The organism is Jiangella anatolica (assembly GCF_003236295.1).
GTDB lineage: Bacteria > Actinomycetota > Actinomycetes > Jiangellales > Jiangellaceae > Jiangella > Jiangella anatolica.
Window position 1 is genome coordinate 1 of sequence record NZ_POTW01000036.1, and the last position, 55348, is coordinate 55348.

General features: G+C 71.9%; 50 protein-coding genes and 1 tRNA gene. 29 read left to right on the plus strand and 22 right to left on the minus strand.

Going from position 1 to position 55348, the window contains the following annotated elements; translation table 11 throughout:
* Positions 1 to 210 (minus strand): GntR family transcriptional regulator (locus C1I92_RS16060; RefSeq protein WP_146605157.1); only part of this gene is annotated, 210 nt, incomplete at its 3' end.
* 68 nt (positions 211 to 278) lie between these two features.
* Between C1I92_RS16060 and C1I92_RS16065 the strand changes: the two genes are divergently transcribed.
* From C1I92_RS16065 to C1I92_RS16080, 5 genes are all read left to right on the plus strand, one after another.
* A complete protein-coding gene (locus tag C1I92_RS16065; RefSeq protein WP_111255665.1) occupies positions 279 to 734 on the plus strand; it encodes a carboxymuconolactone decarboxylase family protein in 456 nt (151 codons plus the stop codon).
* Positions 735 to 994: 260 nt separating this feature from the next.
* A complete protein-coding gene (locus C1I92_RS33845; RefSeq protein WP_158564152.1) occupies positions 995 to 1138 on the plus strand; it encodes a hypothetical protein in 144 nt (47 codons plus the stop codon).
* Between the two features lie 677 nt (positions 1139 to 1815).
* Entirely contained in the window at positions 1816 to 2847 is a 1032-nt protein-coding gene (locus tag C1I92_RS16070) for a multicopper oxidase domain-containing protein (RefSeq protein WP_111255666.1), read from the plus strand.
* Between the two features lie 97 nt (positions 2848 to 2944).
* A complete protein-coding gene (locus C1I92_RS16075) occupies positions 2945 to 7030 on the plus strand; it encodes a ThuA domain-containing protein (RefSeq protein WP_111255667.1) in 4086 nt (1361 codons plus the stop codon).
* A gap of 118 nt (positions 7031 to 7148) precedes the next feature.
* Positions 7149 to 10301 carry an OmpL47-type beta-barrel domain-containing protein gene (locus C1I92_RS16080; RefSeq protein ID WP_111255668.1) on the plus strand — a complete coding sequence of 1051 codons (3153 nt, stop codon included), beginning with the start codon at positions 7149 to 7151 and terminating at the stop codon, positions 10299 to 10301.
* 51 nt (positions 10302 to 10352) lie between these two features.
* Here C1I92_RS16080 and C1I92_RS16085 read toward each other — a convergent pair whose 3' ends face one another.
* Complete coding sequence (locus C1I92_RS16085) at positions 10353 to 11159, minus strand: YhjD/YihY/BrkB family envelope integrity protein (RefSeq protein WP_111255669.1); 807 nt, start codon at positions 11157 to 11159, stop codon at positions 10353 to 10355.
* A 100-nt stretch (positions 11160 to 11259) separates the two neighbouring features.
* On the opposite strand from C1I92_RS16085, the gene C1I92_RS16090 reads away from it, so the two are divergent.
* Positions 11260 to 11336, plus strand: a tRNA-Ile gene (locus C1I92_RS16090).
* A 395-nt stretch (positions 11337 to 11731) separates the two neighbouring features.
* Here C1I92_RS16090 and C1I92_RS16095 read toward each other — a convergent pair.
* Both C1I92_RS16095 and C1I92_RS16100 read right to left on the minus strand, forming a co-directional pair.
* Complete coding sequence (locus C1I92_RS16095; RefSeq protein ID WP_111255670.1) at positions 11732 to 13027, minus strand: epoxide hydrolase family protein; 1296 nt, start codon at positions 13025 to 13027, stop codon at positions 11732 to 11734.
* A gap of 64 nt (positions 13028 to 13091) precedes the next feature.
* Entirely contained in the window at positions 13092 to 14294 is a 1203-nt protein-coding gene (locus C1I92_RS16100; RefSeq protein ID WP_111255671.1) for an epoxide hydrolase family protein, read from the minus strand.
* Between the two features lie 217 nt (positions 14295 to 14511).
* Between C1I92_RS16100 and C1I92_RS16105 the strand changes: the two genes are divergently transcribed.
* Positions 14512 to 17304 carry an ATP-binding protein gene (locus C1I92_RS16105; protein WP_199521287.1) on the plus strand — a complete coding sequence of 931 codons (2793 nt, stop codon included), beginning with the start codon at positions 14512 to 14514 and terminating at the stop codon, positions 17302 to 17304.
* On the opposite strand, the gene C1I92_RS16110 is transcribed toward C1I92_RS16105, so the two are convergent.
* Complete coding sequence (locus C1I92_RS16110; protein ID WP_111255672.1) at positions 17301 to 18062, minus strand: SDR family oxidoreductase; 762 nt, start codon at positions 18060 to 18062, stop codon at positions 17301 to 17303. The genes C1I92_RS16105 and C1I92_RS16110 overlap by 4 nt on opposite strands.
* The gene (locus C1I92_RS16115) at positions 18059 to 19564 is read right to left on the minus strand and encodes an MFS transporter (protein WP_111255673.1); all 1506 of its coding nucleotides are present in this window, start codon (positions 19562 to 19564) and stop codon (positions 18059 to 18061) included. Before C1I92_RS16115 ends, C1I92_RS16110 begins: the two co-directional genes overlap by 4 nt.
* A 140-nt stretch (positions 19565 to 19704) precedes the next feature.
* Here C1I92_RS16115 and C1I92_RS16120 point away from each other — a divergent pair, with 140 nt between their 5' ends.
* Both C1I92_RS16120 and C1I92_RS16125 read left to right on the plus strand, forming a co-directional pair.
* Positions 19705 to 21087, plus strand: coding sequence for a dihydrolipoyl dehydrogenase family protein (locus C1I92_RS16120; protein ID WP_111255674.1), 1383 nt, complete (start codon positions 19705 to 19707; stop codon positions 21085 to 21087).
* A 9-nt stretch (positions 21088 to 21096) separates the two neighbouring features.
* Positions 21097 to 21774: a VOC family protein gene (locus C1I92_RS16125; protein WP_111255675.1), complete on the plus strand. Its 678-nt coding sequence runs from the start codon at positions 21097 to 21099 to the stop codon at positions 21772 to 21774.
* 14 nt (positions 21775 to 21788) lie between these two features.
* Here C1I92_RS16125 and C1I92_RS16130 read toward each other — a convergent pair whose 3' ends face one another.
* The 4 genes from C1I92_RS16130 to C1I92_RS16145 form a co-directional block, all read right to left on the minus strand.
* Positions 21789 to 23096: a glycoside hydrolase family protein gene (locus C1I92_RS16130; RefSeq protein WP_146605158.1), complete on the minus strand. Its 1308-nt coding sequence runs from the start codon at positions 23094 to 23096 to the stop codon at positions 21789 to 21791.
* Positions 23097 to 23119: 23 nt separating this feature from the next.
* Complete coding sequence (locus C1I92_RS16135; RefSeq protein ID WP_111255677.1) at positions 23120 to 25972, minus strand: glycoside hydrolase family 9 protein; 2853 nt, start codon at positions 25970 to 25972, stop codon at positions 23120 to 23122.
* 129 nt (positions 25973 to 26101) lie between these two features.
* Positions 26102 to 27181, minus strand: coding sequence for a substrate-binding domain-containing protein (locus tag C1I92_RS16140; protein WP_111255678.1), 1080 nt, complete (start codon positions 27179 to 27181; stop codon positions 26102 to 26104).
* A gap of 132 nt (positions 27182 to 27313) precedes the next feature.
* The gene (locus C1I92_RS16145; RefSeq protein WP_111255679.1) at positions 27314 to 28375 is read right to left on the minus strand and encodes a hydroxyacid dehydrogenase; all 1062 of its coding nucleotides are present in this window, start codon (positions 28373 to 28375) and stop codon (positions 27314 to 27316) included.
* Between the two features lie 204 nt (positions 28376 to 28579).
* Between C1I92_RS16145 and C1I92_RS16150 the strand changes: the two genes are divergently transcribed.
* From C1I92_RS16150 to C1I92_RS16175, 6 genes are all read left to right on the plus strand, one after another.
* Entirely contained in the window at positions 28580 to 29953 is a 1374-nt protein-coding gene (locus C1I92_RS16150; RefSeq protein WP_158564153.1) for an extracellular solute-binding protein, read from the plus strand.
* On the plus strand, positions 29950 to 30918 hold the full coding sequence (locus tag C1I92_RS16155) for a carbohydrate ABC transporter permease (RefSeq protein WP_111255681.1): 969 nt from the start codon (positions 29950 to 29952) through the stop codon (positions 30916 to 30918). Before C1I92_RS16150 ends, C1I92_RS16155 begins: the two co-directional genes overlap by 4 nt.
* A complete protein-coding gene (locus C1I92_RS16160; protein WP_111255682.1) occupies positions 30915 to 31808 on the plus strand; it encodes a carbohydrate ABC transporter permease in 894 nt (297 codons plus the stop codon). Before C1I92_RS16155 ends, C1I92_RS16160 begins: the two co-directional genes overlap by 4 nt.
* A gap of 8 nt (positions 31809 to 31816) precedes the next feature.
* Entirely contained in the window at positions 31817 to 32548 is a 732-nt protein-coding gene (locus tag C1I92_RS16165; RefSeq protein ID WP_199521288.1) for a sugar phosphate isomerase/epimerase family protein, read from the plus strand.
* On the plus strand, positions 32545 to 33711 hold the full coding sequence (locus C1I92_RS16170; protein WP_111255684.1) for a Gfo/Idh/MocA family protein: 1167 nt from the start codon (positions 32545 to 32547) through the stop codon (positions 33709 to 33711). Before C1I92_RS16165 ends, C1I92_RS16170 begins: the two co-directional genes overlap by 4 nt.
* A 92-nt stretch (positions 33712 to 33803) precedes the next feature.
* Positions 33804 to 34457: a GntR family transcriptional regulator gene (locus C1I92_RS16175; RefSeq protein ID WP_111255685.1), complete on the plus strand. Its 654-nt coding sequence runs from the start codon at positions 33804 to 33806 to the stop codon at positions 34455 to 34457.
* 9 nt (positions 34458 to 34466) lie between these two features.
* Here the strand turns inward: C1I92_RS16175 and C1I92_RS16180 are convergent, their stop codons facing one another.
* The 7 genes from C1I92_RS16180 to C1I92_RS16210 form a co-directional block, all read right to left on the minus strand.
* A complete protein-coding gene (locus C1I92_RS16180; RefSeq protein ID WP_111255686.1) occupies positions 34467 to 35171 on the minus strand; it encodes an alpha/beta fold hydrolase in 705 nt (234 codons plus the stop codon).
* 185 nt (positions 35172 to 35356) lie between these two features.
* Positions 35357 to 36811, minus strand: coding sequence for a hypothetical protein (locus C1I92_RS16185; RefSeq protein WP_199521290.1), 1455 nt, complete (start codon positions 36809 to 36811; stop codon positions 35357 to 35359).
* A 246-nt stretch (positions 36812 to 37057) separates the two neighbouring features.
* Complete coding sequence (locus C1I92_RS16190; protein WP_111255687.1) at positions 37058 to 37558, minus strand: FBP domain-containing protein; 501 nt, start codon at positions 37556 to 37558, stop codon at positions 37058 to 37060.
* A gap of 51 nt (positions 37559 to 37609) precedes the next feature.
* Positions 37610 to 38698 (minus strand): FAD-dependent oxidoreductase, encoded by a 1089-nt coding sequence (locus C1I92_RS16195; RefSeq protein ID WP_111255688.1) that lies wholly within the window; start codon positions 38696 to 38698, stop codon positions 37610 to 37612.
* Complete coding sequence (locus tag C1I92_RS16200; RefSeq protein ID WP_111255689.1) at positions 38695 to 38910, minus strand: helix-turn-helix domain-containing protein; 216 nt, start codon at positions 38908 to 38910, stop codon at positions 38695 to 38697. Before C1I92_RS16200 ends, C1I92_RS16195 begins: the two co-directional genes overlap by 4 nt.
* Positions 38910 to 39389, minus strand: coding sequence for a DUF2975 domain-containing protein (locus tag C1I92_RS16205; protein ID WP_111255690.1), 480 nt, complete (start codon positions 39387 to 39389; stop codon positions 38910 to 38912). The genes C1I92_RS16200 and C1I92_RS16205 overlap by 1 nt, the downstream gene beginning before the upstream one ends.
* A 57-nt stretch (positions 39390 to 39446) precedes the next feature.
* Entirely contained in the window at positions 39447 to 39833 is a 387-nt protein-coding gene (locus C1I92_RS16210; protein ID WP_158564154.1) for a VOC family protein, read from the minus strand.
* 67 nt (positions 39834 to 39900) lie between these two features.
* Between C1I92_RS16210 and C1I92_RS16215 the strand changes: the two genes are divergently transcribed.
* Positions 39901 to 40311, plus strand: a complete 411-nt coding sequence (locus C1I92_RS16215; protein WP_158564155.1) for a hypothetical protein — start codon at positions 39901 to 39903, stop codon at positions 40309 to 40311.
* A gap of 11 nt (positions 40312 to 40322) precedes the next feature.
* Here C1I92_RS16215 and C1I92_RS16220 read toward each other — a convergent pair whose 3' ends face one another.
* Positions 40323 to 41051, minus strand: a complete 729-nt coding sequence (locus C1I92_RS16220; RefSeq protein WP_158564157.1) for a DUF4352 domain-containing protein — start codon at positions 41049 to 41051, stop codon at positions 40323 to 40325.
* 123 nt (positions 41052 to 41174) lie between these two features.
* Between C1I92_RS16220 and C1I92_RS16230 the strand changes: the two genes are divergently transcribed.
* The 4 genes from C1I92_RS16230 to C1I92_RS35310 are packed head-to-tail and all read left to right on the plus strand — an operon-like array spanning position 41175 to position 43601.
* Positions 41175 to 41882, plus strand: coding sequence for a B3/B4 domain-containing protein (locus tag C1I92_RS16230; protein WP_111255705.1), 708 nt, complete (start codon positions 41175 to 41177; stop codon positions 41880 to 41882).
* A gap of 29 nt (positions 41883 to 41911) precedes the next feature.
* Positions 41912 to 42859, plus strand: a complete 948-nt coding sequence (locus C1I92_RS16235; RefSeq protein ID WP_111255693.1) for a phosphotransferase — start codon at positions 41912 to 41914, stop codon at positions 42857 to 42859.
* On the plus strand, positions 42856 to 43302 hold the full coding sequence (locus C1I92_RS35305) for an MBL fold metallo-hydrolase (RefSeq protein WP_199521291.1): 447 nt from the start codon (positions 42856 to 42858) through the stop codon (positions 43300 to 43302). Before C1I92_RS16235 ends, C1I92_RS35305 begins: the two co-directional genes overlap by 4 nt.
* Positions 43248 to 43601 carry an MBL fold metallo-hydrolase gene (locus tag C1I92_RS35310; protein ID WP_267896750.1) on the plus strand — a complete coding sequence of 118 codons (354 nt, stop codon included), beginning with the start codon at positions 43248 to 43250 and terminating at the stop codon, positions 43599 to 43601. The genes C1I92_RS35305 and C1I92_RS35310 overlap by 55 nt, the downstream gene beginning before the upstream one ends.
* Here the strand turns inward: C1I92_RS35310 and C1I92_RS16245 are convergent.
* From C1I92_RS16245 to C1I92_RS16260, 4 genes are all read right to left on the minus strand, one after another.
* Positions 43583 to 43876: a Dabb family protein gene (locus C1I92_RS16245; RefSeq protein ID WP_111255694.1), complete on the minus strand. Its 294-nt coding sequence runs from the start codon at positions 43874 to 43876 to the stop codon at positions 43583 to 43585. The two genes, C1I92_RS35310 and C1I92_RS16245, sit on opposite strands and share 19 nt — an antisense overlap.
* Positions 43877 to 43892: 16 nt before the next feature.
* The gene (locus C1I92_RS16250; RefSeq protein WP_233507028.1) at positions 43893 to 44327 is read right to left on the minus strand and encodes a hypothetical protein; all 435 of its coding nucleotides are present in this window, start codon (positions 44325 to 44327) and stop codon (positions 43893 to 43895) included.
* Between the two features lie 118 nt (positions 44328 to 44445).
* Positions 44446 to 45879: a restriction endonuclease gene (locus C1I92_RS16255; RefSeq protein WP_199521293.1), complete on the minus strand. Its 1434-nt coding sequence runs from the start codon at positions 45877 to 45879 to the stop codon at positions 44446 to 44448.
* 374 nt (positions 45880 to 46253) lie between these two features.
* Positions 46254 to 46649 carry a RidA family protein gene (locus C1I92_RS16260; RefSeq protein ID WP_158564156.1) on the minus strand — a complete coding sequence of 132 codons (396 nt, stop codon included), beginning with the start codon at positions 46647 to 46649 and terminating at the stop codon, positions 46254 to 46256.
* Positions 46650 to 46779: 130 nt separating this feature from the next.
* On the opposite strand from C1I92_RS16260, the gene C1I92_RS16265 reads away from it, so the two are divergent.
* The 9 genes from C1I92_RS16265 to C1I92_RS16305 all read left to right on the plus strand — a co-directional run bounded on the left by C1I92_RS16265 (position 46780) and on the right by C1I92_RS16305 (position 55180).
* Positions 46780 to 47451 (plus strand): potassium channel family protein, encoded by a 672-nt coding sequence (locus C1I92_RS16265; RefSeq protein WP_369124107.1) that lies wholly within the window; start codon positions 46780 to 46782, stop codon positions 47449 to 47451.
* Between the two features lie 43 nt (positions 47452 to 47494).
* The gene (locus C1I92_RS16270; protein ID WP_111255697.1) at positions 47495 to 48064 is read left to right on the plus strand and encodes a helix-turn-helix domain-containing protein; all 570 of its coding nucleotides are present in this window, start codon (positions 47495 to 47497) and stop codon (positions 48062 to 48064) included.
* Positions 48061 to 48447, plus strand: coding sequence for a RidA family protein (locus C1I92_RS16275; protein ID WP_111255698.1), 387 nt, complete (start codon positions 48061 to 48063; stop codon positions 48445 to 48447). Before C1I92_RS16270 ends, C1I92_RS16275 begins: the two co-directional genes overlap by 4 nt.
* A 101-nt stretch (positions 48448 to 48548) precedes the next feature.
* Complete coding sequence (locus C1I92_RS16280; protein ID WP_111255699.1) at positions 48549 to 49139, plus strand: type IV toxin-antitoxin system AbiEi family antitoxin domain-containing protein; 591 nt, start codon at positions 48549 to 48551, stop codon at positions 49137 to 49139.
* 232 nt (positions 49140 to 49371) lie between these two features.
* A complete protein-coding gene (locus C1I92_RS34490) occupies positions 49372 to 50046 on the plus strand; it encodes a nucleotidyl transferase AbiEii/AbiGii toxin family protein (protein WP_233507032.1) in 675 nt (224 codons plus the stop codon).
* A 110-nt stretch (positions 50047 to 50156) separates the two neighbouring features.
* Entirely contained in the window at positions 50157 to 51107 is a 951-nt protein-coding gene (locus C1I92_RS16290; protein WP_199521294.1) for a hypothetical protein, read from the plus strand.
* Between the two features lie 20 nt (positions 51108 to 51127).
* The gene (locus C1I92_RS16295) at positions 51128 to 51799 is read left to right on the plus strand and encodes a D-lyxose/D-mannose family sugar isomerase (RefSeq protein ID WP_111255700.1); all 672 of its coding nucleotides are present in this window, start codon (positions 51128 to 51130) and stop codon (positions 51797 to 51799) included.
* A gap of 44 nt (positions 51800 to 51843) precedes the next feature.
* Complete coding sequence (locus tag C1I92_RS16300) at positions 51844 to 52929, plus strand: GNAT family N-acetyltransferase (RefSeq protein ID WP_111255701.1); 1086 nt, start codon at positions 51844 to 51846, stop codon at positions 52927 to 52929.
* A gap of 115 nt (positions 52930 to 53044) precedes the next feature.
* Positions 53045 to 55180 (plus strand): MMPL family transporter, encoded by a 2136-nt coding sequence (locus C1I92_RS16305; RefSeq protein ID WP_111255702.1) that lies wholly within the window; start codon positions 53045 to 53047, stop codon positions 55178 to 55180.
* Positions 55181 to 55348: the final 168 nt, after the last annotated feature.

Below are 55348 nucleotides of genomic sequence, written 5' to 3' on the forward strand. Positions count from 1 at the left end.
CACCCGGCCGACCAGGAAGCCCTCCGCGACCAGTCGCTCGTACGCCGTCGCGACCGTCCCCCGCGACACCGACAGCGTCCGGGCCAGCTCCCGCGTCGGCGGCAGCCGGTCGCCGGGACGCAGCCGCCCGTCGCGGACGCCGTCGCGCAGCGACCGGTAGATCCGCGCGCTCAGTTCGCCGGAGCCGTCGAGGCTGACATGGAACTCCACAATGGCCCAATCAGATCGGCGCGGATTGGCTCTTCAAGAGGACCAATCTACCGCCGTACCGTGAGGCCATGACGAGGATGGACATCGCCGCGCTCGCCCCCGCGGCCTACCGGGCGCTCACCGCCCTGGACAGCCGCTCCGAGCAGAACGGCGGCCTGCCGATCGGCCTGCTGAACCTGGTGCGCCTGCGGGTCAGCCAGATCAACGGCTGCGCCTACTGCGTCGACCTGCACAGCCACGACCTCGCGAAGGCGGGCGAGAACCCGGCCCGCATCTACGCCGTCGGCGCCTGGGACGAGGGCCCGTTCTTCAGCCCGGCCGAGCGGGCGGCGTTCGAGCTGGCGGAGTCGATGACGCGGCTGAGCGAGGGCATGCCACGGGTGCCCGACGAGGTGTGGGAGCGGGCCACGGTGCACTACGACGAGGCGCAGCTGGCCCAGCTGGTCATGGTGATCACGACGATCAACGCCTGGAACCGGGTCGCCGTGACGGTCCGGATGGTGCCGGAGTCCTACGCGGAGTGACCAGCCTGGTCATCGCGGGAAATGGGTATTGACGACCGTTTCGCGGTGAGTCATCCTGGGGTCGTCAACCCCAATTTCGCGCGAACGGCCACCGTTCCCCCACGGCCCTTTCCGGCCGCCCGAACCGCCGGTCGCTGGGTGGCCGGCAATTCGCGCCGGCCGCGCATAGGAACATCCCGGTCTGGGTCGAGATGCGCCCGGCATCGACTCGCGGTCAATCGCCGGCGAGGCCGTACCGGTCGCGGACTGGAGGGGTTGCCGTGACGCCCACGTTCGCCGGACTTCGTTCCCTCGCCCGGCTGCGCCGCTGGCTGCTCAGCCCGGAGCAGCCGAACCTGAGCCTGCGGCTGTCCGTCGGCCTCGTGGCGGTGCTGGCCCTGCTGGCGATGTCGACCGCCCGCTGACGGGCCGCCGGGCGTCGCCGCCCCGCCGGCCGACTGCGGTACGGCCGGCGACGCGAGCTGCGCGCGAGCCGCGCCGGCTGCCGCCCTTCACCGCGCCCACCAGCGATGACGCCGTCACGACGGGCGGTGGGTGGGTCAGCGGGAGGGGTTGCATGCACTCACCTGATCTCGGACGAACGACAACGACCCGGCGGCCGTGCGGACCGCCGGTTGCGCTCGTCCGTGGCGTCGCGCCGCAGGCTTCGGCCCTGCCCTGCGACACCTACACCACTGACGAGAATGGACGCTAGCGAGTCGGTGGTGCGCGCACAACCGTTACCTCACGGTAACTTGCAAAAGTCCTGCATCCCGTCGACCTAAGTCGGCCCAGGACGGCCGCCCACCCGCACACACGCGGTAAACCGTCCGCGCGGAACCCCATCGCAGCGCACACCAGCGCCTTTTCGGTCGAATCGGATCAGGAACACAGTCGGTGCGCAACGTTACCAACGCGGGCATTTGTCGACGAACGTGAAACTTTCTGTTGACGTGCATGCAAAAGCCCCTTTACTGTGCGGTGCCATGTACGGGTCGGTGCCGATCAGCGGCCGTCGGGGGTCATCCATGCCCTGCGACGGGGTCGGCCCGGCCCCCGGTCTCCGGTGCAGGCGCCCCGGGACTCACGGAATGGAGACCCCATGGCTGACAACCCCGCCCGACGCGGCTGGCTAGGGCACCTCACCCGCCGGTCGGTGCTGGCCGGCGCCGTCGCGAGTGCGGCCTTCCCCGCCGTCGCCGCGACCACCGGCGCCGCGACCGCGAGCCCGAGCTCGGCCACCGTTCCCGGGCTGCGCACCGCCCGGGCCACCGGGACCACCCATCGCGTGACGATGTACGCCGAGGCGCTGCCCGGCGGGCTGATCGGCTACGGCCTGGCGCCCGGCGAGGCGACCGTCCCCGGCCCGCTGCTGGAGATCGTCGAGGGCGACACCCTGGAGATCACGCTGGTCAACACCACCGACAAGCGGCTCTCCATCCATCCCCACGGCGTCGACTACGACGTCTTCTCCGACGGCGCGCCGTTCAACAACTCCTTCAACGAGCCGGGCGAGACGCGCACCTACGTGTGGCGCACGCGGGAACGCACGACGACCGCCGGACGGGCGTGGCTGCCGGGCAGCGCGGGCTACTGGCACTACCACGACCACGCCTACGGCGACCACGGCACCGACGGCCTCCGGGCCGGCCTGTACGGCGGCCTCATCGTCCGCCGTAAGGGCGATCTGCTGCCGGACAAGACCTTCGTCGTCGTGTTCAACGACATGACGATCAACAACAAGATGGCGCCCGAGACGCCGATGTTCGACGCCGTCCTGGGCGAGCGGGTCGAGTGGCTGTGCATCGGCCACGGGAACATGGAGCACACCTTCCACCTGCACGCCCACCGGTGGGTCGACAACCGGACCGGCTACCTCGACGGTCCCAACGACCCGACGCCGGCCATCGACAACAAGGACCTCAACCCCGGCAGCTCGTTCGGGTTCCAGGTGATCGCCGGCGACGGCGTCGGTCCCGGTGCGTGGATGTACCACTGCCACGTCCAGTTCCATTCCGACGGCGGCATGTCCGGTGTCTTCCTGGTCCGCAACGAGGACGGCAGCATCCCCGACCACGCACAGGAGGCGATCGACCGCTACCACGCAGGACACGGAGGGCACGGCGGCCATTAGGCCGACGCGGGCCAGGCGCGGGCGCCCGCACCACCACTGACACGAATCAGGGCCGAGAACGCACAGGCACGAGCGCACATCGATCGAAGGAGCAACGATGAGACGCAGCAGCCTCGTCCGTCCGGAGGGCGGGCCACCGGCGAGATCCGTCGGGTGGCGCCGGACGTTCGTCCTGGCGAGCACCGCGGTTCTGGCGCTGAGCGTGAGCACGCTGCCCGCACAGGGGCAGCCGGAGCCGCCCGAACCCTCGGCCAGCGCCTCCAGCGCACCGGCCGCGAAGTCCCCCGACGCCGCCGACAGCGCCAGCGCGAGCGCCCGGCAGGCGCTGGCCGCCGCCAAGGCGAACAACGCCGACGGCGCCGCCAAGGTGCTGGTCTTCCACGGCCTGGTCGCCGAGCAGGACGACCCCGTCGCGACCGCAGTCGCGGCGATCCAGGAGCTCGGCGCGGCGAACGGGATCGGCGTCGACGTCTCGACCGACCCCGCCAGCTTCACCCCGGACACGCTCGCCGCCTACCGCGGCGTCGTCTTCCTGTCCGCGATCGGCACCGAGCTGTCGCCGTCGCAGGAGGACGCGCTCGAGGCCTACATCGAGGACGGCGGCGGCTTCCTGGGCATCGGCGACGCGTCGCGCGCGCAGGAGCGTTCGGAGTGGTTCACCGGGCTGATCGGCAGCCGGCCGGTCGGCGCGCTGCCGGACTCGCTCGACGTCGCCTCCGTCAGTGCCACCGCGAACAACCCGCCGAACGAGGACGCCCCCAAGGTCGTCGACGGCGACGTCAACACCAAGTGGCTGGGCTTCGTCCGCACCGCGCAGATCACCGTCCGGCTGACCGCACCGGCCGCGGTGAACCAGTACGCGCTGTCCTCGGCGAACGACTCCGCCGGCCGGGACCCGCAGGACTGGACGCTGCAGGGCTCGAACGACGGCACGACCTGGACCGACATCGACCGCCGGACCAACGAGGACTTCCCGGAGCGGTTCCAGACCAAGGCCTACACGATCTCCAACACGACGGCCTACGAGTACTTCCGGCTCGACATCACCCGCAACTCCGGCGACTCGATCACGCAGCTGGCCGAGTTGCAGTTCTTCGCCGGCGAGATCGTCGAGCCGCCGCCGGTGCCGGCGGTGGAGGCCACCGTCAGCATCGTCGACCGGCAGCACCCGGCCAACGACGGACTGCCGCTGGAGCTGACGCTCACCGACCGCTGGACCAACTGGGCGCCGAACCCGGTCGGCACGGTGCACACCGTCGCGCAGGTCCAGGAGACCACCTACGACCCGGGCGAGGGCGCCAACGGCCCGTTCCACCCGGTCTCGTGGTGCCGTGACTACGACGGCGGCCGCTCGTTCTACACGAGCTTCGGCGGCGCGGCGGACAGCTGGAGCAACGACCAGGTCCGCAGCCACATCGCCGGCGCGCTGCAGTGGACCACCGGCCTCGTGCGCGGCGACTGCCAGGCCACCATCGGCTCGAACTACGAGATCGAGCGGCTGACGGCGCCGAACCAGCCGGGCCAGCTGGACCAGATCGGCGAGCCGCACGGCCTCGACGTCGCCGCCGACGGCACCATCTTCTACATCGGCAAGGCGTCCTGCGCCACCGGCCCGATCGTCCCGTGGGAGGACCCGAACGTCGGCCGCGGCTGCGGCACGATCCACCAGTGGGACCCCGACACCGGCGACGTCAAGCTGCTGACCACGCTCGACGTGTTCGGCAACCGCGGCAGCGGCGGCGAGCTGATCAAGGCCGAGGACGGCCTGGTCGGCATCGCCCTGGACCCGGACTTCCTCGACAACGGCTGGGTCTACGTCTATTGGATGCCGCACGACTCGATCGACCGGGTCCGTCACACCGGTGACCGCACGATCTCGCGGTTCACCTACGACTTCGGTGCGCAGTCGATCGACCAGGACACCCGCAAGGACCTGCTGTCCTGGGAGATCCAGGTGCACAGCTGCTGCCACGCCGGCGGCGGCATGGACTTCGACTCCGACGGCAACCTCTACATCGGTGTCGGCGACAGCAACTCCTCGGGTGGCTCGAGCGGCTACTCCGGCAACAACTGGACGCAGGAGTTCGGCGGGTACTCGTTCCAGGACGCCCGCCGCACGTCGGGCAACACGAACGACCTCAACGGCAAGATCCTGCGGATCCACCCGGAGCCGGACGGGACGTACACGATCCCCGAGGGCAACCTGTTCACCGGCCAGGAGGAGGGCGGCGGCAAGACCCGCCCGGAGATCTACGTCATGGGCGTGCGCAACATCTCCACCCTCTACGTGGACCCCGTGACGGACTACCTGCACGCCGCGTGGGTCGGCCCGGACGCCGGCGGCCCGAACCCGGAGCTGGGCCCGGCCAAGTACGAGACCGCGACGATCATCACGTCGGCGGGCAACCAGGGCTGGCCGTACTGCATGGGCAACCGGCAGCCGTACCGCGACCGCAGCAACACCGACGCGTCGGTGCTGACCGGCTGGTACGACTGCAAGGGCAACCTGGTGAACACCTCGCCGCGCAACACCGGCCTGGTGGACATCCCGGACGCCCGCGACAACATGATCTGGTACTCGCCGGGTGGCGGCGCACCGGTCTTCCCGGACCGCGGCGACGGCATCCCGACGTACACCAACGAGACCGCCACGTACACGTGGCCGTACATGCGCAGCGGCGGCTGCCAGGCCATCATGACCGGCCCGACCTACCGTGAGTCGTTGGTCGACCCGGACAGCGACGTCGCCTGGCCGTCGTACTGGGAAGGCAAGTGGATCATCGGCGACGAGTGCGGCAGCAGCAGCCGGGTCGCGGTCACCGTCGACCCGGAGGGCATCGAGGAGCAGGCCCCGCCGCTGTTCGCCGAGGACCTGCGCCCGATCATCCCGCACGGCAGCGCCGACGACCAGCTGCAGAGCTGGATGATGACGTCGCGGTTCGGGCCGGACGGCGCACTGTACATGTCCGACTACAGCACCGGCTTCTTCAGCCTCACGCCCAACCAGAAGCTGCTGCGCGTCGTCTACAACGGCGGGCCGGCCACGCCGGTCGCGACCGCGTCGGCGACGGCGGTCCAGAACAAGCCGCTGACCATCGCCTTCACCGGCGCCCGCTCCGGCGGCGTGTCCTACGCGTGGGACTTCGGCGACGGCGGCACGTCTGACGAGGCCAACCCGCGGCACACCTACGACGCGGTGGGCACCTACACCGCGACGCTCACGGTGACGTACGCGGACGGCGAGACGATGAGCACCGAGGTGGACGTCACCGTCGGCTGCGCCGTGCCGGACGACCGCTCCACGGTCTTCCTGCGCGACACCGACACTGGCGTGGCCAACGACGTCGTCGGCGAGGGCTGCACGATCAACGACCTCATCGACGACGAGAGCAGCTGGCCGAACCACGGCCAGTTCGTCCGGCACGTGACCGACACCGCCAACGGCCTGGCCGCCGACGGCGTCATCACGGCCCGGGAGAAGACCACGCTGACCCGCCTGGCCGCGCAGTCCGAGATCGGAACGCCGGGCGACACCGGCTGGGACGCCATCTTCGACGGGACCGCGGAGTCCCTCGAGGGCTGGACCCAGGCGCCCGGCGGCTTCTTCGAGCTGCAGGACGACGGGACGATCCTCAGCCGCGGCGGCCTGGGCATGCTCTGGTACGCCGAACGGGAGTTCGCGGACTACTCGATCCGGTTGCAGTTCCGCGACGTCTCACCCGGCACCACCAGGGCGAACAGTGGTGTCTTCATCAGGTTCCCGAACCCGGACCAGCCGCTGGCCGAACGGCCGGAGTGCGGCCGGACCGGATCGGCGGCGAACTCGCCGGCGTGGGTCGCGATCTACTGCGGCCACGAGATCCAGATCTACGACGGCACCACCGGCGAGCCGCAGAAGACCGGGTCGGTCTACAACTTCGACCCGATCGCGCTGCCTGGCTCGGGCGCCACGCCGAAGGGCGAGTGGAACGACTACGAGATCCAGGTGGTCGGGCAGCACTACACGATCATCCGCAACGGCGTGGTGATCAACGAGTTCGACAACGTGCCCGGCATCCAGTCGTCTCGCGCGGGTGACCCGCCGACCGACCTGCGGCAGTTCCTCAGCGGATACATCGGGTTGCAGAACCACGGCAACAACGACCAGATCGAGTTCCGCAACATCCGAGTCCGGGACCTGTAGGACCCCGGCGGCCGGCCGGTGCGGGCGCGACCTTCCCCCTGGGTCGCGTCCGCGCCGGCGGCCTCGGCCGCCGGGACGCCCGGTGCGTCTCGCGGATTCACGAAAGGTGCGCCACCTCATGCTCGAACGACTCTGGGCGGCACTCAACGGCCGCCATCCCTCGACGGGCCGGTCCGGCCCGCGGCGGGTGACGCCTCAGGGCGTCATCGTCGCGGTGCTGGTCACGGCCCTGCTGGCGGTCGGCCTGGTGCCGACGGCCGCGGCCCTGCGCGGCGCCCCAGCGTCGGCCGCGGCCTCGGCGGCGGCTCCGGCCGCGTCCTCGGCCGAGGCGGCGGCCGCGCAGACCTTGACCTGGACCGCCAACAACAGCGTGACGGCGTACGCGTCGGCGCCGACCACGGCGGTCGCCGGCCCGACCACGATCGTCTTCGAGAACAGCGTGGCCACCGGCAACACGTCCGGGATGCCGCACACGCTGACCTTCGAGACCGGTGACCCGCAGTACAACCAGGACGTCGACGTCAACATCACGGCGAACCCGTTCGACCCGAACGGCGGCCGGTACCAGGTCGACGTGAACCTGACTCCGGGCATCTACCGGTACTACTGCGCGTTCCCCGGCCACGGCCAGATGACCGGCCTGCTGGTCGTCACCGGCGGCGAGGACACCACGCCGCCGGACATCTCCGCGACCGTCAGCGGCGACCAGAACCCCGGCGGCGACTACATCGGCTCGGCCACCGTCACGGTCAACGCGACCGACAGCGGCACCGGCGTCGACACCGTCGAGTACAACCTGGACAACGCTGGCTGGCAGGCCTACACGGCGCCGGTGGTGGTCAACACCTTCGCCGCGCACACGCTGCAGTACCGGGCGACGGACAACGCGGGCAACGTCGCGCCGGTCGAGTCGGTGCAGTTCACCGTCGTCGAACCGGAGCCGGAGGACACCACTCCCCCGGACGTCTCCGCGGCGGTGACCGGTGAGCGGGACGACCAGGGCAACTACATCGGCTCGGCGACGGTCACGGTGACGGCGACGGACGCCGGGTCCGGCGTCGCGTCGGTCGAGTACAACCTCGACAACGGCGGCTGGCAGCCCTACACCGCGCCCGTCCAGGTGACGTCGTTCGCCGCGCACACGCTGCAGTACCGGGCGACGGACAACGAGGGCAACGTGGCGCCGGTCGAGTCGGTGCAGTTCACCGTCGTCGAGCCCGAACCGGACGACACCACTCCCCCGGACATCTCGGCCGCCGTCACCGGTGACCAGAACGAGGACGGCGACTACATCGGCTCGGCCACGGTGACGATCACCGCCACCGACGCCGGGTCCGGCGTCGCCTCGGTCGAGTACAGCCTCAACGGCTCCGCCTTCCAGCCGTACACCGCGCCGCTGGTGGTCAACACGTTCGCCGACCACACCGTGCAGTTCCGCGCGACGGACAACGAGGGCAACGTCGCGCCGGTCGAGTCGGTGCAGTTCACCGTCGTCGAGCCGGAGCCGGACGACACCACGGCGCCGGACATCTCGGCCGCCGTCACCGGCGAGCGGGACGACCAGGGCAACTACATCGCATCGGCGACCGTGACGATCACCGCCACCGACGCCGAGTCCGGTGTCGCGTCGATCGCCTACGCGCTCGACGGCGGGTCGTTCCAGCCGTACACGGCGCCCGTCGTCGTGACGGCGCTGGGCGCCCACACGGTGCAGTTCCGAGCGACGGACAACGCCGGCAACGTCGCGCCGGTCGAGTCGGCGCAGTTCACCGTCGTCGAACCGGAGCCGGACGACACCACGCCGCCGGACATCTCCGCGGCGGTCACCGGCGACCAGAACGGCGACGGCGACTACGTCGGGTCCGCGACCGTCACCATCACGGCGACGGACGCGCAGTCCGGTGTCGCGTCGGTCGAGTACAACCTCGACGGCGCGGGCTTCACCGCCTACACGGCGCCGCTGGTCGTGACGTCGTTCGCCGACCACGTCGTGCAGTTCCGGGCGACCGACAACGAGGGCAACGTCGCGCCGGTCGAGTCGGTGTCGTTCACCGTCGTCCAGCCGGAGCCGGACGACACCACGCCGCCGGACGTCTCCGCGGCCGTCACCGGCGACCAGAACCCGGACGGCGAGTTCGTCGGGTCGGCGACCGTGACGGTCACGGCATCCGACGCCGAGTCCGGTGTCGCGTCGATCGCCTACGCGCTGGACGGCGGCTCGTTCCAGCCGTACACCGCGCCGGTCGTCGTCTCCGCCGTCGGCAACCACGTCGTGCAGTACCGCGCGACGGACAATGCCGGGAACGTCGCGCCGGTCGAGTCGGTCGCGTTCGCCGTCGTCGAGCCCGAGCCGGACGACACCACACCGCCGGACGTCTCGGCGTCGGTCGCGGGGTCGCAGAACCCGGACGGCGACTACATCGGGTCCGCGACCGTGACCGTCACGGCGTCGGACACCCAGTCCGGCGTCGCGTCGATCGAGTACAACCTGAACGGCGCCGGGTTCGTGGCCTACACCGCGCCGGTCGTCGTCAACACCGTCGGCGACCACACGGTGCAGTTCCGGGCGACCGACAACGCCGGGAACGTGGCGCCGGTCGAATCGGTCGCGTTCACCGTCGTGGCGGTGCAGCCGGACGACACGACGCCGCCGGCGGTCACCTCGTCGGTGGCCGGTGAGCAGAACGCGGACGGCGCCTACATCGACTCGGCGACGGTCACGGTGACCGCGACGGACACCCAGTCCGGTGTGGCATCGGTCGCCTACTCGCTGGACGACGGGTCGTTCGTGCCGTACACCGCGCCGGTGGTCGTCGGGGCGGTCGGCGAGCACACCGTCCGGTACCGGGCGACGGACAACGCGGGCAACACGTCGCAGGTCGGCTCGGTGACGTTCACCGTCGTCGAGCGCGACGGCGACGCGTGCCCCGACTCCGACACCCGGCCGACGGTGGTCATCGGCGGTCTCGACTCGCTCGTGGCCAACATCGACACCGGCGACGGCTGCACGATCGGCGACCTCATCGACGACGAGGGCGACTGGGCGAACCACGGCGCGTTCGTCCGGCACGTCACCACCGTCGCGAACGAACTGGTCGTCGACGGCGTCATCACCAGCCGGGAGCGGGGCATGCTGACCCGCACCGCGGCCGCGTCCGACGTCGGCACGGCGCCCGCCGAGCCGGCGCTCACCGCGGCCAAGGTCAGCGCGTCGGCGCCGGTCGCCGAGCCGTCGATCGAGGAGGCGCTGCAGCACGCCGGACACCACTAGCAAGGTGACCACGGACGCCCCGGGGACCGCAGCCCCGGGGCGTCCGCCTGTTCAGCCGGCTCTGATCCAGCGGCCCAGCCGGCCCGCGTCGGTGGCGAGCGCCCGCCCGACGATCGCCGTCACGAGGAAGGCGAGCGAGACCGCGTACAGCCAGGCCAGATAGGTGAACGCGACGCCGATGGAGCCGAACCGGTCCGCGCTGGTCTCCAGCGCCCGCGGCAGCCAGAGCGCCGAGGCCGGCCGGCCCGCGAGCATCGTCAGCGCGAACAGCAGCGCGCCGGGCAGCAGCAGCCGTGCCCGGACGGCGCCGGCCAGCAGCACCCACGGCAGCCCCACCCCGACCGCCACGTCCGCCGCGAACGCCGTCGCCGACTGCCAGGCCCGCGGCTGCGGCAGGCCGTCGGCCAGCGCCGCCAGCTGCCGCACCACGACGATCGCCAGCGCCAGCCCGACGACCGCGGCGAGCCAGCGCCAGGCCGAGCCGAGCCGGTTGCGCGGCCGCGGCAGCGCCCAGATCGCCGTGAACGCCCGCGTCACCGCACGGGACAGGCTGGTCGCCGACACCAGCACGATCAGCACGCCGGCCACCCCGTACGCCGTCCCCGACGCGCCCTCCACCGCGTCGTCGAGCACGGCCTTCGACTCGTCCGGGATCCGCAGCGCCTCCGCCGTCGCGTCCGGCCCGCTCGCGCCGGTCCACGTCGCGAACAGGATCAGGATCGGCAGCACCGAGCTGAACAGCTGCGCCGCCACCGTCATCGCCCGGTCGAACACGTCGATGCGCACGCACGCGGCCGCGCTGCCCGCGACGATGCGGCCCGGCCAGCGCCGGGTGGCCCCGTTCTCCGTCAGCGACACGGCCCATCCCACCGCCGCGCGACCGGAGTGCGGCCCACCCGCAGCGGGTGATGTCGCCGGGGTAAGGTTCTCGGGCGCGGGCGGTTCGCCCGCCGCTCCCGGGGCGGTAGCTCAGCCGGTTAGAGCAGGGGACTCATAATCCCTGGGTCGTGGGTTCGAGTCCCACCCGCCCTACCAGCACACATGTCGGTCAGAACCGCCTGTACCAGCAGCGCCGGCATCAGCCGGGGACGAACCGGCCGAGGCGCAGGTGGCCGCCCTCCTCGACAGCGACGGCCCGGTGACGGTGTCGCCGCACGCCCCTGCAACGTGTCGTCACCACCACACGCCAGCCCGTCGACCACGGCATGGAGCCAGGTGACAGGGCCAGTCCACGACCAAGCCGTGCGCCGCACCGGTCACAGCCGCTCACGTCGGCGGCCACCCCATAGGCGAGCTCCATCACCCGCAGGTCGAGTTCGGCCGGCACCCTATCTGGCCGCACAACTGGTGAGACATCGGCCGGATACGAGCCGTGGAGCAACGACATACACCAGCCGACCGACAGCCATTCCACGGCTTACCCCTCCGGGTCAGCGGATCAGCCGGAAGGCGGCACGAAGCTCGTGAGCGAACAGTCCGGGCTCCTCCCAGGCCGCGAAGTGCCCGCCCCGCGTGGGCTTGTTGTAGTACCCCAGGGTCGGATAGACGGCCTCGGCCCAGCTGCGCGGCGCCTGGAAGATCTCGCCCGGAAAGGCGCTGAACGCGACCGGGACGGCTGGCGGCGGAGGGGCTTGGCCCGCGTCGACGGCGTTCGCTCGCTCCCAGTAGACGCGGGCGGCCGACTCACCGGTGCCGGTCAGCCAGTAGAGGGAGACGTTGTCGAGGACGTGCTCGCGGGTGAGGTTGCCCGACGGCGGTCCGCCGAGGAAGGCGCGGGAGATCTTGAGGTAGCTGTCGGTGTCGTGATCGAGCATCCAGGCCGCCAGTGCGACGGGAGAGTCCAGAAGCGCGTAGCCAATCGTCTGCGGACGTGTCGACTGCTCGACCAGGTAGCCTCTGCCGCTGGCCTCGAAGACCTGCAGTGCGGCGAGTGCGGATTTCTCCTCGTCGGTGTTCTTCGGCAGGTCGTCGGTGCCGGCCAACGCCGGTACCAGCAGGTTGAGATGTATGCCCAGCAGTCCCGACGGCGCCATGCGGCCAAGGCTGTCGGTGACGGCGGCTCCGACATCGCCGCCCTGGGCCACGTAACGTGTGTAACCGAGGCGACGCATGAGCTCCGCCCAGGCGCGCGCCGTCCGGGTGGCGTCCCAGCCGAGTTCGTCCGGTTTGCCGGAGAAGCCGTAACCGGGGATCGACGGCAGCACGAGGTGGAAGGCGTCCGCCGCGGTGCCGCCGTGCGCGGTCGGGTTCGTGAGGGGGCCCACGGCCTCGAGCAGCTCGACGATCGAGCCGGGCCAGCCGTGGGTCATGATGAGCGGCAGCGCGTTCCGGTGCCGCGAGCGTACGTGGACGAAGTGGACGTCGACGCCATCGATCTCGGTCCTGAACTGCGGAAACGCGTTGAGTTTGGCCTCGAACCGGCGCCAGTCGTAGCCAGTCGTCCAGAACCGGGCGAGAGCCTGAGCGGTCGCCAGTTGCACGCCTTGCGACCGGTCGGCGACGAGCTCGCGAGACGGCCATCGGGTCGCGGCGACGCGGCGACGCAGGTCGGCCACCTGGTCGGGCCGGATCGCAACGCGGAACGGGCGGATCCTTGCCGGGCCGGTCGATGGTGCGGCGCTCGCCGGCACCGGTCCGAGCGCGGCTGCCGCGGCGATGGTGAGGCCTGCTGCGACGCCGCCCTGCAGCAGTTGCCGTCGAGTGGGATGGGACGCGGTGGAAGTCATCGTTCTTCACCTCTTGATCCGTGGACGTGGATGGCTGGGCTGGTGACGGGCTCGAAGCCCGCGGCTATCGCAGCGGGCGGAACGCGGCCCGCACTTCCGCCGCGAACACCTCCGGCTCTTCCCAGGCCGCGAAGTGGCCGCCCCGCTCGGCTACGCCGAAGTAGTCGAGGGTGGGGTAGGACTGCTCGGCCCAGCTGCGCGGCGTCCGCCAGATCTCGCCGGGGAAGGTGCTGAAGCCCACCGGAACCCTGGGCGCAGGAAGCGGCGGCCTGCCCGCGGCGGGCGCGTCCGGTCCGTAGGCCTCCCAGTACGACCGGGCCGTGGATGCTCCGGTGCCGGTCAGCCAGTAGGCCGTGATGTTGTCGAGAATGTGGTCACGGGTCAGGTTGCCCGAGGGCTCACCGTCGACGAACGCGCTGGCGATCTTGTAGTAGGCGTCGGTGTCGTGGTCGATCATCCAGGCGGCGAGCGCGGCCGGCGAGTCCAGGAGCGCGTAGCCGATCGTCTCCGGCCGGGTCGCCATCTCCACGAAGTAGCCGTTCCCGGTGGTCTGGAAGACCTTGATCGCGGCGAGCGCCGCGCGTTCCTCCTCGGTGTCGCTCGGAAGCGACGCCGGGTCGTTGAGCGCCGGCACGAGCAGGTTGGTGTGGATACCGACCAGCCCCTGCGGTCCCAGCCGTCCGATCGCGTCGGTCACGCCGGCGCCGACGTCACCACCCTGCGCAACGTACCGGTCGTAGCCGAGCCGGCGCATCAGCTCGGCCCACGCCTGGGCGGTACGCACGAGGTCCCACCCGACCTCGGCCGGCTCCGCGGAGAAGCCGTAGCCGGGCAGGGACGGCAGCACGAGGTGGAACGCATCGGTGGCGGCGCCACCGTGCGCGGCCGGGTCGGTGAGCGGTCCGACGGAGTCCAGCATCTCGATGATCGAGCCCGGCCAGCCGTGCGTCATGATCAGCGGCAACGCGTCCGCGTGCTCGGACCTGACGTGGACGAAGTGGATGTTCACGCCGTCGATCTCGGTGGTGAACTGCGGCAGCGCGTTCAGCCGGGACTGCACCCGCCCCAGGTCGTACTCTCCCTTCCAGTACCGGCGCAGCGCCCGCATCGTGTCCAGTTGCACACCCTGGGAGCGGTCGCCGACGAGTTCCCGGGTCGGCCAGCGCGTCGTCGCCAGACGGCGGCGCAGGTCGTCGAGCGCTTCGTCGCGGAAGTGCACGGTGAACGGCCGGATCGCCTGGACGGTGTGCTGCTCGATCGTCGTCATGTCATTCACAGCTCCTTCGGTCGAATCGGACGCTCAGCAGCCTGCCGATGCCGGGTGCGGCTCGCCCCCGTGAAACTCCCGGGTCGACACCCGGGCCGCTTTCGGCCCGATCGGTGGTCAAGGGGCTGGGGGCGGCCCTACGCTGAGGCAGGTCGGGTGAACACGGGTGGCTCTCGACGTGGCCGCCTGCAGGGCTCACCGCTGGGAGGGGCCGACGGTGGCGAGTACGGACGGGGCCCGGGGCCCGGCGGCGGAGCGTGGGCAGCGGGAGGCCCGGCTGCTCGGACGCCGGTCGGAACGTGCCGTGCTCGACCGTCTGCTGAGCGATGTCCGGGCCGGCGTGAGCCGGGTGCTCGTCGTGCGCGGCGAGGCCGGGGTCGGGAAGAGCGCGCTGCTCGGCTACGCGACGGAGTCGGCGGCCGGCCTGCGCATCCTGCGCGCCGTCGGCGTGCAGTCGGAGATGGAGCTGGCCTTCGCCGCCCTGCACCAGTTGTGCGTGCCGCTGCTCGATCGCATGGACCAGCTTCCGGAGCCGCAGCGCCGCGCACTGGCGACGGTCTTCGGGCTCGCGCCGGGCCCGGCCCCCGATCGCTTCATGGTCGGCCTCGCCGTGCTCAGCCTGATCTCGGACCTCGCCGAGAACGAGCCGGCGCTGGTGGTGGTCGACGACGCGCAGTGGCTGGACACCGCGACCGCACAGACGCTGGGCTTCGTCGCCCGGCGGCTCGACGCCGACGCGGTCGGGGTGCTGTTCGGCGCCCGCGAGGTCGGTATCGAGCTGCACGGCCTGCCCGAGCTCGAGCTCGACGGACTGCCGGACGACGAGGCGCGCGCACTGCTCGGATCGGCGGTCGGGTTCCTGCTCGACGAGCCGATCCGCGATCGGCTGGTGGCCGAGACCGGCGGCAATCCGCTGGCCCTGCTGGAACTGCCCCGCGGGCTCACCGCGACGCAGCTCGCCGGCGGGTTCGGTCTGCACGGCGGTCAGGGCCTGCCCGGGCGGATCGAGCAGAGCTTCATCCGCCAGGCCGACGCGTTGCCGGCGCCGACCCGGCAGCTGCTGCTCGTCGCCGCGGCCGAGCCGGTCGGCGATCCCGTGCTGGTCCGGCGCGCCGCCGACCAGCTCGGGATCGAGACGGCCTTCGCGGAGATCGACGGCCTGCTGAGCCTGGGCGAGCGGGTCACGTTCCGCCATCCCCTCGTCCGGTCGGCCTTGTACGGGTCGGCCTCCGCGGCGGAGCGACGCGCGGCGCACCTGGCCCTGGCGGAGGCGACGGACTCGTCCTCCGACCCCGACCGGCGCGCGTGGCATCTCGCGGCGGCCGCCATCGGGCCGGACGAGGACGTCGCCATCGAGCTCGAGCGATCCGCCGACCGGGCCCAGGCCAGGGGCGGCTTCGCGGCGGCCGCGGCCTTCTGGCAACGCGCGGTCGCGTTGACCCGCAACCCGGCGCGCCGCACCGATCGCGCGCTGGCCGGTGCGCAGGCCAGTCTCCAGGCCGGCGCGTTCCGGACCGCCCTGGCGCTGCTCGCGACCGCCGAGGCCGGCACGCTGGACGCGCTCGGCCGCGCCCGGGTCGATCAGCTCCGCGCGGAGGCCGCGTTTGCACAGCAACGCGGCCGCGACGCGCCGGGCCTGCTGCTCCGCGCGGCGCAGACGTTCGAGTCGCTCGACGTGCGCCTCGCCAGGGACACCTACCTGGACGCCTGGAGCGCGGCGCTCTTCGCGGGCCGGCTGGCGGGCGCGGTCGGGTTGCGTGAGGTCTCCCGCGCGGCAGCGACGGCGCCGCGGCCGGACACCGCGCCACGGGCCTCCGACGTGCTCCTCGACGGACTGTCCCTCGTGATCGCCGGAGAGCGGGATCGCGCGGTGCCGTTGCTCACCCGGGCCGCGACCGCCTTCGGCGGACCGGACATCACCGTCGAGGAGGTGCTGCGCTGGGGCTGGCTCGCCACCGCCGCGGCCGCCACCGCCTGGGACTTCGAGTCCTGCGTGGCCACCGCCACCCGGCAGGTCGAGATCGCTCGTGGCGCCGGCGCGCTCGCCGTGCTCGCCGTCGGCGTCAACGTCCTCGGACAGGTGGTCGCCCTGGCGGGCGACTTCGCCGAGGCAAGCTCGCTGCGCGCCGAGGCCGACGCGGTGCGGGAGGCCACCGGCACGCACGTCCTGCCGTACGGCGCGCTGGTGCTGTCCGCCCTCCGCGGCCGGGCCGACCATGCCTTCCCGTTGGTCGAGGACACCATCGCCAGAGCGACGGCCGAGGGTCAGGGCACTGCGGCGCAGTACGCGCGCTGGGCGAAGGCGGTGATCCTGAACGCTCTCGGCCGCCACGACGAGGCGTTGCTCTGGGCCACGTCGGCCGGCGAGGACACGCCGGAGCTGTTCGTCTCCTCCTGGGCGTTGAGCGAGCTGGTCGAGGCGGCCGCAAGGAGCGGACGGCCGCGCGAGGCCGCGGCCGCGCTGGCACGACTGCAGGAGAAGACCGCGAACACCGACGAGCTCTGGGGCCGCGGCTTGGAGGCCCGCGCGCGGGCCCTCGTGCACGAGGGCGACGACGCCGAACGCGCCTACGGCCAGGCGATCGAGCTGCTCGCCTCCACCCGGCTGCGCCCCGACCTGGCTCGCGCCCACCTGCTGTACGGCGAATGGCTTCGCCGGCAGAGCCGCCGAGGCGACGCACGGACGCAACTGCGCACGGCCTACGACATGTTCGCCACGATCGGCATGGAGGCCTTCGCCGACCGCGCCCGCCGGGAGTTGCAGGCGACCGGTGAGACCGTTCGCCGACGCGCGGACGCATCGTCGGCGCGCGAGGAGCTGACCCCGCAGGAACGCCAGATCGCCCTCCTGGTCCGCGACGGCCTCTCCAACCCGGAGGTGGGCGCGCGGCTGTTCCTCAGCCCGCGCACGGTCGAGTGGCACCTTCGCAAGATCTTCGACAAGCTCTCCATCAGCTCACGCCGGCAGCTGCGCGATGCCCTGCCCGCCGCTGAGGCCGCGACCCGCTAATCCCGCAGCAGCTGCTGACCGCCGTCCACGTCGTACGTCGCGCCGGTCAGCGCGCTGTTCGTCATCAGCTGGACGACGAGCGCGGCGACGTCCTCCGGGCCGACCACGCGCCGGATCGGCAGCGTCGCCCGAAGCTCGGTCCGGCGCTCCTCCAGCCGATCACCCAGCAGACGTGCGGAGAGCGGGGTGTCGACGAACCCGGCCGCGACCGTGTTGACGCGGATCGGGGCGAGCTCGAGCGCGGCGTTGGCGGCGATCGCCGACAGCGCGACAGTGGCGATCGCGGCCATGCTCAGACCGACTCCGGGACGCCGCGCGCCGGTTCCGCTGATCAAGGTCAGCGAACCGCCCGGCCGGACCCGTCCGATGCACCACCGGGCGATGCGCAGCGAGCCGATCAGATGCTCGTCGACGTAGGCCTGTGCGCGGTCGAAGTCGAGGTCGGCGATCGGTGCGTAGAACGGCCCGCCGCCACTCACCAGCACGTGATCGATCGGCGCGGGCAGACCGGCGAAGAACCTCTCGACGGCCGCCGGGTCGCCCAGGTCCAGCATGTCCACCGTCTCCGCGCCCACGTCCCCGGCGGCAGCGTCGAGTCGCTCGCGGTTCCGGCCGCCGAGAACCAGCCGGGCGCCGGCAGCGGCGGCCTGCCGCGCGGTCTCCAGCCCGATCCCCGAACTGCCGCCGATCACGACGACGACCTGTCCGGTCAGGCTGCCATGGGACTGCACCGTGGTCGGAGTGGTCGGTTCGGTCATGCTGCTCTCCTGTTCGAGTCGGGTGACACCGGGACGGCGCAGCCGTGCACGCGTGGAGTCGCCGGCAACCGGGTCACCGGTGGGCGGCCGCGCGCGACGAACAGCGCCGTGATCGCGGCTGCCACGACGCTGACCGCCGCCAGCACGAGCATCGCCGTCTGGTACCTGTCCGCCAGCGGCCGGGTGAGGTCGCCGGAGCCGCCCGCGCCGAGCAGGGCGGGAACGAGCGCGATCAGCACTACTCCCCCGACCCGCGACGCGGCGTCGTTGATCGCAGACGCCTCACCGAGATCGGCGTCGTCCACGGCCGCGAGCACGCCTGCCGTGAGCGGCGCGACCGTCAGGCCGATGCCGAGACCCCACAGCAGCGCACCGGGCAGGATCGCCTGCACGTAGCCGTCACCCGGCTGCGCGGCCGACAACCACGCGAAGCCGCCGGCCACCAGCAGGATGCCGGCCGTCATCGGCCAGCGGATGCCGACCCTCGCCACCAGGCCACCGACCAGCGGCGAGACGATCAGGAAGACCGCCGACTCCGGGATCAGGGCAGCGCCCGCCGCGGTGGCGCTGTAGCCCAGCCGCAGCTGGCACTGCAGAACGACGAGGTAGCCGGCGGCCGAGAGCGCGCCGTAGAAGAGGACGGTCGCGGCGTTGATCGCGAGGAACTGCCGGATCCGGAACAACGCCGTCCGCAGCATCGGCGCGGGCCGCCGCCGCTCCACCGGAACCAGTCCGGCGAGACAGACGACCCCGACCGCCGCCGAGACCACGACCGCCGCACTGCTCCAGCCGGCGGACGGTCCCTCGGTCAGCGCGTAGATCAGCCCGCCCAGCCCCAGGACGGCCAGCAGAGCGCCGGCGAGGTCGAGCGACAGCGGCCGCCGGGCCCGGCCGGCCTCGGGCACACTGCGAAGGATCCAGCCGGCGACCAGGATCAACGGGACGTTCAGCAGGAACACGTACCGCCAGGAGCCGTGGTCGACCAGCCATCCGCCCGCATAGGGACCGAGCGTCGTGCCCAGCGTCGCCAGACCAGCCCAGACGCCGATCCCCCGGGCCCGGTCCACCGGTCGCAACGTCCCGTTGAGCAGGGCCAAGCTGCTCGGCACGACCAGCGCGCCGCCGGCCCCTTGGACCACGCGCGCGGCGATCAGCGTGGCGACGTCCGGAGCGGCAGCACAGCACAGGGACGCGACGAGCATGACGAGGAGCCCGGCGGCGAGGATGCGCCGCCAGCCGAAGTGGTCGGCCAGCGCTCCGGCGAGCAGCAGCAGGGCCGCGACGGTGATCAGGTAGCCGGTCAGCACCCACTGCACCTCGCCCACACCGGCGTTCAGGTCACGGCCGATGGCTGGAACGGCGACGTTGACCATATAGGCGTCGATGAAGCCGACCATCGACGCGAGCACCGTCGCCGCGATCAGGGCGCCACCGGCTCCGCTGCGCAGCTCGACCGGCCCGGCCAGGCCGTACGAGGCATCCCGCACATCTCCCGCAGTCATGCCGCCAGCATCGGGCGAACCGTCCCGCGCCGGACCCCGGGAAGGTCCCTGGTGGGCCGAACCAGGGACCTTCCCTGGGTCGGCCGGCCGCCGGCCGGGCCAGACTCGCCGTGTGGGTCTCGTCGAAGGGAGCGCCTGACATGGACAGGACGGAGTACGACGTCATCGTCGTCGGAGCCGGTGCTCCGGGCGAGCATTGCGCCGCCGCGCTGGCCAAGGGCGGCGCCCGCGTCGCCGTCGTCGAACGCGAGCTGCTCGGCGGCGAGTGCTCCTACTGGGCCTGCATCCCGTCGAAGACGTTGCTGCGCCCCGGCGAGGCGCTCGCCGCCGCCCTCGACGCTCCGGGTGCGCGCGAAGCCGTGACCGGGGCCCTGGACCCCCAGGGCGTACTGGGCTGGCGCGACTTCATGGTGTCCGGCTACGACGACTCCGGCCAGGTGTCGTGGGCCAAGGACGCCGGCATCGAGGTGCTGCGCGGCCACGGCCGGCTCGCGGGGCCGCACGCGGTCGACGTGGACGACCGGACGTACACCGCGGACCAGGTCGTCATCGCGACCGGCGCCGATCCGGTGATCCCGCCGGTTCCCGGCCTCCGAGAGCTGCCGGGCATCTGGACGAACCGCGACGTCACCGGCCTGGCCGACGTGCCCGATCGCCTGCTCGTGCTCGGTGGCGGGGCGACCGGGGTCGAGATGAGCCAGGCGCTGGCCCGAATGGGCGCGGCTGTGACGCTCATCGAGCGCAACGAACACCTGCTGCCGCGTGAGCCACGGGCGGTGGGCGAGGCGGTCGCGACGGCGCTCGTCGCGGACCACGTGGACGTGCGGGTCGGCACCGGCGCGGAACACGTGCGGCTCGAGGACTCGTCCTACGTGATCGACCTCGGCGACGGCACCGCGGTCCGGGGCGACCGCGTCCTGGTCGCGACCGGCCGACGGCCCCGCGTCGACGGCATCGGCCTGGAGACCGTCGGGATCGCCGCGAACCCGCGAGGCATCGAGGTCGACGCCAGACTGTCGGCCGGGCCGGGCCTATGGGCGGTCGGCGACGTCACCGGCCTCTGGCAGCTCACACACGTCGGCGAGTACCAGGGCCGCGTCGTGGCGAGCAACATCCTCGGCAGACCGCGCACGGCGGACTACGAGGCGGTGCCGCGCGTCGTCTATTGCGACCCGCAGGCCGCCTCGGTCGGCGCCGCGGATGGGCCGTTCGTGAGCACCGTCCAGTTGTCCGGGGTCGCGCGGACGGCGACGTACCTGCGCTCGTACGACACCCGGCCGGGGTTCCTCACCGTCGTGTCGGACGGGACGATGATCACCGGCGCCTACGCGGTCGGCCCGGAGGCCGGCGAGTGGCTCCAGCAGGCCACCCTGGCGATCCGTGCGAAGGTGCCGTTGGAGGTCCTGCTCGACGTCATCCAGCCGTTCCCGACGTTCTCGGAGGCGTTCCTCCATGTGCTGCGGGACCTCGACGCGCGCGTGCGCGGCTCAGACCAGACGGCAACGAACACCGTTCATCTCTAGGAGGAAGTCATGAGCACCACCGACGTAGACACCAACGAGTCCGGCGCAGCGCCCCAGGCCTCGGTCGACCTGAAGTTCGAGGCCGTCGTCATCCCGGTCGCGGACGCGGATCGGTCGAAGGCGTTCTACACAGGCCTCGGCTGGCGACTCGACGCCGACTACGCGTTCGACAACGGCTTCCGCGTCGTCCAGCTCACGCCGCCGGGCTCGCCCGCCTCGGTCCAGTTCGGCACGAACATCACGTCCGCCCAGCCCGGTACGGCGCAGGGGCTGTACCTCGTCGTCTCCGATGTGGAGGCCGCACGGGCCGACCTGACCGAGCGCGGCGCCGAGGTCAGCGAGGTCTTCCATCCCGGGGCGCCCGGCGCCCAGTTCGAGGCCGGCGACACGAGCGCGCGTGTCTCCGGCCCGGCCGACGAGCGGTCCAGCTACAGCTCCTTCGCCACCTTCAGCGATCCCGACGGCAACACCTGGCTGCTTCAGGAGGTCACCACGCGGCTCCCCGGCCGGGTCGACCCCGCGGAGGCGACCTACACCTCCGTCGAGGATCTCGAGGCCGCGCTCCAGCGTGCCGCGGCCGCCCACGGCGAGCACGAGGCCCGCACGGGCCAGGCCGACGAGAACTGGCCGGCCTGGTACGCGAGCTACATGATCGCCGAACGCACCGGCACCGAGCTTCCGCAGTAGACGCAGGCAGCCGGTCAGCAGCTCCTGCTCCCATACGGGATCGGCCACGTGTTCTCGTACGCGACGCCGTCGACGCGGGCGAACGCCTTCACGGTGGCGGTGCCGGCGGCAAGGGACGGCCCCGTGGCGGTGAAGGTCGGGGAGAAGGTCGCGCCCGGGGCCAGGCCGGTGATCTTGCGCTCCCCGATCGGCGTGGTGAGGCGGACGTCGACGGGTGCTGTGGACTCGTTGGTCGCCGCGACGGTGATCGTGGCGACACCGGTCGCGGAGCATCCCGTGGTCGCGGTGGCAGCGACGTCGAGGACGAACGGCGGTGCGAGGGCCGCCGTCGCGTAGGCGATGGTGGCGTCGAGCCGGTCGCCGGCCTCGTAGAACAGGTACAGCGTGCCGTCGTCGGCGACCAGTTCGGGCGAGGCGACCCGGCCGACGTCCTCGCCGATGCCGCTGGCCTGGTGCAGGACGACCGGTGCGCCCACGACCGTCAGGGTGGGGTCGACCGTCCGGGCGAAGATCTTCTTCGACGAGGCGTGGTAGACGATGTAGAGCTGGCCGTCGTGCTCCCAGAGGTTCGCGGCCGAGACGTTCCCGGCGTCCAGCGATCCCGGTGTGACGATCGGGGTGGGCCGGACCGTCCAGGTGCGCCCGTCGACCGACTCCGCGAGACGGATGCGCCGGGAGTTGGCCGTCGTGTTCTCCATGTAGAACATGCCGTACTGGTACTGCGACGCGGGATCCGGGTGCCGGAAGACCCGGGCGTAGGACGTCTCGGTCGTGGTCGTGCCGCCCATGGCGTTGGTCACCGCGGTGCCGCCGTAGCTGAACGTGATGCCGTCGGCCGAGGTGGCGTACCGGGTCTGGTCGTTCGCGCCGTGGAAGTACAGGAACAGCTCGCCCGCCTCCTCGTTCCAGATCGCGTCGGGGCTGGACACGTGGTTGACGCTGTAGTGCGGCGACCAGACGTTCGCGATGACGGGGTTGGCGGCGTACTCCGTCCAGGGCCCGTCGAGGGAGTCGGCGTACATGAGCACGATGCCGCCGGGGCTCTCGTGCGGCGCGTAGTAGAGGTACCACTCGCCCAGTGGCGCGGCGAAGTGCTCCGACGCGTGCACGATGCTGGGGAAGATGAACTCACCGGTGGGGTTGTACGACAGCTCCTCGGCCACCGTCACCTCGCCGGCGTAGGTGAACGTCGGCAGCACGGGGTCCGCCGACGCGGGCGCGGTGGCGGCGAGGCCGCCGGCCGCGAGCATCGCCGCCGCGGCGGCCGTCGCCGCTCGACGAAGGGTGGACCGCTGGTGGCGGGCAGGGTGGTGCTCGGTCATGTCGTCGCTCCTTCGCGCGAGAGTCATGACACGACGGGACCGGCCTGCACGGCGGTCACCGTCGGGGCGGAGGTGGTGTCGGTCGTGCGGACGTACCAGGTGTGCGGGCCCTTCGGCAGCTTCAGGCTCAGCTGGTAGGCGGCTCCGTCGGTGACGTCGGTGTCCTGCGGGTCTACGGCGGTCATGGTCCGCACGACGCCGTCGACGACGAGCTCCACCCGGTGCGGCTGCTGGCCGTCGGTGTCGGTGTAGTCCGCGGTGAAGGTGAACGTCGTGCTGGTCGAGCCGGTGGCCGCCGAGACCCCGAGACCGCCGAGCGTGGGTGCCGTGCCGGACGGCGCGTTGGTGAAGCTGATCGAGTCGACGTGCAGCTCGCCGTCGACGTCGGCGGTCTGCTGCAGCCAGAGCTCCAGCTTCGCCGCGGACCGGTCCAGGCCGGGGAAGGCGTCGAGGTCGAAGTGGTACGTCGTCCACGTGGCCGGGACGGCCAGCAGCGCGCTGCCGGAGATCCGATGGCTGGAGTCGGCGTCGGTCAGCTGGAACCGCACCCGGTTGCCCGGCGACGGGCTCTTCATGACGACCGTGACGTAGCGATATCCCGACAGGTCGGCCACGTCGTGCCACGGCTGGAACTTCGCCTGCGAGCTGGCCGACGCCGGGTTCTGGACGAACCGGCCGGCGGTGCGTCCGTCGATGACGACCTTGCTGGCCGAGCCGACGCCGGCGTGGTTGTTCCACCAGTTCACCCAGGTGTAGCCCTGCTGGCCGAACACGCCGTCGCCGCCGAAGCCGTCGTAGAGCAGCGGCGTGCCGGGGCCGGGCAGCGGCGGGGCGACGGTGTAGTGCGTGGACCCGTAGCTGTGGGCGCCGCTGGCCTGGGTGCCGCGGACGTCGACCCGGGTCGTCGTGTAGGGCGCGAGGCCGCTGACGTCCACGACCCCGGTCGAGACGCCACCGCCGGCGGCGGTCATCGGCTGCCAGTCCGGGCCGATGCGGTGGTCGGTGAGCGACGTCCCGCCGGCGGCGAACACCGTCACCTCGCCGGTGACGTAGTCGCCGATGAGCGGTGACGTGACGCTCATCGCCGTGGGCGGGGTGCCGACGGTGGTGGGCGCGTCGTTGATGCGGGCCAGGCCGACGACGGAGTAGAGCAGCCCGGCCTGGATGCTGATCGAGTACTCGTTGTAGCGCCACTGCTGGCCGCTGTCGGCCCACACGGGACGGTCCTCGTACCAGGGGCTCGCGCTGCGCGAGTCCAGCGGATCCTTCGCGTTGGGCCCGCTCACCAGTGCGCCGGGGACGACGATGCCGTCGCCGGTCTGGCTCTGCGCCTGCTCGTCCAGCCGGGTGTGCAGGTACCGCACGTGCTGTTCGCCGATGCCGGACACCCAGCTGGTGTTCCATGGGTTCGCGCCGAACATCCAGTACATCCCGCGCAGGACGGCCTTGAGGGCGCGCTGGTCGCCGAAGAGCTCGTAGTAGCGCAGGGCGTCAGCCATGTAGGAGGCGTGCGGCTCGTTGACACCGAAGTTCTTGAACTGGTTGATCACGCCGTAGGGGGTGTCGTCGGTGGAGGAGAGGATGTAGTCGAGCTGGTTCTTGAGGAAGCGCTGGATGGCGGTCTTCCCGGCCGGTGTCGCGATCGGGTAGAGCTCGGCCATCGACAGCGGCGCCATGTCCCAGTAGTTCGTCGAGGACCGGACGTTGAACGTGGTGGCGGCGATCGTCGCCTCTGCGGCGTCGCGGAAGGACTGGTCGCCCGTCAGCAGCGCGAGCTCGGTCTCGGCGAACAGCAGCGAGTTGGCGATCCCGTCGCGGGTCGAGTACGAGCCGATCGGGTCGGTGCGGTGGGCGACCGCGTAGTCGTAGTAGAGCAGGGCGGTCTGCTCGCACAGGGCGGCGAAGTCCTCGTACTCCGCGACCAGAGCCGCGTCGAGGTGGCCCCGGTCGATCGCGGCCTGGATCGCTCGCGCGGTCGCGGCCAGCGTGGCGGCGGCCTTGGCCGAGCCGCCGACGCCGGGCCCGGAGATCCGCCGGTCGTCGGCGGTGCCGATGACGCCGTCGGTGTGGTGCTCCGGGTGGGCGAACCCGCCGCTGCCCTTGATGTCGTAGAGGGCGCCGCCGAGAGCGTCGGCGAAGCGGATCAGGTACTCGCTGCCGAAGCGGGCCTCGTCGACGAGGTCCGGGGCGCCGTTGCCGTCGCCGTCGAACGCGACCTCGGCCACCGTGCCGTGGCGCAGGTAGCTGATCGCGATCGAGCCGCCCACCCACTGGTTGCCGGCGTACTTGCCGTAGTCGCCGGCGTCGTACCAGCCGCCGGTGAGCGCGTGGTGGGTGCTCCCGTCGGCGGACGCGGCGTCGTCGAGGTGCCCGGCCGCGTGGAAGACGTCCGGGCTCGGCGCGATGTCGCTGTAGCCGGCCGGGTAGACGGTGGACGTGGCCACCCCGGCGCGCTGGATCCGGTAGAAGGCGGTCATCTCGTCGAGGTAGCCGTCCCAGACGTCCGGCTCGATGGCGAACGTGGGCGAGGAGACGCCGCCGACCTCCACGGCGAAGCCCTCGCCCTGACTGGTCAGCCCGGTGAACTCCACGACGTAGACGTGCTGGCCCCAGGTCGTGCCGCGGTCGAGGAGCACGCAGCTGGGCTGGACGACGGTCGAGCCCTGGACGATGCGGCAGCTGGTCCCGGCCGGGAGCTTCGCGTCGGCCACCACGTAGGCGACCTTGTAGGCGCCGGCGCTGTACCCGGCCTGGCTCACGGCGACCTCGAGCACGGTGGCGGTCGCGGCTGGAATCGCTGTCGTGACGGAGAGGGGGACGATGGCCGCGAGGGCGGCGACGAGGGCCCACCAGCGGATGCGGAATGTCTTCAGCATGACACCCTTCCCGCCCGGGCGCCGTCGCCCAGGCCGGGTCAGTATCACACCATAATTAACGCTAGCGCAATATTCAGAAACAAGATGTTCGAAACTGTTCCTAATGGGTGCGTGATGTGCGTGCCGGGATCAACGAGCCGGCGGGACGGTCGAGGCCCGGATCCGCAGCCGGGGCTCGACGTGGACGTGCAGCGGCGCGGACGGCTCGCCGGCGTCGTCGATGCGGTCGATCAGCAGGCGGGTCGCGAGCGAGCCGACCGCTTCCCGGTCAGGCGCCACCGCCGACAGGGGCGGGTCGGCGAGCGCGGAGATCTCGTCGTCGTAGGCGATGATCGACAGGTCGTCGGGGACGGTGATGCCCGCGCTCCTGGCCCGATGGATCAGCGTGAGCAGTGAGTTCTCGTCGCCGTGGCAGAACAGTGCCGTCGCGCGGTGCTCGCGGAGGCGATCGAGCACGAGCTCCACGGCGCCGGGGTTCCAGGTCGGGCCGCTGCCCAGGTCATCGGCGCCGAGCAGCAGCGCGTCGCGGCCGAGTCGCGCCTGGCCGATCGCGTCGGCCCACCCGGCGCGGACGAGATCGGCCGTCTGGGTGCGGCCGCGGCTGATCATGACGATCCGCCGATGGCCGAGGTCCAGCAGGTGGCGCACGGCGCCGACCGCGCCCTGCTCGTGGGCGGACCGGACGGTCGAGGGCCCGCCGAGGCCGCTGCCGGGCAGCGTGCGCTCGACGAGCACGACCGGGACGCGGACCGAGTCGAGCCGCTCGCGCAGCGGCCGGTGATCGTCGTCCAGCTGGATCGACGGCGCGAACAGCAGGCCGTCGATGCCGTCGCGGACGAACTCGTCGAGCAGGCGCAACTCCTCGTCCAGGTCGTACTCGGACACGACCAGCTTCATCTCGCCGCCGCGCCGGCGCAGCGCGGCCGACACACCGGCGGCCACGTGACGGTAGTAGTACGAGGTGGGCACGATGAGGCCGATCGAACCGGTGAACCGTTGCGGCGCCGAGGCGGACGCGGCCTCGGCCCCGCCCCGCAGCATCGCGCCCCCGCGCACCTTGTCGAGCACGCGTTCGTCGACGAGCGCGTCGAGATCGCGCCGGATCGTGACGTGCGAGACGCCCAGCTCCTCGACGAGGCGAGCGACCTGGACGGCTCCTTCTTCTCGGGCACGCGCGACGATGTGCGCGCGTCGTTCCGCGGCGAGCATGCGAGTCCTTCCGTCCCGATCTGGCCTGACGCCGGTCGGGTGCGACCGGGCGGTCCAGTCGGTCACATTATCGACCGGATGCTTTCGAACCCGTACGGTCTCGTGCTCTCGGGTGCATTCGTGTCGCCGATCTCATGCCATGGTGCTGAGGCGGCCCGCGTCGACCCGGTGCCGAAGTGGCCTGCCGTCGAGGAACCGTTCGAGCTCGTCGAGAGCGGAGTCGGCCAGCCTGCGCGCCTCACCATGCATGGCTCCGGCGATATGGGGCGTGAGCTGGACGGACGGCAGCTCGTAGAGGGGCGAGCCGGCGGGGAGCGGCTCCTGCTCGGTGACGTCGAGGATGGCCCGGATCCGCCCGTCCCGGCAGGCGTCGATCAGCGCCTCGGTGTCGATCAGGGCGCCGCGAGCGGTGTTGATGAGGACGGCGTCATCTCTGAGCAAGGCGAGTCTGCGGCGGTCGAGCAGGTGCCGCGTCTCGGGGAGCTCCGGTGCGTGCAGGCTGACGATGTCAGAGCATCGCAGCAGCTCGTCGAGCGCCACCAGGGTCGCGCCGACCCGGGCCGCCTGGCTCGCGTGCGCCGTCGGATCGGCGACGAGGACGGTGACGTCGAACGGCCGCAGCAGCTCCGCCACCCTGCGCCCGACCCGGGAGAGCCCCACCAGGCCGACGACGGCGCCGTGGTTCAGCGTCGGCGGGACGAGGCGGCGCCAGGCGTCGCCGCCGTCCCGATGCTGGCGGTATCCCTCGACGTACCGCCAGGTGCGCCGGCCCTCGAGCAGGATCGTCCCCAGCGTGAACTCGGCGACCGGCTTGGCGTTCGCATCCGCGGCGGAGGTGACGACCAGTCCGCGCGCCCAGCCGGCCGGCGGGATGTGGGTCTTGACCGATCCAGCGGCGTGGAACACCGCCACCAGGCGGGGCGCGGCGGCCAGGACGTCGTCGTCGAGTGGTGGGCAGCCCCAGCCCGTGAGCAGCACCTCGACCTCGCCGAGCTCGGCGCGCACGAGCGCGTCGTCGAGCGAGCCGGCGGGCAGCGGTCCGCGCACGTCGCACAGGTGATGCAGGCGGTTCAGGCGCGGCAGGTCGAACATGTCGCGGAAGTGGCTGTCGCCCATCGCGACAACGGTCCGCGGACGAGGAAGGGGGGACGTCCGCGCGATGCCGGCGCGTCGGTCGTCGCAGGTCGCGCTCATGGGGCGATTCGACCACACGCAGCCACACAACGACAACTGTTGGAACGAAATGAAAAGAAAATGAAATTCACACTTGCGCTTCTGGCTCGTTGGTTGAATGATGACTCCGTCACACCGTGGTGGCTGCCCTCCGGCCTGAGACGTCCACGGTTCGTGGCCACCCGTCACGCTGCGCCGTGCAGCAGGTCATGGAGGAGCGAACACATGAGATCGCGTCAGAGGCCGCTCGTCGCCGCGGCGGCGGCCCTCGCCGTCGTCACCGCACCCGCCGCGTGCTCGAACGACGACGAGGGCAGTGCCAGCGCCGGCGCAGTCACCATCACCGTCATGGGCCAGCCGGCCGCAACGAACACGGCCGCCCTCGAGCTCTTCCAGCAGCAGGTGGAGGAGTTCGAGGCGGCGAATCCCGGTATCGACATCGTCGGGTCCGACGTGCCCTGGGACGCGAAGACCTTCGCCGCCCGGCTGGCCGGCGGCAACGCGCCCACCGTCATCCGGGTGCCGCTGACCGAGCCGCCGTCACTGATCGAGCGCGGGCAGGTCGCCGACATCGCGGCCGAGGCGTCGGAACTGGAGAGCTTCGACGAGCTGAACCCGCGGGTCATGGAGTTCCTCGTCCGCGACGACGCCGTGTACGGGATCCCGGAGAAGAGCTACGCGTTCGGGCTGGTCTACAACCGGGCGCTGTTCGAGCAGGCCGGGCTCGACCCCGACGACCCGCCGGCCACGTGGGACGAGGTCCGCGCGTACGCCAAGCAGATCAGCGACGCGACCGGGAAGACCGGTTTCGGGGAGATCTCCACCAACAACAGCGGCGGCTGGCATCTCACCGGCTACACCTACACCAACGGCGGCACCATGATCGAGCAGGGCGGCGACGGCGCCTGGTCGGCGTCGTTCGACGCCGAGCCGGCCCGGCAGGTCCTGGAGTGGTGGAAGCAGCTGCGCTGGGAGGACGACTCCCTCGGCGACAACGTGCTCGGCAAGCAGGAGGACCTGCTCGCGGAGTTCACCGCCGGGAACGTCGGCATGTGGATCTCCGCGCCGCCGGATCTGTACCCGAACTACGTCGCCGCGGGCGGCGACCCGGCGGTCTACGGCGCCGCCGCGATGCCGCAGGGCGGCGCCGACGCGACGCTCGCCGGCGCGACCGTGCTGATGGTCGACGCCAAGGCGTCGGCCGAGGAGCGGGCGGCGGCGGTGAAGTGGATCGAGTTCCGCGCGCTGCGGCCGAACTACGATCCCGAGGTCGCCACCGAGTACGCCCAGGCGTCGGCCGAGGACGGCCTGCCCGTCGGGGTGCCGGTCCTGCCCATCTTCAGCGAGGAGCGCTACGCGACGATCCAGGAGGCCATCGCACAGTATGTGAACGTGCCGGTGGAGAACTTCGCGTCGTACGTCGAGTCCCTGGACCGCTTCACCTACGTGCCGGAGCCGACGGTCGCGTCGCAGGAGATCTACGCGGCCCTGGACCCGCTCGTGCAGTCGGTGCTCACCGACCCCGACGCCGACATCGACGCGCTGCTCGCCGACGCCGAGGCGCGCGTCAACACGATCCTGGAGCAGGCACAGGGATGACGTCGGCTCCCACCCATGTCCCGGCGGCGGCCCGGGAGGCGCCCGGCAGCGCACCCGTCCGCCGCCGGGCGCCGGGGCCGCGCCGGGCGTCGAGCCAGCGCCGTCGCTCGGCGGCGAGCGGTCTGGTCTTCTTGCTGCCGGCGCTGGTCCTCTTCGGGTACTTCGCCTGGTGGCCGATCGGCCGCAGCGTCGTCCTGGCCTTTCAGCAGACGAACCTCGTCGACGCCCCGCAGTGGGTCGGCTGGCAGAACTTCGAGCAGCTGTTCGCCGACCCGCTGCTGCCGACGGCGGCGCTGAACACGTTGTGGTTCGCCGCGTTGTCGCTGCTGATCGGCCTGCCGATCCCGCTCGCGGTGGCCGTCGTCATGTCCGAGCTGCGCCGCGGCGGCGCCCTGGCCCGGGTGCTCGCCTACCTGCCGGTGGTGATCCCGCCGGTCGTCTCGGTGCTGCTCTGGAAGACCTTCTTCAACCCCGGTGAGCAGGGCGTCGTGAACGCCGCGCTCGGCGTCGTCGGGCTCGGGCCGTACCCCTGGCTGCAGTCGCCCGACCTCGCGATGCCCAGCCTGGTGATCGTGGCGACCTGGTCCGGCGCCGGCACCGCCGTCCTCATCTACCTCGCGGCGCTGACCGGCGTCAGCACCGAGCTGTACGACGCGGCCGAGCTCGACGGCGCCTCGGTCTGGCGGCGGGTGTGGCACGTGACGCTGCCGCAGCTGCGCGGCGTCATCCTGGTGCTCCTGCTGCTGCAGATCATCGGCGCGTTGCAGGTGTTCACCGAGCCGTACGTCATGACCGACGGCGGCCCGGCGAACGCCACGGTGACGGTGCTGCTGATGATCTACCGCTACGCCTTCCTGTTCGGGAACTACGGCGTCGCGACCGCGCTCAGCGTGCTGCTCGCCGCGGGGCTCGTCGTCGTGTCCGCCGTCTACCTCCGGCTGACTCGCGCCTGGAGCACCTCATGACCCGGCGTGCGGCCGCGGCGCCCGTGCGCGGCATCCTGTCCGAGCGCGACTGGGGCCGGCGCCGCACCCGCGCCGGATGGCGCGGGCTGCACACCGTGCTGTTCGCCGGCCTGGTGCTGTTCGGAGCGCTGCCGCTGCTCTGGATGATCCGGGCCGCGGCGTCGACGACGACCGATCTGGTCCAGCGCCCGCTCGCGCTCTGGCCGGACCCGGCCAAGTGGAGCAACATCGCCGACGCGTGGAACCTGCTCGGCATCGACCAGTACCTGCTCAACACGGTCTGGCTCGTCGCCGGATCCTGGCTGGTCCAGCTGGTCGTCGCGACCGCCGCGGGGTTCGCGCTGGCCGTCATCCGGCCCTGGTACGGCCGGTTCGTCTACGCCGCGCTGCTCGCGACCCTGTTCGTGCCCGGCACCGTCACCCTCGTCGCGCTCTACCTCACCGTGCTCGACCTGCCCGGCCTGGGCATCTCGATCGCCGACACCCCGTGGGCCATCTGGTTGCCGGCCGGCGCCCACGCGTTCAACATCCTGCTGGCGAAGCAGTTCTTCGAGACCATCCCGCGCGAGCTGTTCGAAGCCGCCCAGGTCGACGGCGCCGGCTGGTTCACCGTCTTCCGGCGCATCGTGCTGCCCATGTCCCGTCCGATCCTGGCGGTGATCTCGCTGTTGTCCATAATGACGGCGTGGAAGGACTTCCTCTGGCCGCTCATCGTCCTGCCCGACCCCGCCATGCAGCCGCTGTCGGTGGCCCTGCCCCGGCTGGCGCAGAACACCGACCCCGCCTACCTCATCGCCGGGCTGCTCATCGCGAGCATCCCGCCAATCCTGGTCTTCCTGCTGTTCCAGCGCCACATCGTGCGCGGCATCGGCTTCACGGGGCTCAAATGAGGGCGCCCGTGGCGGTGCAGCTGTACTCGGTGCGCGACAGCCTGCGGCAGGACCCCACGGCCACCCTCGAGTGGCTCGCCGCGGCCGGCTTCGGCGCCGTCGAGCCGTTCGACCTCGTCCAGTGGGCGCCCGCGCTGGAGGGGCCGCTCCGCGCGACCGGGCTGACCGCCCGGACCGGCCACGCGAGCCTGCTCGGCGGGCCCGACCCGGCCGCGGTCTTCGACGCCGCCGCCCGGCTGGGCGTCACCACCGTCATCGAGCCGACGGTGCGAGACGGCTGGGACGACCTCGACGGGGTCGCGCGGATCGCCGACGGGCTCAACCGCCTGGCGGAGCTGGCAGGTCCCCACGGCCTGACCATCGGCTATCACAACCACTGGTGGGAGTTCGCCGACCTCGGCGGCCGCACCGCGCTGGAAGGGCTCGCCGACCGGCTCGACCCGTCGGTCGTCCTCGAGCTCGACGCCTACTGGGCCGCCGTCGCGGGCACGGACGTCGCCGCACTCGCCGCCCAGCTCGCGGGCCGCATCCAGCACGTGCACGTCAAGGACGGCCCGATCGAGCTCGACCCCGCGGCCCAGGTGCCGGCCGGGTCCGGCCGCACCGACCTGACCGGCGTGCTGGCCGCGCTGCCCGCGGCGACGCGGGTCCTCGAGTTCGACGACTACCCCGGCGACGTCTTCGCCGCACTCGCCGCGGGCGTGGCGTGGCTGCACACCGTCGAGAGGGAAAGCCAGTGAACCGGAGCGGTCGAGTCGGCGTCGGAGTAGTCGGCGCCGGCAACATCAGCGAGCAGTACCTCGGCAACCTGACGCGGTTCCCCGACCTCGACGTGCGATTCGTCGCCGACCTCGACCCGGTCCGCGCCCGCGCCCAGGCCGGCCGGTTCGGCGTGCCCGGCGCGGGCTCCCTCGACGAGCTGCTCGCCGATCCCGCGATCGAGATCGTCGTCAACCTCACCGTCCCCGCCGCGCACGTCGAGGTCGGCCTGCGCGTGCTCGAGAGCGGGCGGCACCTGTTCGGCGAGAAGCCGTTCGCGCTCGACCTGGTCGCCGGCCGGCGGCTGCTCGACCGGGCGAAGGACCTCGGACTGCGGGCCGCCAGCGCGCCGGACACCTTTCTCGGCCCCGGCCTGCAGACCTCCCAGCGCCTCGTCGACGACGGCGCGATCGGCCGGCCACTCACGGCGCTCGCGCAGTTCCAGGCATCCGGGCCCGAGTCGTGGCACCCGAACCCGGAGTTCTTCTTCGCACCCGGAGCCGGGCCGCTGTTCGACATGGGCCCCTACTACTTGACGGCCCTCGTGCAACTGATGGGGCCCGTTTCGCGCGTGAGCGCGGCGGCGTCGACGTCACGACCGACCCGTGTGATCGGATCCGGGCCGCGCGCGGGTGTCGAGTTCCCCGTGCGCGTGCCGACCTACCATGCGGCGTTGCTGGAGTTCCGCGACGGCGGTGTCGGCCAGGTGGCCTTCAGCTTCCAGGCTCCGCGGTGGCATCCGCCGGTGGTCGAGGTGGCCGGGACGGCCGGCGCGATCGCGCTCCCCGATCCGAACGGGTTCGCCGGTACGACGCTGCTCTGGACCGACGACCCGCGGACGCCGGCCGAGGTCGAGCCCGGCATCGCCGAGCACACGCGCGGCATCGGCGTCGTCGAACTGGCCCGCGCGATCCGGGCCGGCGTGCCCGAGCGAGCCAGCGGCGACCTCGGCTTCCACGTCCTGGAGGTCATGGCGGGCATCGCCTCGGCCGCGGCATCGCACGGCCCGGTCGCCATCGTCAGCACGGTCGAGCCGGCACCGGTGCTGTCCCCGGGCTGGGACCCCGGTGCGGCCACGCTGACCACCCGAGCCGCCCCACCACGGGCCGAGGCGATGCCGAACCAGCCTGCGACGGGAGTCTGACATCCGGACTCGATCCGCCGTGGCGCGCCGGCTCGTGCCCTGGGCGACCGCTCCGAGTTGCAACCTCCGGCGCGGTGAGCGCAATATATTGCATGCCCGTTCCCCAAGACGCTCAGTCGATCGGCCGGCGCCTCCTCCGCGATGACGTGTACCACCGGCTCCGCGATGCCATCGTCGACGGGACCCTGGTGCCCGGCGAGCAGTTGCGCGACGCCGAACTGGCGACGTGGCTCGGGGTCAGCCGGACCCCGATCCGGGAAGCACTGCTGCGCCTTTCGGAGGCGGGACTGGTCTCCGCCCTGCCCGGGCGTTCCACGACGGTGAGCTCCCTGGACGAGCGCGATATCCGCGAGGCGCGAGGCGTCGTCGCGGCCATGCACCAGCTGGCGGTCCGCGAGGCCGTCGGCCGGCTCACCGATGCCGACCTGGAGGCGATGCGCGAGGCCAACGCCCGATTCCGCGCCGCGATCGAGCAGGGCGACATCGAATCGGCGCTCCGCGCAGACGACGACCTGCACAACGTTCCCGTGGCGGTGGCCTCGAACCGAGCGCTGACGACAGTCCTCGACCAGTTCACCCCCGTGCTCCGCAGAGCCGAGCGGCTCCGGTTCTCGTCGCTGGGCGGGCAGGCCTCGGCGGCGCGGCACGACGAGCTCATCCGGCTGTGCGCGCTCGGCGACACTGATCGTGCCGCCGAGATCGCCTTCGGGACCTGGAACACGTTGTCGGCCGTCAGCGAGGACTGAGGCCGCGGATCAGCGGCTCACAGACCCGGTCCTCGCGGCCTCGTCGATGACGTCGGAGACGACCGCGGCCTGCGTCATGAAGAGCGCGTGACTGGCCGGCACGTTGGTGATCTTCGCACCGCTCCGCGCCGCCATGTGCTGCAGCATGGCCTGGTCGAACGACTTGTCCTCCGTGGCGATGACGGCCCAGCTGGGCTTGTCACGCCAGGCGGCGTTCTTCACCGGCGTGCCGAAGGCCGACATGTTGATCGGGACCTGCGTGTCGCGCAGGAAGGCGGCGTCCGCGTCGCTGGCGTCGTGGGCGAAGCCGGCCTTGAACTTCTCGTGATTGAGGAACCCGAATCCGTCGTCGACGACATCGATGACGAAGTCCGGCGTCGCCGCGAAGCCCTCGTACTGCTGGCTCGTGGTCTCGCCGGCGTCGGGCACCAGGGCGGAGACGTAGACCAGGCCGGCCACGTTCGGATGGACACCGGCCTCCGTGATGACCGTGCCGCCCCAGGAATGGCCCACGAGGATCGTCGGACCGTCCTGGCGGCTCAGAACGCGCGTGGTCGCAGCGACGTCGTCCTCCAGTGAGGTGAGCGGATTCTGCACGATCGTCACCCGGTAGCCGCGCGCCGTCAGGTTGTCGTAGACGCCACGCCATCCCGAGCCATCGGCGAACGCACCGTGCACCAGCACGACGTTCTTGATCTCCTGGTCGCTGCTCATGATCTGGTCCTCCCCTTCCCGCACCGGGTGCCCCCCGCGCGGATCCTGTGAAGCTCGGCGATCGCCGTCGCGATGTGCAATATATTGCATGTCGGCGACGGGCACAAGGGTGCCTCGGCTCGAGAGGGACGGCGTGCGGTGGGGGTTGCCGGCCGAGCGCGCCGGCAACCCCCACCGCGTTGTGACTACTGCCAGAAGCCGACGTTGAAGATGATCTTGTCGGCTCCGTCGACGAGCCGCGCAGCCTCCTCCTCGGTCAGCTTCCCCTCACTCTCCAGCGAACCGACCTGGCTGACGAACGCGTTCAGCAGAGCGAGCGTGCCGCCCTCGTCCGTGGTGAGGAACTCGTACGCCCGGTCCAGCTTCGCCGCGAGCGCGCTGCGGTTGCCCCGGTTCAGGCCCGTGCCCGCGACGCTCTCCTCGAGCCGGTTGAACTCGTCGACGAGGAACGCCTCCGGGTGCCAGAGGTAGTCCCGGGCGAACGTGGTGAACAGCTGGTTCCACGCGTTGAAGTCGTGAGCGCCGGAGACCACGACGTTCTCGACCACCGCGTTGTCCAGGGCCGCGACCAGGGCCGGGTTCGGCAACCCGAAGTCCCACGCCCCGCCGCCGAAGAGGATGTACGGCGCGGCGAGATTCGGCGTGGCGTTGTTGACCCGCACGCCGCCGCTCCACGGGCCGTAGTAGCCGAACGCCGTGGGGTCGTAGTTGATGAGGTTCGCCGTGACGACGCTGCCCGCCGACAGACCGGCGAACGCACGGTCGCGCGGCTGTGCCGACACGTTGTAGTTCGACTCGACGAACGGGATCACGATGTCGCGCAGGTTCGGATACCCCGCCGCCGGGGCGCCCAGGTAGTTCGTCGCCGTCGTGATGACGACCGCCGGCTCGGTGGAGCCGTCCTGGATCAGGTTGTCCATGATGACGGGGACGCTGCCGATGTTCATCCAGTCGGACTGGTCCTGGCCGCCGCCGTGCTGCATGTAGATCGTCTTGTACGGCTCGGCCCGGTCCGGGTCGTATCCCGGCGGCAGGTACACGCCCAGGGTCCGCGTGGTCGTGCCGATCTGGATCGGCACATAGCTCCACGTGCCCTTCGGCGAGTCGGGCCTGGGGTTCTCGATCGCGCGCGCCGCCAGCGGAGCGTAGTTCTGCTTCTGCGCGTCATACGGCACGTTCACCTTGTTGAAGGCGCGCCGGGCGGTGCCGGTGAGACCGTCCGGAGCGTAGATCGGGGAGTTCGCCGGGTCGGTCACCCACAGGCTCGTGTTGTTGTCGACGTAGAACCAGTACTGGTTGGCGCCGGCAGCGAGGGGCACCTCGGTGACCCAGTAGCCGTTGCCGGCGTTCGTCATCTCCACGTCGTAGGCGCCGCCCCCGCGCATCAGGCCGGGCCGGTACTGCGACGGCTGGTACACCGTCGGGTCGGTGGGATCCTCCCAGTTCCGCAGCATGATGTCGGCGACGAACCGGACGCTGGTCGCGTCCGGGTCGTAGTAGACGAAGCGCCCGGTGTAGCCGGTCGGCGAGTCGGGGTCCGCGACGACGGTCGGGCCCGGGGTCAGCGCCGCGTCATCGGCACCCGCCGCGGGCGCGATGCTCAGCGCCGTCGCCCACGCGAGCACCAGCGCGACGATCAATCGTGGGAGCCGGGCCCGATGGCGACCGCCACCGCCGGCGTCCCCGACTCTTCCAGCCTGTCTTCCGAGGTGCAGAGCTCTCGTCACCGTTCCTCCTTGAATGGCCGCTGGGTACCGGAGCCGCGGAATCCGGCGACGCCAGGCTAGCGATCGTTTACGACGTTGTAAATACAAGGTTGTAAACGCGCTGGCCTGGGACTTCGAGTACGTGCGGAAGGGCCGGCGATCAGGTGGGGGAGACTCCGGTCACTTGAGCACGGAGTCGATGAACGTCGCGAGGTTGCGGCGGGCGCGAGCGACCTTCTCCTCGACGGTGAGGGTCTCGTCGATCTCGGCGCCGACGATGGACTTCTTGCGGCCGCGAACGTAGAGCGAGCAGGCGAGATCGGCGCAGAGGTACTGGCCGACGGTGTTGCCCTGGCGGCCGGCCTCGCCGGCGCGGCGGGCGGTCATCAGCGACACGCCGCCGCTGGTGTGCGTCGTCAGGCAGAGCGAGCACATGCTGCGCGCGGTGAAGCCACGGCCCGCCTTCGGGGCCGCCCGCAGCGTGACGCCGAGCAGGCCGCCGTCGTCGCGGGCCGTGACGAGGTAGCCGCGGTCCGGCGCGCCGGGGTCGCGCCAGCCGAGGAAGTCGAGGTCGTCCCACGGCTGTTCGTCGAGGTCGCGCGGGACGCTCAGCCGTTGCGCCTCGCCCTTGGAGCAGTTGACGAAGGAGCGGCGGACGTCGTCCTCGGTGACCGGTCTCATGCTCGCGACGCTAACGCCGCCCGATTTCCGCGGGCAACGCATTTACCGGCGTCACCCGAACAGGATGCGGCGGGCGGCCGCGCGGCCGGGCGAGGTGCGCAGCAGCGCGATCCCGGCGGCCGCGAGCGCCGGCGTGCGGACCCTGGCCAGCCCGTGCCGCAGCAGCAGGCGGCTGCGGAACCGAGCCCGCAGGTCGGCGCCGTCGTAGTGGGCCAGCGGGTCGGGCCGGCCGGAGCGCAGCGCGTCGTCGAGGACGGCGGCGGCCTGCTCGGACATCCGCAGGCACGGGTCGAGGCCGCCGGCGGTGAGCGGCGAGACCGCACCCGCGGCGTCGCCGACGAGCAGGCCGTCGACGCAGCTGATCCGGCGCAGTACGCCGCCGACCGGGATCGGGCCGCCGCGCCGCTCCACCACGTCGCTGCGCCGCACGCCGTCGAGCCCGGGCGCGGTGGCGGCGAACCGGGCCAGGGCCCGGCGCATGCCGTCGGGGAACCGGTCGGGGTAGCCCGCGACGCCGACGTGGGCGTGCTTGCCGTCGTCGATGACCCAGGCCAGGTAGCCGGGCGCGAGCCGGGGGTCGATCACGCAGTGGAACGCCAGCGGCTGGTCCGAGCCGGCGATCGGGAAGATCTCCTCCGCGCCGGCGAGCAGGTGCCGGTTGCGGTCGAGCCCGAGGTCGCGGGCGACTCGCGAGCGCGCCCCGTCCGCCCCGACGACGTATCGGGCGCGCACCCGGACCGGCCCGTCCGGTCCGGTCAGCAGGTACGACTCGAGGCCGCGGCCGTCGTAGCGGGTGCCGAGCCGGACCCGCACGCCCGCGGCGGTCGCCGTCCGCGCCGCGTCGGCGTAGATCCCGGCCATGTCGGCGACCCGGTACTCGTCGTGAGCGCTGAGCAGCGTCACCGGGCCGCGGCGGCTGGGCGGATAGAGGAGGACGCGGCGGATCGGCGGGCCGAGGCAGTCCTCCGGCAGCGCGAAGTCCTCGAGGCTGCGGCGGACGAAGATCCCGGTGGTGCGGATCGCGACGTCGAGCCGGGACCGCCGCTCGGCCAGCAGCACGTCGTGGCCCCGTCGCGCCAGCAGCGTCGCGGTGCGCAGCCCGGCCAGCCCGGCGCCGACCACCAGCACGTCGACGTTCACTCGTCACCGTCCGGGACCCACTCGAGCAGGTCGCCGGGCTGGCACTCGAGCACCCGGCACATCGCCTCCAGCGTGCTGAACCGCACCGCCTTGGCCCGCCCGTTCTTCAGCACCGCCACGTTGGCCGGCGTCAGCCCGACCCGCTCGGCGAACTCGCCGACGCTCAGCTTCCGCTTCGCCAGCTCGACGTCGATGCGCACGACGATCGGCATCAGATCACCGCGTCCATGTCCGCGCGCAGGTTCGTCGCCTGGCGCAGCAGCGCCCGCATCACGATCATCAGCAGCACGAGCACGCCGCCGGTCAGCACCACGCCGAACAGCAGCACCGGCAGCCCCGGGCCGGGTTGCAGGACGCTGACGAAGATGAACGCGCCGAACAGCAGCACCCAGGCGGTGGCCATCGTCCACACGATCGCGTCGACCCAGACGAACGCGGCCTCGCTGAAGATCCGGTCGGCCTTGACCATGCCCAGCAGCTTCCACGTGCAGACGATGACGACCTGCACGCACAACAGCTCCACGATCGAGAACGCCAGCGCCGGCCAGCGCAGGTAGGCGAAGTCCGGCTCCTCGTCGGCGAGGTGCGCGAGCGTGCCGGGCAGGATCGCCACCTGCGCGACGACCAGCCCGGCGAACAGCAGGACGAGCAGGATCCGGAGCGGGCCCAGCGCCCGGTGGGTCGACAGCATGCATCGACCCTCGCTGCCTATCGATCGAAAGTCAATAGATTTCGCTCGAATTGCGAGCTAGCTCGCAGGACCCGTCCCGACGTTGAGGATGTTGCCGTCGGGGTCCTTGAACCAGGCGCCGCGGAACGGCCCCAGCTCGGCGATCCCGCGCTCGTCGGTCTTGAGTCCCGGCAGGTCGTACTGCTCGAACGTCACCCCCTTGCCGGTCAGCTCGTCGACCGCCGCGTCGGCGTCGTCGACGACCCAGGTCGCGACCGTCTGCGGCGGACCGCCGGCGAACTCGCTCGGGTACAGCAGGAACCGGGTGGCGCCGGAGCGGTACATGATGCCGCCGGCGGCGTCCTCCATCTCGGGGCTGAACCCCAGGGTGCCCTCGTAGAAGGCCCGCGCTCGCTCCAGATCCCCCGTCGCGATGGTGGCGTAGACCGGATAGTCAGTCAGCATGACCATCACCCCCCACGCTGAACGTACGCCCCTCCCGGGGCGATGACCAGGGGGTTGGGCCGGCGGCGTGCGACGTCTGTCGGTGCCGGGTGCTTGGGTGGGCCCGTGCCTGAAACCGACGGCGCGGCCGATCCTCGGCGGGCTGGGCAACATCGACGCGTTCAGCTTCGCCGGGCTGCCCGGCATCGACCCGTGGGAGGCCGGCACCGTGCGGCTCTACGACCCCCGCACCGGCCTGTGGCGCTTGTACTGGATGACGTCGCGCTCCCCGGGTGACTTCGACCCGCCGATGGAGGGCCGGTTCGAGGACGAGGTCGGCGTCTTCTACGGCGCCGAGGAGCGCGACGGCCGGGCCGCGCGGGTGCGGTTCGTGTGGACGCACACACCCGGCGCGGCCCGCTGGGAGCAGTCCTACCGGTTCGAGGAGGACGGCCCCTGGAAGACCGACTGGATCATGGACTTCCGTCCAGCCGGCTGAGCCCGGCGCGGCTAGGAGAGTCCGACGGTCACGCCGCCGGAGAACAGCGAGTCGTGCAGCTCCACCGCCGCGGGAACCGCGTCGACCGGGATGTCGAAGACAACCGTTCCAGTGAGCGTGTTGCCGGGGTTGATCTCCTCGTACAGCGACTGCGACTCCGGCAGGTAGATCGCCGCCTCGCTGTCAGCGCTCGCCTTCCGGCCCTCGGTGTCGATGAGGTACTGGTTGTCGCCGAAGAACGTCCCGGGCTGGTCGCCGTGGTTGGTCACGGTGATCGTCACGTAGACGAAGCGGCCCTGCGGACTCGCCCCGAAGGTGTCGTCGCCGATCCGCTCCGGCCCGTCCTCGACGGCGTCCACGACGAAGGTGAAGTCGCCGTCCTCGGCTGGCTCGCCGAGTCCCGGCCCGGTGTCCTCGGCCGGCTCGTCCTCCGCCGGCGCCGCGGCATCCCCCTCCGTCGTCGCCGGGGTCTCTGCGTCGTCGCCGCCCGTGGCCGCCTGGATGATCGCGATCAGGACGATCACGCCGATCACGATGAGGAAGGCGTTCCGCACACGGTGCCGCTTCTTCTGCGGCTCCGCGACGGCGACTCCCGCCGACGCCGGACGCTGCGCCGTCATAGCTGCCGGCCCGCCCCGAGGTCGCGTCGCCCCGGTCCAGCGCGTGCCGTCCCACCACCGGTCCACTGTCGGGTCCTGGCCGTCCTGGTACCAGCCCTCGGCCCACTGCTGCTCGTTCATGGATCCCCCTGCGTTGTCGGTCCCCCGCGAGGCCGACCAGGTGGCCGCGGGCCGATCTGGCCCAGGGCACGAACGCCCGGCTGGCCCTGTCTCCGGGCGCGGGGATGACGCAGGATGGCGCGCATGCGGTTTCGCCATGTCCCGGAGGTCTGGGCCGATCACCCCACCCTGAGCGCCGGGGTCCTCGTCGTCGACGGCGTGAGCGGCGCGGCCGAGGTGGACGAGGCGGTCGGCGGGTACGTTCGCCGGGCGCTGACGATGCTGGCGGACGGGCCGGTGAGCGCCCTGCCGCAGATCCAGGCGTGGCGGCGGACGTTCGCCGCGATGGGGCTGAAGCCGACGCAGTACCGGTGCGCCGCGGAGTCGCTGCTGCGCCGGCTGGGCAAGGACGGCACGCTGCCACGGATCCACCCGCTGGTCGACCTCTGCAACGCCGCGTCGGCGGCCGCCGCGATCCCCGTCGCCGTGCTGGATCGCGACCGTGTCAAGGGCGACCTGGAGGTCCGCTATGCGCACGGCGACGAGACGTACGCGACGTTCGCCGGCGAGGTCGAGCATCCGGCGGCCGGCGAGGTGATCTTCGCCGACGAGGCCGGGCAGGCGCACGCGCGGCGGTGGACGTACAAGCAGAGCGGCGCGTCCGTCGTGCGGCCGGAGACGCGCGAGGTGCTGATCGTCGCCGAGGCGCTGCATCCGGGCGCCGCCGCCGACGTCGAGGCGCTGCTGACGGCGCTGGCCGCGGACCTGGCCCGGGCCTGGCCGGCGGCGCGGATCCCGTCGGCCCCGGCCATGCTCACCAGCACGGCGCCGGTCGCGAAACTCACTGGCTGACACCGTCGCCGCCGTGGTGAAGTGGCGTCGTGGACGCCGCCGCGATCGCCGACCGGTTCGCCCTGGGCGCCGCGCCCCGGCTGTCCGACGGCCCGGTCGCGCGCGGCAAGCAGGGTGCGGTCTGGCGGCTGACCACGTCTGATGGACGATGGGCGGTCAAGGTCCCGTTCCATCGCGACGACCCGGCCGCGCTGGAGCCGGCGGCCGCGTTCCAGGAGGCGGCGACCGCCGCGGGCGTCCCGGCGCCGCGGATCCGCCGCACCGCCGACGGCGATCTGTTCGCCGTCGTCGACGACGTCCAGGTGCGGGTCTACGAGTGGGCCGACCTCGCCGCGCCGGACCCCGGCATCGACCCGGAGCTGGTCGGCGCCGCCGTCGCCGCGCTGCACCGGGTGCCCGGCTTCGAGCACACCGGCCCGCTCACCGACGGCGACCGCTGGTACGCCGACCCCGTCGGCCCGGCCCGCTGGGACGCGCTGATCGAGCGGCTGCGGGCCGCCGGCGCGCCGTTCGCCGCCGACCTGGCCGCGCTGCGCGACGAGCTGGTCGCGCTGGAGTCGTGGCTCGCTCCCCCGGCGACACTGCGCACCTGCCACCGTGACCTCGTCGCGGACAACGTCCTCCCGACGGTGAGCGGCGGCGTGTGCGTCATCGACTGGGAGAACAGCGGCCCGGCCGGCCCGGCGCAGGAGCTGGCCTTCGTGCTGTTCGAGTACGGCCGCGCCGACCCCGGCCGCGCCCGTGCGCTCGTCAGCGCGTACACCGACGCGGGCGGCCCGGCCCGGCTCACCGGGCACGGCGACTTCTCCATGCTGATCGCCCAGCTCGGCCACGTGACCGAGCTCTCGGCCGGCGACTGGCTGCGTCCGAACGACCGCTCCCCCAGCCGCGCGCACGCCGAGGCCTGGGTCCGCGAGGCGCTCGACGACCCGCACACGCGCGACCGGCTGGACAACCTGCTGGCGGCCCTGCGATGAGGCTCACCGTGTTCGGCGGGTGCGGTGCCTGGCCGGCGGCCGGCCAGGCGTGCGGCGGCTACCTGCTCGAGCGGGACGGCTTCCGCCTGCTGGTCGATCCCGGGTACGCGGTGCTGCCGCGCCTGCTGGCGACGATCGACGCCGCCGCCGTCGACGCCGTCGTCGTCTCCCACGGGCACCCGGACCACTGTGCCGATCTCAGCCCACTGCTTCGGGCCCGGGCGCTGAGCGACGAGCCGCCGGCGCCGCTGCCGGTGTACCCCCCGGCGGGCGCGGTCGACGCCGTCCTGGCGCTTGACTCCATCCGGTCAGTGACCGGCGCAGTCGAGAGCAGACCCTCACCGACGGTGACGGCGTCCGCGTCGGTCCGTTCGACGTCACGGCGGCGTTGCTGCCGCACTTCGTGCCGAACCTCGGCATGCGCATCACCGACGGCAGCGTGACACTGACCTACAGCGGCGACGCCGGACCGGACCCAGCCCTCGTCGAGCTGGCCCGCGACGCCGACCTGCTGCTCGTCGAGGCGACGTACCCCGACACGGTCCCGGACGAGGACGCCGGGCTGCTGTGCAGCGCCGTCGAGGCGGCCGAGCAGGGTGCGGCCGCCGGTGCCCGGCGGATCATGCTGACGCACCTCTGGCCGGGCCTGCCGCCCGCGGCGTTCCTGGCCGCTGCCGCAAGCACCGGCGCGCGGAACGTCACCGTCGCGGCGCCAGGCCCGGCTCAGCCGATCGGCTCGTAGTCGAGCTCCAGGAAATCCTCGACCTCGCCGGCCCACCGGTCGGCGACGAACGCGACGTGCACCGGGTGCTCGTTGTACCCGTCGTAGGCCGCCTGGTCGGCGAACTCCATCGAGAAGCCGAACGTGAACTCGTTCTTCGGGCTGGTCTGGCGCAGCTGCTCGAACCGCTGGACACCGGGGATGTCCGCGAGCGCGAGCGCGGCGCGCAGGAAGTCCTGCTCCTGCGCCGAACCGGCGGGATGACGAAGGCGGAAGGCGACCGTGTGCCGGATCATGGCTGGAGCGTAACCATCAGCCGCAGTGGACGCGGGTCCGGGTGGCCGTCGTCCAGTCGACCACGCCCTTGATGTTGAGGCACCGGCTGGACATGTCGACCCCGGCCGGCGTGTAGACGGGGCCGGCGTAGTAGCTGTACATCCCGCCGTCGCAGCCGACGCTGCTCGGGCAGGACGGCGCCGCGGAGCCGTACGGCCAGATGCTCGCCTCGGTGTAGAGCCGGGTGCCGTAGGTGGCCGACGAGTGGTTGACGACCATGCAGTTGCGCTTCGTCGTGCCCGACCAGTACACGTCCATGTAGCCGAGGACCGGCGACGAGCCGATCGCGTAGTGCCCGATGTGGCGGTAGGACGAACCGCACGGGCCGCCCGCCGCGGCCGCTCGCGTCTCCCCGCCGACCGTCGGGTCGGAGTCGCCGCCGGCCGCCGCGGGTGCGGCGAGACCGAGCAACAGGAATGCTATGAAGGCAAGTGCAGAGATGGCGCGTTTCATCCGGCAGATCCTCCTTGCCCTGCGAGAACCGGATTGTCACGAACGACCCTGTCGGACCGGCGCCCTTAACGCAAGATCATTTCGGCATCGATCTCACAACGCCGCCGGATTCGGGCCGGTCGAGCGGGCCGACGGTGACCCGCAGCCCGAGGTGCTCGGCGAGCAGGTGCTCCAGCTGCCCGCCCTCGATCAGCTGGATGCGCCCGTGCCGCGCGGCGAACTCGTGCGTCGCCTTGCCGAACCAGGACGTGGTGACGAGGACGCCTCGGCCGGCATGCTTGTCCTCCATCGCGCCGGCCAGCGCCCGGACCGCGTCCGGCGGGACGACCTTCCGGTAGCGCTTGGCCTGGACGACGCAGACGCCGCCCATGATCGGGTCGGTGTTGACGGCGACGGCGTCGACACCGTCGTCGCCGGAGGCCTGCGTGACCCAGGCGTGCATGCCCATCGCCTCGAACAGCTGGCGCACGAGGTGCTCGAACTCGACCGGCCGCAGCTGCAGCAGCACCGGCCGGCTGTCCAGCACGGCGGCGGCGTCCAGCGGCTCGACGACGCGGTACCGGGACAGGTCCGGATCGAAGATCGGCGGCACCGCCTCCACGTCCCAAGGGTGCGGCGACACGACGGCGGCGAGGTGGCGCAGGCACTCGCGCGGGTCCAGCCGGGTCAGCACGAGATCGGCGAACTGCGCGCGGGTGGCGGTCACACTGACCAGGCACGGATACTCGGACTGCCCGGTGGCCCGGTTGCGCGTCGAGACGTGCGCGTTGACGGCGACCTCGTCGACCAGCCCCGGCGGCTCGGCCGCGAACGCCGCGTGCAGCGTGCGCAGCACCAGCTGCGCGACCAGGCCGGAGTAGATCCGGCGGACCTCCTCGGCCGGTCGCGGCCGCGGCGCGATCCGGTCCGGCGACCGCACGCACCGGTACTCGCGGATCACCGGCACGATGTGCACCGCCGGCAGCTCGCGGACCACCAGCAGCCGCCGCTGGTCGGCCTGATACGCGACGTCGACCGCGGTGGGCACGCCGTCCGGCAGCGGGACGGCCTCGATGAGCAGCTGGTAGTAGTCGGCGACGGCGCGTGCGTCACCGGCCTCGACCCCCAACTCGACCTGGTCGACCAGGGCGTTGTGCCGGTCGATCTGCTCGCGCCGGGACGCCTCGGCCACGGCATGCCGTCGCTCGGCCTCGGCCAGCGCCGCCAGCCGCAGCGCCTCCTGCTCGCGGTGGGCGCGAACGGCCCGCTCGTACCGGGCCTGGGCCTGGGCCCGCGCGGCCGCCCGTCGGCGTCGGCCGGTCAGCAGCCGGGCGACCGGGCCCATCGGAGGTGGCGCGTAGTCGTCCCAGGCCGGCGCCTCGGCCACGGTCACCAGCGCCCGATCCGGCACGAACGGCCACTGCCGGTAGCCGTGCCGGAGCTGGCCGAAGTGCACGGGACCGCCCGCCGCCAGACCGTCGACCAGGATCGACTCCAGCTCGGCGACGCGGGCCGCGATCGCGCTCGTCACGTCCGCGGCGTCGGCCTGCTGCCGCCGGGCACGCTCAGCCCGTTCGGCCGACTCCGCTTCGCCGGGCCGGCCGGACGGTGACGGGCTTTCTGTGCCGGCGGCGGAGCCGGGGTGCCGCCGGGGTCGTCGGTGTTCTGGTCGGTCGGTGGACTCACTGCTCCGTCGCGTCATGATCCGCCCCAGACTCGACGCCAAACGGTAAGGAGCATTGTATGACGGGAAAATGTCACGAAAGGCCGAGAAAGCCACCACGCGGGCGGCATCGATGAAAAGTCGGTGAACGCCGGGCGTCCGCCGGAATACCGATGATTGACGCCACGACCAGCGACAATGCCCGGCCTTTACCGCGACGCGCGCGATTGTGACCCCTGCGGTCACACCGTCGGGTCGGCCCCGTCGGGCAACACCGCCACACAGTCGATCTCGACCTGGATGAACGAGAAGTGATTGCCGACGGTGGTGCGCGCCGGATACGGCGGCTGGAACGTCTGCGCGTAGAGCTGGTTGAAGCGCGGCCGCGCCTCCTCGTCGCGCAGGAACGCCCGCACCTGCACGACGTCGCGCAGCGTCGCGCCGGCGGCGGCAAGGATCTGCTCGACGTTGCGGATGGTCCGGTGGAACTCGCCGTCGAACGTGTCGGCCACGATGCCCTGGCCCGGCTCCGTCGACACCTGGCCCGACACGAACAGCAGCCGCCCCACCCGGACCGCGGACGACAGCGGGATCGGCGGCGGGTTCTCGGGGTCGGGCTCGATGTGCTCGATCAACACGTGGGGCTCCTTGACGGGTGGACGGACCTCGCTCACCCTCAGGTGGCACGTCGTTCCATGTCAAACCGTCCGACCCTCGTGGCAGCATTCGACCGTGCGACGCTGGGAACATCACGCCGAATGGCCGCTCATGGCGGCGGCGGTCCTGTTTCTGTTCGCGTACGCGTGGCCGATCCTCGACCCGGGCCTGCCGGTCGCTCTCGCCGGCCTGTGTGCCGCCGTGGGCTGGACCAGCTGGGCGCTGTTCGGCGTCGACTACGCCGTCCGCCTCACCCTCGCCGAGCAACGGTGGCGGTTCGTCGCCCACAATCTCGCCGATCTCGCCGTCGTGGCGCTTCCCCTGCTTCGCCCGCTCCGGTTGCTGCGGCTGCTCACGATGCTGCGCTTCCTCAACCGGTCCGCTGGCACCGCCTTCCGCGGACGCGTCGTCGTCTACGTCATCGGGACGGCGGGACTGCTGGTGTTCGTCGCCGCCCTGGCGATCCTCGATGCGGAACGGGGGCAGCCCGGGGCCACCATCGCCGACTTCGGAGACGGGTTGTGGTGGGCGCTGACGACCGTGACCACCGTCGGCTACGGCGACCACTACCCCGTCTCCGACACCGGCCGGGTGATCGCTGCCGGACTGATGCTGGGCGGCATCGCCCTCCTGGGCACCGTCACGGCGACCCTGGCATCGTGGATCGTGCAGCGGATCGCCGAGCAGGATGCCGGCGAGCAGGCGGCGACCCGCGCCCAGGTCGACGCGCTCGTCCGGGAGGTCCGCGATCTGCGCGCCGAGCTGCGGGAGGCGGGCTCATGAGGCTCCAGAAGCGCGGGGACGCGATAGCGGATACGATTCCACTATGGAGGACGACCTGGCGGAGCGGCTGCGCACTCAGCTCAGGGCGCAGCGACACCGGCGCGAGCTGAGCCTGGAGGCGCTGGCCGCCGCCAGCGGAGTGAGCCGGAGCATGATCTCCGACATCGAGCGCGGCGCGAAGATCCCCACCGTCCTGGTGCTGGCGCGGCTGGCGACGGCGCTGGGCGTCACCGTCGCGCGGCTGCTCGGCGAGGACCGGCCCGAGCGGGTGATCGTCCGGCGGGCGGCCGAGCAGCCGGTCGTCACCGACACCGGCGGGTGGGAACGGCGCATCCTCTCCCCCACGCTGCCCGGCGTCGAGTTCGAGCTGATCCGCACCACCATCCCGCCCGGTGTGGTGCTCGGCTCGTTCGCCGCGCACGCCGCCGGGTCGCGCGAGTACGTCGCCGTCGAGACCGGCGAGCTCACCGTCACCGTCGACGGCACCGGTCACCGGCTCGCGGCCGGCGACGCCCTGTACTACGCGGGCGACGCCGTGCACGAGTTCGCCAATCACGGCGCCACCGAGTGCGTCTACTACACCGCCATGCACGTCGCGAAGGAGCCACCGTGACCATCGAACGGCTCGACCCCGTCACCCTCCCCGCGGCGGTCGGCAACTACACGCACGGCACGCTGATCACCGGCGTGCGCCGCACGGTGTACGTCAGCGGTCAGGTCCCCTGGGCCGGCGACGACGGCCGGGAGCCGCCGGGGTTCGAGGAGCAGTGCCGGCTCACTTGGCGCAACGTGCTGGCGGTCCTGGCCGAGGCCGGCATGGGCGTGCCGAACCTCGCCAAGGTCACCACGTACCTGTCCGACCGGCGCCACCGCGAGGCGAACAGCCGCATCCGCCAGGAGGTGCTCGGCGACCACGCGCCGGCGCTGACGATCATCATCACCGACATCTACTCCGAGAACTGGCTGCTCGAGATCGACGCCGTCGCGGTCGACTGAAGCGAGAGAAAATGTCGACACCAGAGCCGTCAATGCCCACGACTTCTCTCACATGGATAAATGTGTCGCACGAATCTGGCCTCCGTGAGACACTCCTATCCATGAGCCCTCCGGTGAGCGACCTGCCGGACACCTTCACTACCCGCGACGCACGTGCTCGCGGGGTGCATCCGCGCGACCTCTACCGCTGGCGTGACGAGGGCCTGGTCGTCGAGCTGTCCCGCGGCGTCTTCCGCGGCGCAGGCGCGCCCGCCGCCACCTATCCGGACTTCCTGGCGATCTCCTACAGAGCCCCTCGGGCCGTCATCTGCTGCGTCTCCGCGGCCGCCGCGTACGACCTCACCGACGAACTACCAGGCGCGGTCCAGTTCGCGGTGCCTTCCCGGGACCGCCCGCCCCGCATCGTCTACCCGCCCACCGAGGTGTTCCGGTTCGACGCGGCCACCTTCGAGATCGGCCTGTCGGCCATCGAGGCGGCGCCCGGCGAACCGGTGCGGATCTATGACCCGGCCCGTACCGTGGTCGACCTCATGCGCCTACGGCACCGACTGGGTGAGCCGCTCGCCCACGCCGCGCTCCATCGCTACCTCCGGCGCCCGGACGCGAGGCCCACCGAGCTGCTGCGGACGGCCGCCCGGCTGGACGTCCTCGGCCCGATGCGGACCGCTCTCGACGTGGCGAGCGCGCGATGATCGCGCCGACTCGCGCGACGTCGGCCGGACGCGCCTACCTCGACCTGCAGAACCGCGCTCGCCGAGACGGACGCGGCACCCAGGAGTTGCTGACGCTGTACGTGGTGGAGCGCTGGCTGGCGCGGCTGAGTGGGTCGCCCTACGCCGACAGCTTCATCCTCAAGGGCGGGATGCTGCTGCGGCGTTCGGAGCCCGCCGGCCGACGGTCGACGCCGACGCGCTGGCCCGGCATATCGCCAACGACACGGACACCGTCGTCCGCGTCGTCGCGGAGATCGCCGGGCTGCCCGCCGACGACGGCGTCGAGTTCCTGCCGGACACGGCCCGGGCACGAATCATCCGTGACGACGCGCTCTACTCCGGGGTTCGCATCGCGATGGAGGCGAGAATCGCGACCGCGACGGTGCGGTTCCGCCTCGACGTCAACTTCGGCGACCCGGTGACCCCTGCCCCACGCACCGTCGAGCTACCGCCGATCCGCCCTGGCATCCCACCGGTACGGATCCTCGGCTACCCGATCGAGACGGTGCTGGCTGAGAAGATCGCCACGGCCACGCTGCTGGGCGCCACCAACACCCGGATCCGCGACTATGCGGACGTGTACACGCTGACCGGCCGGCACGACCTCGGCCATGAGGCCATGCGGGCGGCGCTGCTCGCCACCACCGGCTTCCGCGGCGGACCAGCCGGGCCGCTCTCGGCGGCCATCGACGACCTCGTCGGCCAACGGCGCGGCGCCTACGACGCGTACCGCCGGTCGCTGCGGGCCGACGGCGCACACCTGCCGGACGACTTCGGCGCACTGGTCGCCGGCGTCGTCGACTTCGCCGATCCACTCGCCGAGGAGCATCGACGGCTCACCTGGTCGGCGGCAGAGCGCCGCTGGGAGGGCATGGAGCCGGGCTGAGCCACGGCGTTCATGGACGTTTCATCCGGCCGCCGGGGCGCGTTATCGCGCCGGATCCGGGCGGGTTCGAGGCTTCTGTGCCACCACCCACCCCACCACCGGAGGTCGAGATGATCCGCCGCAGGAACGTCGCGCGAGCGTTGGCCGCCGCGACGAGCGCCGTCGCGCTGGGCACGTTGCTGGTCTCCGCGCAGAGCCTCCCCGCTGCCGCCGTCGCGCCGAAAGCCGCCGCGGCCGGCGCCGACCAGGTGCTGCCGGGCACCGAGGTCGCCCGCTACGCCGCGTTCGACGCGAACCAGGGCGTGGCCGTCGACGGGCGCTACTTCTACGCCGTCAACAATCGGACGATCACCAAGCACGACCGCGTCACCGGGCAGCCGCTGCTGCAGTTCGCCGGCGTCGAGGACGGGCCGATCGAGCACCTGGACAGCGGCGTCGTCCACAACGGGCGGCTGTACGCGGCGCACTCGAACTACTCGGAGTATCCGATGGAGAGCTCCATCGAGATCTTCGACACCCGCACGATGCGCCACATCGGCACCCACAGCTTCGGCATCTACCGCGGCTCGCTGACCTGGCTGGATCGCCACGACGGCGCCTGGTGGGCGACGTTCGCGAACTACGACCGGCTGCGCAACGGCACCGACGTCCCGTACGGCGAGACCTACAACACGCAGGTCGTGAAGCTGGACGACGACTTCCAGGTGGTCGAGTCGTGGACGATCCCGAAGGAGATCCTCGACCGCTTCGACGACATGAGCAACAGCGGCGGCTCGTGGGGGCCGGACGGACGGCTCTGGCTGACCGGCCACGACCTGCCCGAGGCCTACGTCATGCAGCTGCCGCAGGCCGGCAGCGAACTGGAGTGGGTTGCGACGATCACGCTGCCCGGCATCCAGGGGCAGGGCATCGCCTGGGACGACGCGCGGCAGAACTCGACGCTGTGGGGCATCAGCCGGAGCAGCTCCGAGGTGCTCAGCTACCGGATCCCGGTCGGCGACATCGTCGAGTCCGACGAGGACCCGTGGCAGGTGAACGGGCCGGGCGAGTTCGAGGAGTAGCCGCCGTAGACTCCTGACCCGTGAAGAGATCCCGCATCGACGCCGCCATCGACGACGCCCGCTCGCGGGCCGAAGACGCGGGGATCGTGCTGCCCGGGTTCGCCACCTGGGGCCGGGACGAGTGGCTGGCCGCGCCGCCGTCGGCGCGGCCGGCGCTGGAACGGGGCCTGGGCTGGGACGTCACCGACTTCGGCCGTGGCGACTTCGACCGCGTCGGCCTGGTCCTGTGCACGCTGCGCAACGGCAGCCTGGCCGAGCGCGACGCCGGGGCCGGGCAGACGTACGCGGAGAAGTTCATGGTCGCGCGCGACGGCCAGGAGACGCCGATGCACCTGCACCGGCGCAAGACCGAGGACATCATCAACCGCGGCGGCGCGGCGCTGGTCGTGGAGCTGCACCCGGAGTCGGGCGACGACGCCGTCGTCACGCTGGTCGACGGGCTGGAGCGGGCGGTCCGCGGTGGCGAGCAGCTCCGGCTGGAGCCGGGGCAGAGCGTGCAGGTGCCGGCCGGCGTGTACCACCGGTTCTGGGCCGACGGCGGGGTGCTGCTGGCCGGTGAGGTGTCGTCGGTGAACGACGACGTCGACGACAACGTGTTCCTCGACCCGTCGCCGCGCTTCCCGGCCGTCACCGAGGACGCACCGGCGCGGTACCTGCTGGTCAGCGAGTACGAGGCGGTCCTCGCCGGCTGAAAACCCGGTGCGGCGCCCGGCGCCCGGCGGCTACCGTCGAGATCATGAGCACCGACACCGCCGTCGACATCGAGGAGCTGGCGATCCCGGCCTCGATGGACGTACCCGAGGCGGCCGCGTTCGCCGAGATGGTCGACGTCCGCAACGCCATCGAGACGCAGATCATGGGCACCGACGCGCTCAACTGCACCGCGCGTGAGCTGCTGCCCAATTACCAGGCGCAGGAGGACGAGCCGATCCGGCTGTTCGTCGCCCGCGTCGGCGGCCGCATCGTCGCGCGCGGCATGCTGTCGTGGCAGGCCGAGGAGGGTGCGAGCGCGTCGTGGGCCACGGCCGAGGTGCTGCCCGAGTTCCGCCGCCGCGGCATCGGCACCGCGCTGCTGGACCACCTGACCGCCATCGCGGTGGCGTCCGGGCGCCCCACGCTGCAGGCCGAGGCGATCCACACCCGGCCGGAGACCGGCGAGCGGATCGAGCCGCCGACCGGCTTCGGCTGGCTGTCCGCCGACGACCCCGGCGCACGCTTCCTGCTCCGCCGCGGCTACCGGCTCGAGCAGGTGGGACGCATCAGCGCGCTGCCGTTGCCGGTCGACCCGGCGCTGCTCGCGGCGAAGCGGACCGCCGCCCAGGCCGCCGCGGGCGACGACTACCGCCTCGTCGCCTGGACCGGCGCCACGCCCGCCGAGTGGGTCGGCGACCTCGTCACGATGAAGACCCGCATGAGCACCGACGCGCCCAGCGCCGGCATGGACTTCTCCGAGGAGAAGTGGGACGCCGACCGCGTCGCCCGGCTGGACCGTCAGCTCGCCGACAGCGGCCGCGAGCGCCTCACCGTCGCGGCCGAGCACGTGCCGACGGGGCGGCTGGCCGGCTACAACGAGCTCTACCTGCCCGCCGACCGCAGCCGGCCGGTGACGCAGGAGGACACCCTGGTCCTGTCCGAGCACCGCGGCCGCCGCCTCGGCATGCTGCTCAAGGTGGCCAACCTGCAGCGGCTGGCCGAGGTGAGCCCATCCTCGCCGATGGTCACCACGTTCAACGCCGAGGAGAACCGGCACATGCTCGACGTCAACGAGGCGGTCGGGTTCGTGCCGATCGGCTACGACGGGAGCTGGAAGCTCACGCCCTGATGACCGGAAAATATCCGGTGCGCAACCGGTCCAGGCGGACGATACCCGCCTAGACTCGTGCGGGTCTTGGACTCCGAACCGCAGGCCGGCGCCGGCCGGCCGGGGAGTGATGACCATGGCCAGTACGCGACGACTCGGGCCGCTCGTCAGCGGCCGCCGCACCAAGTGGATCGTCCTGGTGTTTTGGGTGATCGTGCTGGCGGTCACGTTCCCGCTGTCGGCGAAGCTGACCGGGGCGCAGGACAACGACACCGCGTCCTGGCTGCCCGGCTCGGCGGAGTCGACCCGGGTGTTCGAGGCGCAGCGCGACGCCTTCCAGACCGGCGACGAGCTGCCGGCCATCGTCGTGTACGAACGGTCCGGCGGCATCACCCCGGACGACCAGGCCAAGGCGGCCGACGACGCCCGCGCGTTCGCCGACGTCGAGCACGTCACCGGCGAGGTCCTCGGGCCGATCCCGTCCGAGGACGGCGAGGCGCTGCAGGTCATCGTGCAGATCGACCCCGGCGACGGCGGCTGGTTCGCGCTCGGCGACGCCGTCACCGAGATGAACGACATCCTGGCCGACGAGCCGGACGGGCTGTCCGCCTACGTCGCCGGGCCGGCCGGCGTCTCCGCCGACTTCGCCGACGCCTTCGAGGGCATCGACGGCACGCTGCTCTACGCGGCGATGGGCGTCGTCATCGTCATCCTGCTGTTCTCGTACCGCAGCCCGGTGCTGTGGATCATCCCGGTGTTCTCCGCCTTCACCGCGCTCACCGCCGCGCAGGCCGTCGTCTACCTGCTGGCCGAGTACGCCGGCGTCACCGTCAACGGGCAGACCGCGGGGATCCTGCTGGTGCTGGTGTTCGGCGCGAGCACCGACTACGCGCTGCTGCTGATCGCCCGCTACCGCGAGGAGCTGCGCCGGCACGAGGACCGGCACGAGGCGATGGCGTTCGCGCTGCACCGCGCCGGGCCGGCGATCGTGGCCAGCGCCGCCACCGTCGCCGTCGGCATGCTGTGCCTGCTGGCCGCGGAGATGAACTCGACCCGCGGGATGGGCCCGGTGCTGGCGATCGGCGTCGTGATCGGGCTCGCGGCGATGCTGACGCTGCTGCCGGCGCTGCTCGTCCTCTCCGGGCGGTGGGTGTTCTGGCCGCTCAAGCCTCGGTTCGGGTCGGCCGAGCCGACGGAGCGCGGGTTCTGGGCGCGGACCGGCCGGGCGATCGCGCGCCGCCCGAGGACGGTGTGGATCGGGACGTCGCTGGCCCTCGGTGCGATGGCGCTCGGGCTGCTGGGGCTGAACACCGGCGTGATCGCCAACGCCGATGCCTTCGTCGACCGGCCCGCCTCGATCGCCGGCGAGGAGGCGCTGGCCCGGCACTTCCCGGCCGGCACCGGCAGCCCGGTCGTCGTCATCGCCGACGCGAGCGCGGCCGACGCGGTGCGCGAGGCGTTCGCGGCCACGCCGGGGATCGCGTCGGTCGCCGACCCCGTCGTGCTCGGCGACATCGCCTCCATGGACGGCACCCTCGAGGCGGCGCCGGACAGCCCGGCCGCGCAGGACACCGTCGAGGCGGTCCGCGACAGCGTGCACGTCGTGCCGGACGCGAATGCGCTGGTCGGCGGCAACACGGCGGTCGCGCTGGACGCCCAGAACGCGGCCGGCCGGGACAGCCTGGTGATCATGCCGCTGGTGCTGGCGGCGGTGTTCGTGATCCTGATGATCCTGCTGCGTGCGATCGTCGCGCCGCTTCTCCTGGTCGCGACGGTCGTGCTGTCGTTCGCCGCGGCGCTCGGGATCAGTTCGCTGATCTTCGAGCACCTCCTCGGCTTCGCCGGCGCCGACACCGCGTTCCCGCTGTTCGTCTTCGTGTTCCTGGTGGCGCTGGGCATCGACTACAACATCTTCCTGATGACCCGCGTCCACGAGGAGGCCAAGCAGCACGGCACCCGGCGCGGGGCGCTGATCGGCCTCGCCGCGACCGGCGGCGTCATCACGTCGGCCGGGCTCGTGCTGGCCGGGACGTTCGCCGTGCTGGCGACGCTGCCGGTGGTGGCGTTCGCGGAGATCGGGATCGCAGTGGCGCTGGGCGTGCTGCTGGACACGCTGATCGTGCGGTCGATCCTGGTGACGGCGCTCAACCTGGACCTGGGGGCGCGCATGTGGTGGCCGAGCGCGCTGTCGCGGCAACCGGAGCCGCCGGTGTCAGAGGTGTTGGCGGAGCCGGTCGACGTGTCGTCGGAGGAGCCGCGGCCGGTGCGCTGAGCCCCTCGGTTCCATGATCATCAACCTTTTGGGATGTCATAGAGCCTGTTGCTCTTTGTGGTTGTAGCTGACCGGTGTGGTTCGGGTTGGTGGTTCTTGGGTTGTCGGCTTGTCGGGGTCCGGTGCTGGTGGGCTGGTCAGGCGGTGGCGATCTGGGCGGTGGTGATG

Excerpts from the sequence above, each read along its gene's own strand:
- C1I92_RS16190 (WP_111255687.1), bottom strand. The coding sequence starts at position 37,558 with ATGAGACCGGTCACCGAGGACGACGTCCGCCGCTCCTTCGTCAACTGC.
- C1I92_RS16280 (WP_111255699.1), top strand. The coding sequence starts at position 48,549 with ATGAGCCCTCCGGTGAGCGACCTGCCGGACACCTTCACTACCCGCGAC.
- C1I92_RS35305 (WP_199521291.1), top strand. The coding sequence starts at position 42,856 with ATGAGGCTCACCGTGTTCGGCGGGTGCGGTGCCTGGCCGGCGGCCGGC.
- C1I92_RS16120 (WP_111255674.1), top strand. The coding sequence starts at position 19,705 with ATGGACAGGACGGAGTACGACGTCATCGTCGTCGGAGCCGGTGCTCCG.
- C1I92_RS16075 (WP_111255667.1), top strand. The coding sequence starts at position 2,945 with ATGAGACGCAGCAGCCTCGTCCGTCCGGAGGGCGGGCCACCGGCGAGA.
- C1I92_RS16290 (WP_199521294.1), top strand. The coding sequence starts at position 50,157 with ATGATCCGCCGCAGGAACGTCGCGCGAGCGTTGGCCGCCGCGACGAGC.
- C1I92_RS16245 (WP_111255694.1), bottom strand. The coding sequence starts at position 43,876 with ATGATCCGGCACACGGTCGCCTTCCGCCTTCGTCATCCCGCCGGTTCG.
- C1I92_RS16115 (WP_111255673.1), bottom strand. The coding sequence starts at position 19,564 with ATGACTGCGGGAGATGTGCGGGATGCCTCGTACGGCCTGGCCGGGCCG.
- C1I92_RS16205 (WP_111255690.1), bottom strand. The coding sequence starts at position 39,389 with ATGCTGTCGACCCACCGGGCGCTGGGCCCGCTCCGGATCCTGCTCGTC.
- C1I92_RS16100 (WP_111255671.1), bottom strand. The coding sequence starts at position 14,294 with ATGACGACGATCGAGCAGCACACCGTCCAGGCGATCCGGCCGTTCACC.
- C1I92_RS16065 (WP_111255665.1), top strand. The coding sequence starts at position 279 with ATGACGAGGATGGACATCGCCGCGCTCGCCCCCGCGGCCTACCGGGCG.
- C1I92_RS16305 (WP_111255702.1), top strand. The coding sequence starts at position 53,045 with ATGGCCAGTACGCGACGACTCGGGCCGCTCGTCAGCGGCCGCCGCACC.
- C1I92_RS16140 (WP_111255678.1), bottom strand. The coding sequence starts at position 27,181 with ATGCTCGCCGCGGAACGACGCGCGCACATCGTCGCGCGTGCCCGAGAA.
- C1I92_RS16180 (WP_111255686.1), bottom strand. The coding sequence starts at position 35,171 with ATGAGCAGCGACCAGGAGATCAAGAACGTCGTGCTGGTGCACGGTGCG.
- C1I92_RS16095 (WP_111255670.1), bottom strand. The coding sequence starts at position 13,027 with ATGACTTCCACCGCGTCCCATCCCACTCGACGGCAACTGCTGCAGGGC.
- C1I92_RS16070 (WP_111255666.1), top strand. The coding sequence starts at position 1,816 with ATGGCTGACAACCCCGCCCGACGCGGCTGGCTAGGGCACCTCACCCGC.
- C1I92_RS16300 (WP_111255701.1), top strand. The coding sequence starts at position 51,844 with ATGAGCACCGACACCGCCGTCGACATCGAGGAGCTGGCGATCCCGGCC.
- C1I92_RS16080 (WP_111255668.1), top strand. The coding sequence starts at position 7,149 with ATGCTCGAACGACTCTGGGCGGCACTCAACGGCCGCCATCCCTCGACG.
- C1I92_RS16210 (WP_158564154.1), bottom strand. The coding sequence starts at position 39,833 with ATGCTGACTGACTATCCGGTCTACGCCACCATCGCGACGGGGGATCTG.
- C1I92_RS16270 (WP_111255697.1), top strand. The coding sequence starts at position 47,495 with ATGGAGGACGACCTGGCGGAGCGGCTGCGCACTCAGCTCAGGGCGCAG.
- C1I92_RS16155 (WP_111255681.1), top strand. The coding sequence starts at position 29,950 with ATGACGTCGGCTCCCACCCATGTCCCGGCGGCGGCCCGGGAGGCGCCC.
- C1I92_RS16130 (WP_146605158.1), bottom strand. The coding sequence starts at position 23,096 with ATGACCGAGCACCACCCTGCCCGCCACCAGCGGTCCACCCTTCGTCGA.
- C1I92_RS16145 (WP_111255679.1), bottom strand. The coding sequence starts at position 28,375 with ATGAGCGCGACCTGCGACGACCGACGCGCCGGCATCGCGCGGACGTCC.
- C1I92_RS16160 (WP_111255682.1), top strand. The coding sequence starts at position 30,915 with ATGACCCGGCGTGCGGCCGCGGCGCCCGTGCGCGGCATCCTGTCCGAG.
- C1I92_RS16265 (WP_369124107.1), top strand. The coding sequence starts at position 46,780 with ATGGCGGCGGCGGTCCTGTTTCTGTTCGCGTACGCGTGGCCGATCCTC.
- C1I92_RS16150 (WP_158564153.1), top strand. The coding sequence starts at position 28,580 with ATGAGATCGCGTCAGAGGCCGCTCGTCGCCGCGGCGGCGGCCCTCGCC.
- C1I92_RS16220 (WP_158564157.1), bottom strand. The coding sequence starts at position 41,051 with ATGAACGAGCAGCAGTGGGCCGAGGGCTGGTACCAGGACGGCCAGGAC.
- C1I92_RS16110 (WP_111255672.1), bottom strand. The coding sequence starts at position 18,062 with ATGACCGAACCGACCACTCCGACCACGGTGCAGTCCCATGGCAGCCTG.
- C1I92_RS16230 (WP_111255705.1), top strand. The coding sequence starts at position 41,175 with ATGCGGTTTCGCCATGTCCCGGAGGTCTGGGCCGATCACCCCACCCTG.
- C1I92_RS16125 (WP_111255675.1), top strand. The coding sequence starts at position 21,097 with ATGAGCACCACCGACGTAGACACCAACGAGTCCGGCGCAGCGCCCCAG.
- C1I92_RS16175 (WP_111255685.1), top strand. The coding sequence starts at position 33,804 with ATGCCCGTTCCCCAAGACGCTCAGTCGATCGGCCGGCGCCTCCTCCGC.
- C1I92_RS16200 (WP_111255689.1), bottom strand. The coding sequence starts at position 38,910 with ATGCCGATCGTCGTGCGCATCGACGTCGAGCTGGCGAAGCGGAAGCTG.
- C1I92_RS16135 (WP_111255677.1), bottom strand. The coding sequence starts at position 25,972 with ATGCTGAAGACATTCCGCATCCGCTGGTGGGCCCTCGTCGCCGCCCTC.